The following is a 57,671-nucleotide window of genomic DNA, read 5'->3' as shown; positions in this document are numbered from 1 at the left end:
CAAGGAGATCCACAAGTCGTCGGTGCGTGAGCTCGAGCAGGGTCTCGCCCCCGAGCTGCGCGAGGAGCTCGAGCGGCTCACGCTGCCGTTCAACGACGATTCCGTGCCCACCGACGCCGAGCTGCGGATCGCGCAGGCCCAGCTGGTCGGCTGGCTCGAGGGACTGTTCCACGGCATCCAGACCGCGCTGTTCGCACAGCAGATGGCCGCCCGCGCGCAGCTCGAGCAGATGCGTCAGGGCGCGCTTCCGCCCGGGATGAGCATGGGACCGCAGCACCGCATGCAGGGTCCGGACGACAATCCGCAGGCCGGCACCGGGCAGTACCTGTAGCGCACGCCGGAACAGATCGAGTGCGCCGAAACCGGCAACTCCACCGCGAACGGTAGGCTCGGAACCCGTGTCAGCAGCAGCCTTGGATCACGAGCCGGCGTCCGACGCCGACACCCCTGCCGTTATGTCCGATTCGCAGACGTTCCGTCGCGCGTTCCAGGACCTGCGGGAGGGGTTTGCGCAGCGTGAGCTGTGGCTCAATCTGGGTTGGCAGGACATCAAGCAGCGGTACCGCCGGTCGGTGATCGGTCCGTTCTGGATCACGATCGCCACCGGCGTGCAGGCCACCGCGATGGGCATCCTGTACTCGGCGCTGCTGGGGATGCCGATCCAGACGTTCCTGCCGTACGTGACCGTCGGCCTGATCGTGTGGAACATGATCAGCGCGTCGATCCTCGAGGGCTCCGAGGTGTTCATCGCCAACGAGGGCCTGATCAAGCAGCTGCCGTCGCCGCTGAGCGTGCACATCTACCGCCTGGTCTGGCGGCAACTGTTGTTCTTCGCCCACAACCTGCTGATCTACGTGATCATGGTGTTCGCGTTCGGGGTGTGGCGGCACATGAGCTGGACGTCCCTGGCGGCGATCCCCGCGCTGGGGCTGATCGTCCTCAACGCGCTGTGGGTGTCGATCGTGTTCGGCATCTTCGCGACCCGCTACCGGGACATCGCCCAGATCCTGGGCAGCCTGACGCTGCTGCTGTTCGTGCTCACCCCGATCTTCTGGTCCACCGACGCGCTCAAGGCGCAGGGCGGGCAGGTCGAAGAGCGCGCGAGGATCGCCGAGATCAACCCACTGTTCCACTTCCTGGACATCATCCGCGCGCCCATGATCGGCGCGGACCAGCAGGCCTACCACTGGTACATCGTGCTGGCGTTCACCGTCGTCGGCTGGGCGGTCGCACTGTTCGCGCTACGCAAGTACCGGGCCCGCGTGGCCTACTGGGTCTAGGGGGACACCACATGACGAGCAACGTGAGCATCGAGACGCACGGAGCGTGCGTCGACTTCCCGATCTTCGACGCCAAGTCACGGTCGTTGAAGAAGGCGTTCCTCGGCAAGGCCGGCGGGACGATCGGCCGCAACGACTCCGACGTCGTCGTGGTCGAGGCGCTGCGCGACATCACGATGTCGTTGAAGGAGGGCGACCGCGTCGGGCTGGTCGGGCACAACGGCGCCGGCAAGTCGACGCTGCTGCGCCTGCTGTCGGGCATCTACGAGCCGACCCGCGGCAGCGCCCGCGTCCGCGGCCGAGTCGCGCCCGTCTTCGACCTGGGTGTCGGCATGGACCCGGAGATCTCCGGCTACGAGAACATCATCATCCGCGGCCTGTTCCTGGGGCAGACGCGTAAGCAGATGCTCGCGAAGATGGACGAGATCGCCGACTTCACCGAGCTGGGCGAGTACCTGAACATGCCGCTGCGCACCTACTCGACCGGCATGCGGGTGCGTGTCGCGATGGGCGTGGTCACCAGCATCGACCCCGAGATCCTGCTGCTCGACGAGGGCATCGGCGCGGTCGACGCCGAGTTCATGAAGAAGGCGCGGATCCGGCTGCAGAAGCTGGTCGAGCGCTCCGGCATCCTCGTGTTCGCGAGCCACTCCAACGAGTTCCTGGCGCAACTGTGCGACAGCGCGATGTGGATCGACCACGGCGAGATCCGCATGCACGGCGAGATCGAGGACGTGGTCCGCGCGTACGAGGGCGACGACGCCGCCGACCACGTGCGTCAGACCATCGCCGACATGGAGCGCGAGCGGGGCCAGGAGCGCGCTTCGTGACCGAACGCATCAGTGACACGGCGACCGAGAAGATCGTGGGCGTCGTCGTCACCCACAAGCGTCGGGAACTGCTCGCCCAGTCGCTGAAGGTGCTCGCCGGGCAGAGCCGTCCGCTCGACCACCTCGTGGTGGTCGACAACGCCGACGAGCCCGACGTCCGCGAGCTGGTCGAGGGCGCCGACGTCCCCACCACCTATCTGGGTTCCAAGCACAACCTCGGCGGTGCCGGCGGCTTCGCGCTCGGCATCCTCTACGCGCTGTCGCTCGGCGCCGACTGGGTGTGGCTCGCCGACGACGACGGCCGCCCCGAGGGCCCCGACGTGCTCGCGACCCTGCTCGGCTGCGCGAAGAGGCACGGCCTGGCCGAGGTCTCCCCCGTCGTGTGCGACATCGACGACCCGGACCGGCTCGCGTTCCCGCTCCGACGGGGCACCGAATGGAAGCGGCTGCGCTCCGAACTCGGCGAGGACGACCTGCTGCCCGGCATCGCGTCGCTGTTCAACGGCGCCCTGTTCTCGGCGTCCGCGATCGACGCCGTCGGCGTCCCGGATCTGCGCCTGTTCGTGCGCGGCGACGAGGTGGAGGTGCATCGCCGCCTGGTCCGTTCCGGGCTGCCGTTCGGCACGTGCCTGCAGACCGCGTACGTGCACCCCAACGGCGCCGACGAGTTCAAGCCGATCCTCGGCGGCCGGATGCACACGCAGTACCCGGACAACGAGACCAAGCGCTTCTTCACGTACCGCAACCGCGGCTATCTGATGTCTCAGCCGGGCATGCGCAAGCTGCTGCCACAGGAGTACGCGCGCTTCGGCTGGTACTTCCTCGTCTCCCGCCGGGACCCCAAGGGGTTCGTCGAATGGATGCGGTTGCGCGGGCTCGGACGTCGGGAGCGGTTCCAGCGGCCCTGACCCTCACCCCCGCGCTTCACCCCGGCGGGGCCGGGCGCCACCCTGCGCGGCGGGGGCAACCCTGGCAGCATGGGGACGAACTCGACGTTCACGTGGGAGGGGTCCGCGCATGCTCGATCGGTTCAAGAAGTCGTCCCGGCTCAAACTGCAACGGGCCGTCGCGGAGGTGCTCCGCGATTCGGACCGTCAGGCCCGGATCGAGAGCGAGAACCGGCACGATCAGCTGCTGGCGGAGCTCGCCGCGAACAACGGCGAGATGAAACGGGTGTTGCACGAACTCGCGGAGGCGCGCGGGCAGGTGGCGTCGGTGACCGAGCGCCTCGAGGAGCTCGAACAGCGCGCCCGCCGGGACATCTCGCACGCGCTCGACATCCAGGCCACCGCCGAGAGCGCCCAGTTCGTGCTCGACCACATGCCGAAGGCACCCGTGTTCTGGCACCCCCACGACACGCTGCGGTACGGGCTCGAGGTGGTCAAGGTCGACGGGCTGGCGCTCGAGTTCGGCGTCGCGAGCGGCACGACCCTGAAGATCATCAGCGAGGCGCTGCGCCCCACCGGGCACGAGGTGTGGGGCTTCGACGTGTGGACGGGACTGCCCGAGGCGTGGCGCACGGGATTCCCGGCCGGCGAGTTCGCACAGCAGGACGTGCCGTCGGTGCCCGGCGCGCAGCTCGTGTCCGGGCTGTTCGAGGACACGCTGCCCGGCTTCCTCGCCGAGCATCCCGGCCCGGTCGCCTTCGCGCACCTCGACGCCGACCTGTACTCGTCCACTCGCACGGTGCTCGAACTGCTCGCCGACCGGCTGGTGCCGGGCACGGTGCTGATGTTCGACGAGTACTTCAACTACCCCGGCTGGCAGGACCACGAGCACCGCGCGTGGACCGAGTTCGCCACCCGCACGGGACTCGAGTTCGACTACCTCGCGTACACCGCCAACCACGAACAGGTCGTGGTGCGGCTCCGCGAATGATCCGGCCGCGGATCACTTTCCGTACAGGCGCGCCCAGTTCTCCCGGCTCGTCAGCTGCGGGAACTCGCGCCGGTACGCCTCCGCGACAGTGGGCGCGTCGGCGCGGAAGCGCTTCATCACCCCGAACAGGCGTCCGGTCATCTCGGCCGCCAGTTCGCGATCGAACCGGCGTTCCCGGACCCCGGACTGCGACGCGTCGGTCACGAACACGTGCGCAAATCGACTCACGTGCCACCACTGCGCGTCCTCGAACGAGACCGTCACCGGCCCCGGCTCGAGCCGGCCACGCGCCTGCCACAGCGCCCGCTTGGCGAGGACCAGGTCCTCGCGGTGCGACTGCGGCGGCGGATCCGCCCGCCGCACCGGCACGATCGGCAGCTCCGACGCGGGACGGGTCACAGTCTCCGAGAAGCGCTTTCGCTCGGCGTTGACGGACGCGAGCGCCGCCTGTCCGCCGTCGACCAACGCACCGGGTCCCTCGAGGAATCCCTCGAGCGCACGCAGCTGGGTGTGCGCGAGACCGTACTGCATGCTCACGATCGACCGGGAGATGTCGCGCGCCAGGTTCTTCGCCAGCGCGGACGGCGCGAAACCGGGATCGAGTGCCGCGGTGATCAGGCCGTTGCGGGTGCTGAAGTAGTGCGCGAAGCCGTCGACGTCCTTCCAGTAGAAGTCCGCGTGCCACACCGCTGCGCCGGGCAGCGTGATCGTCGGGATCCCGGCCCGGCCCGCGCGCAGGCTGAACTCGACGTCGTCCCACTGGAAGAACACGGGCAGCGGCAGCCCGATCCGGCGCAGCGCCTCGGCCGGGATCAGGCACGACCACCAGCCGTTGTACTGGGCGTCGACGCGCCGCTCCGGCAGCTCCTCGAGCACGTTGTAGTTGTGCTCGCTGTACTGGTCCGTCGGCAACCCGCGCCGCAGCGTCGCCAGGTCCACCCGCTCGGCCGTGGCCAGCAGGTAGTTGGGGTTGTACAGGAACAGCATCTCGGCGCCGATCAGCGCCGGGCTGATCGTGCAGTTCGCGAACGCGCTCAGCCGCAGCACCGTCTCCGGCTCGCACAGGATGTCGTCGTCCATCAGGATCACGTCGGTGTCGTCGCTGGACGCCGACGCCTCGAACAGCCCGCGGGTGAAGCCGCCCGCGCCACCGAGATTCGGCTGGCGGATGTACTGCAGGCGATCCCCGAACGCCGGCGCGACCTGCTGGAACAGCTCGCGGTCCTGCACCGGGTCGGTGCCCTGGTCCACGACGTACACGGTCTCGAGGCGCTCGACGACGGTCGTGTCCGACGCCAGCGCCGCCACCGTCTTCGCGCAGTCGTCGGCGCGGTTGAACGTGCAGATCGCGACCGCGACGGGGCGCGGCGGGAGGGCCGCCTCGACGCTCCACTCGATCTGGTCGAACGTCACCTCCGCGTCCAACGCCTCGAACTCGAGCCACAGCGAGCCGCCGTCGACGAACTGGTCGAGGGCGCTGCTGAGGGCGACGGTGCCCTGACCGTCCGCGGTGGTGGCCCCGACGATGCGGCGATGGCCGCCGATGTCCGACGCGACGAGGAGCACCCGGCACGACGTGGTGGACAGGACCCGCACGCTGGCGGTGACCTCACGGACAGCGGTCCACCGCTGCCAGTAGCTGGCCGGGAACCGTCCGAAGAAGGTGTTGGTGTTGGCGCGGGCGCCGGCGTGCAGGCTCAGCGAGAAGCGATCACGGGTGGATTCGCCCTTCTCGACCACGGCATACAGTTCCTCGTTCGCGACCGGCGAGGTGCCGGCGAACAGGGTGCGCTGCGCCAGGAGGCGAGGGGTCAGCCCGCTGTCGGAGGCGGTACGGGTCTCGGACGAGTCAGCTGAATCCACACCCGGCAGGGTATCGCGACACGGCCCGCCGACGCGCGCCGCACCCGACCTGACCGGCCGGTACGGTCAGGCGGCCGCGAAGGCCGCCGAGCGCAGCGACTCCTTGCGCCGACGCAGCGTCAGCAGGCCCTTGGCCATCTGCACGACGTCGCCCACCGAGATGCGGCTGGCGTGCGCACGGTGCTCGTCGCTGAGCCGGATCGGCACCTCCACCGGCCTGATCCCGGCGGATTCGACGGCGTAGTCGAGTTCGGTGGTGAACAGGAAGCCCGTCTCGGTCAGGTGCGGGGCCAGCGCCCGCAGCAGGTCGCCGTCCACCACGAACGTGCCCTGGGGGTCGCCGGTACGGGTCCCGAGGATGGTGCGGCGCAACAGCGCGAACCCGCGGGTCATCACGGCACGGGCCAGGCCGCGGTCGACCACCGACTCGGGGTGCGCCTTGGAGCCGATCACCACCGCCGGTGCCCGGCCGCTCTCGCGGGCGAGCCGGTCGGCGCCGTCGACGTCGTCGAAACCGAACGGCAGGTCGTCCGCCGTCAGCAGCACGCGCGCACCGCGCGACGCGAGCGCGCCGGTGCGCAGCGCGTTGCCCATGCCCTTGTCGCTCTGCATCGGCACGAACGCGACACCGTCGGCGTCCCATCCGGCGGCCAGGTCGGCGCAGATCGCGGCCGTGGCGTCGGTGGAACCGTTCTCGACGACGATGATCTCGACGGCTTGGCCGTCGAAGCGCTCGGCGAACCGTCGCACCGTGGTCGCCAGGACGTCGGCCGAGTTGTGCGCCGGAATCACGACGGACAGGTCGTAGCCACCGTCGACGCCGCCTCCGGAGCTCGTCTGCACCCGATGTCCTCCGACCTACTCGTTTTCCCCGACTTCATTGTGAACCGGGCGGAATATTACGCTCCGACGACAGGGATGCTGCCGCCGCGCAATCCGTCCGACGACGAAAGCCCGCCGTGAATTCTGATCTGCCGCTGCTCAAACGTGTGACGCCACCCGCCCTGCTCGCCGCGCTCGTGGCCCTCGTCGCGGCCGTCCCGCTGCTGTCGAACCGGTGGTTCTACTACTGGGACGACAGCGCCGCGGCGTTCGCGCCCGGCTGGCACACCATCGGCGAACGGCTCCTGAACGGCTCGTGGCCCACCCTGTTCCCCGAGATGTGGGCGGGCGGCAACATCACCGCCGAGGCGCTGTACGGCACCTACAACCCGGTCCTGCTCGCCGAGGCCGCACTGGTCGCGCTCGTGCCCAACCTCGCGGTCGGCATGACGCTCGTGAAGATGCAGTTCCTGGCGCTGCTCGCCGTCGGTGTCTACGTTCTCGCCCGGCAGTACGGCGCCTCCCGGTCAATGGCGTTCGTCGCCGGCTTCGCGATGCCGTTCGCCGGATACACCCTGTACTTCGACGCGTCCACGTGGGCGTCGGGCCTGATCGCCTTCGCCTGGATCCCGCACGTGTGGTGGTCGACGCGCGCCAGCGCGGCCGGCCGGGTCAATCCGCTGGTGCCGATCCTGTTCGGTTTCCTGGCGATGACGACCGGCAATCCGTACGGCGCCGTCGCGGTGGCCGTCGTCTATCTGGCGGTGCTCGCCGAGACCGTCGCGCGGAACCGGGCCGGGGACACCGAACGCCCGTTCCCGGGGATCCGGTCGCTGATCGTGAGCGGCGTCGCGATCGTGATGATGTCGCTCATCGTCTACCTGCCGCTCGCGTTCACCACCGGCGTCTCGGTCCGCACCCAGACCGGCATCCGCAACGACGACGCCCTGCGCCCCGGCCTCGGCGACCTGATCAACCTGTCGGCGCTGTCGAACCGGCCGTACGGGCCGATCTTCGAATCGACCGCCGCCACCGTCCCACTCGTCTACCTCGCCTGGTTCCTGGTTCCGCTTGCGCCGTGGATCCGGTGGGGGTCGTTGCGGCGCCTCGGCCGCAGCAGCATCTCGCTGGCCGTGTTCGGCGGCATCTACCTGATCCTGCTGCTCGGCCCGTCGAATCTGTGGCTGTTCCGCTGGCCCGCCCGCCTCATCGAGTACGGGCAGTTGCCGGTGATCGTCATCGCCGCCGTCGCGCTGTCCGCAGGGCTCGCGCGGGACCGGTGGAAGCTGCGCCTCGGCATCACCGCCGGGCTGATCGTCGCGCAGTTCTACCTGTCGTGGGCCGAGATCCCCGAGGACATCGGCACCCACCTCGCGGCACTCGCGATCACCGTCGCGATCACCGCGCTCGCGCTCGTGGTGTCGTTCCGCAAGCCCCGCCTGCTCGCGGGGGCGCTCGTGGCCGGCACCGTCGTGGCGCTGGCCGCGCAGACCAACCTGTGGTTCACGGGCAACTACAACGTCACGCCCTGGAAGTTCCCGCGCCAGGAGGCGTTCCTCGACGAGCACTTCGAGAAGCGCTATCCCGGCACGACGTTCGTGATCGCGGACCGCGAGAACATCAACCCCGACGACCCCACCGGCCAGTGGGGTGACGTGCTGTTCGGCAGCCTGTACCAGCCCGCCGGGGTGGAGGCCGTGAACAACTACGCGGGTATCAGCTTCAACTCGTTCGTCGACGACCTGTGCATCAACTACTACGGCGGTGTTCCCTGCGGTGACGGCGTCGGCCGCCTGCTCGCCGAGTCGCCGGGCACCGGGGTCTCGTGGCTCGACGCTATGCGCATCGACACCGTCGTCGTGCAGAACAGCGGCCCGTACGGCGGCCCGCACGCGCTCGACGCGCTGCCCACCGACGAATGGGACGTCCGCGTCGAGCACGGCGTCACCGTCGGCACCCGCACCGCGCCGCACCAGTGGCCCGACGGGCGACTGTCCGCGACCACTCCGGGACTCGAGGTCACCGGCGACTCCGCCTCCACCGACACGCACGAGACCCTGACGTACACCGGTTCGGGCACTGCGACGTTCGCGCTCCTCGCATGGCCCGGGTGGACGGCCACCGTCGACGGCGAGCCGGTCGACATCACCGAAAGCCCCGGCGGGCTGCTGCAGGTGGAGTTGCCCGACAGCGGCGGCGCGGAATCGACGCTGACCCTCCGATTCACCCCTCCCGGAAGCAACCTCGGCTGGGGCCTCGCCGGCGCCGGACTGCTCGTCGCCCTCGGCCAGGGCGCATGGTTCGCGGTGCGGCGGAGGAAGGTGGGCCAGCCGATGTCCCGACGCTGAAAGGCGTCACACCTGCGGGATGTGCGGGGCAGCGGCTTCCAGATCGGCGATGCTCCCCGACATGATCGTTCGCACATGGTCAGTGATGTGCTCGGTCGGCCAGTTCCACCAGGCCACGGCTAGGAGTCGGGCGATGTCCTCGTCGTTGTAGCGGGTGCGGATGAGACGGGCCGGATTGCCGCCGACAATGCCGTAGTCGGGTACGTCGCGGGTGACCACGGCACCGGAGCCGATGATCGAGCCGTGTCCGATCCGTATGCCGGGCATCACCGTCGCGCTGTGGCCGAACCAGACGTCGTTTCCGACAATGGTGTCCCCTCGGTTCGGCAGATCCGTGAGCAGGTCGAAGTGGTCGGACCACGAGCCGCCCATGGTGGGGAACGGAAAGGTCGAGGGGCCGTCCATGCGGTGGTTTGCGCCATTCATGATGAACCGCACTCCGGTGCCCAGCGCGCAGAACTTCCCGATGATCAGCTTTTCCGGCCCGTAGTGGTAGAGCACGTTGCGCGTCTCGAACGCGGTCGGATCGTCCGGATCGTCGTAGTAGGAGAACTCCCCGACCTCGATCAGCGGCGACTTCAGCATCGGCCTGAGTAGCACCACTCGCGGCTGCTCAGGCATCGGATGGAGGATCGTCGGGTCGGCAGACACAGGCATGGGGAGCGATTCCTCATCGGTTGCGTATCGGTGGCCGGTTCATGATCGCGGTACCGAGCCGCCCACGCCACCGATTTACCACCTGCGGAACCCGCACCTATTGCCCGTCGGTGTTGTCCGGGACTCGAAGCGGCCGCCGCCCTCCGGGAAGGTCTGGAAGCTGGAACGGGTCGCGCCCCGCGTCGGGTGAGCCAGAATGAGTCCGTGTTTCGCTTCGGTCAGTCCAGACGGTCCGGTGGTGTGCCTTACGACCCGCGGGAGCTGTTGCGCGCCTATGAGCGTCGCGCGACCCGGGAGATACGACCGGACTCCGGTGAGCTGCTGGTCGTGATCCCGTTGCGCGACGGGAGCGCCCTGGAGATCACGGTCCCGGACCCCTCGGCCGACTGGATCGAGTCGCGGATCCGCGGGCTCTGTGCCTCGCTGGGCGCCATCGACCGTCGCGCCCGACGCCTGCTGCGCGACGAGTTCTCCATCGGCTGGATCGAACTCGACTCGCCGCACCACGGCACCATCGACTACTGGGCCAACGCCGTCAACAGTGAATACCCCATCGACATCTCGTGGACCGGGGACGGCTGGGAGCAATCGCCGGCCGAACCACTGACCTGACGAATTCATCTGTGGCGGGGAGCCGCCCGGGTCTGCGAGCATGTCCGCATGGAGCATCCATCGGCTGAGCAAGTATTCGCCACCCTCCTCGGCGAGAGCGCTGTCCCGCTCCTGAAGGAGCACGGATTCCGGAAGCGGAGGCTGACCTTCACCCGGGAGCGGGACGGGTTGGTCGACGTCGTCAATCTGCAACGCTCGGCGGGCAACAGCTTCGAGTCGATCCGCTTCTACACCAACTGCGGCGTCTACTCCCCGGAGTTCGACCGGGTCATCGGACGGCCGGTACAGGACCGTCCCGCCGAGGTGGACTGCCAGTACCGGCGCCGGATCGAGAACATCGCGACCGGGATGGGACCGCACGTGACCGTGCAGGCCGACACCGATGTTCCCGCCGTCGCCGGCCAGCTGCGCGCTGCACTCACCGAGGCGCTGGCGGCGATGGGTCAGCTTCGCGGCCCCGACGACATCGTCCGATCCGTGGGGTCGGACATCGACTTCGACGTCCTGCGTTACCGACTCGCCACGGGTGACGAGTCCGGTGCGCGCGAGCAGTATCTGCGTGCGCGCTCGCGGTTCGGTGCCGAGCCCCGGTGGCCGCGACTCGAGGAACAGTTCCGGAAAGCGGCGGACTCCTACGCCGTCGCCGTCACCGACGTCGAACGCCGGTGAGAGACGGTAGGCCGGCCGGGGATACCCCGCTGCGGATTCGGGTCGAAGGTCTCTAGAGTGTCGGCATGTCGCCGGCAGCCAACAAGGTCACCACGCGCAACGCGCGTTTCCAGCAATGGCAGGCGCTGCTGACGAACCGCAACAAGCGGCAGCGCCTGCGCGCGTTCGTCGTACAGGGCGTGCGGCCCATCACGATCGCACTCGACCGAGGATGGGCCGTCGAGGCCGTCCTCTTCGACGCCGACCGCCGGCTGTCCGAGTGGGCGCGGGACATCCTGGACAGGGCCGAGGGCGAGCGATTCGCCCTCACGCGCGAGCTGATCGTCGAACTCGGCGAGAAGGGGGCCGACGCCCCCGAGCTCATCGTCGTAATGTCCCTTCCCAGTGACGATCTGGGACGCATCCCGGTCGCGCACGACTTCCTCGGCGTTGCCTTCGACCGGCCCACCAGCCCCGGCAACCTCGGCTCCGTCATCCGTTCCGCCGACTCGTTCGGGGCGGCGGGCGTCATCGTGACAGGACACGCGGCCGACCCGTACGATAGTGCCGCCGTGCGGGCGAGCACCGGATCGCTGTTCGCCGTGCCGACCGTACGAGTGTCGTCCCCACACGACGTCTTCTCGTGGGTCGCGGCGCATCGCGCCGCGGGTGTCCCCATCCAGATCGTCGGAACGGACGAGAACGGCGACGCCGATGTCTTCGATGTCGACCTGACGTTGCCGACGCTGCTCGTCGTCGGCAACGAGACGACCGGCCTGAGCGCGGCGTGGCGCGACGGCGTCGACCGGGTCGTGCGTATCCCCATGACGGGCTCGGCCAGCTCGCTCAACGCCGCCAACGCGGCATCCGTCGTGCTCTACGAGACCACGAGACAGCGCCTCCGGCGGCCGCTGGGCGTGGCTTCCGGGTAGGTCCAGTAGTACTGGGCGCGCTTCGCCGCCCGGCGATGCACTGGTCGCAGGCGGGCGGGAGTCGTCATGGCCGACTTCCCGACCGCCGCGTTGGTGCAAGCGGTGATCGCCCGCAACTTCAGCTGATCGCCGAGACCGCAGACACTGTCGCCTCGTGGACCGCGCGGTGCGCGGGCAGGATCGAGGCCCGTTCGGCGGCAACGTCGCCGGTGCCGTTCAGCAGTCCGACGAAGTGTCCGAGCTGCGCGGAGAGCGGCTCCTCGCTGTACCGGATCGTGGGGATCTCGATGATCGTCTGCTGGTGGTAACTGCTGCCGTCGGCGGTGATGTCGTCGTCGACGTGCCGGTAGACGGTGATGTCGCGGCGCAGCAGATCGATCTCGATGAGACGGTCCGCCTCGAGCAGCGACAGCTGACGGATCTTGCGCTGACTGAGCCGGCTCGCGGAAATGGTTGCCACCGCGCCGGATTCGAAGCGCATGATGGCGTCTGCGCTGTCCTCGGCGCGGTTCTCGATCGAGGTCGGATGGAAGTAGCCGAACTCGGCGCGGGCCTGGACAGGCTCCGAGCCGACGAACCCGATCGCGAGGTCCAGGTCGTGGATGAGCAGGTCGGTCGCGACACCGGTCGGGATGCGGGACACGAACGGCGAGTGCCGCGTGCCGGTCACCTGCCACACCTCGCCCGCGAACTCGCGGGCGGTGCGCACGGCCGGGTTGAAGCGCTCGAGCAGACCGCACATCAGCGGGACGTCGGCGCGCGCCGAACGCTCCACCAGGTCGACGTTCTGCTCGTAGGTGGCGGCGAGCGGCTTCTCCACCAGCAGCGGCTTGCCGAGGTCGAGGACGCGTCCGGCGAGTTCGTAGTGCGCGGGGGTGGCCGCCGCGACGACGACGGCGTCGACGCCGGACAGGTCGGTGAAGTCGGGCGCCCACTGCGCACCGCAGCGCTCGGCCACCGCCTGGCCCTGCTCGGCGTTGGGCTCGATCACGAGCGCGAGGTCGGTCAGCGGCGACTGCGACGCGACGCGGGCGTGCAGCGAGCCCATCTTGCCGGCACCTATCAGGGCGATCTTCGGGTTGCTCATGCTCACGCCTCCATCGCGCCGCGGACCGCGGCGATGATCTGGTCCACGTCCGACTCCGACAGTCGAGCGTGGACGGGGATGCTCAGGCAGCGGGCCGCGACCGACGTCGCGACCGGGGTGTCCTCGATGACGACGCGCGGGTGCTCGCGGTAGCACTCGTAGTCGTAGACCGCCTTCGGGTAGTAGATGCCGCTGCCGACACCCCGCTCGGTCAGCCGGGCCGACAGGGTGTCGCGATCGATCGGCGCGTCCTCGGCCAGCAGCAGCGTGAACTGGTGCCACACGTGCTCGCGGCCGGGCAGCTCGCTCGGCAACTGCAGACCGGCGACATCCTTCAGGCCCGCCTGCAGGGCCTCCGCGTTGCGACGCCGCGCCTCGACCTGCTGCGGGTACGACGCCATCTGCGGCAGCGCGAGGCTGGCCTGCAGGTCCGTCATCCGGTAGTTCTGGCCCGCCATCTCGTAGACGTACCGTTCCCGCATGCCCTGGTTGCGGAGCACGCGCAGGCGGTCGGCGAGGACGTCGTCGTCGGTGGTGATCATGCCGCCCTCGGCGGTGGTGAGGTTCTTCGTCGCATAGAACGAGAAGCAGCCGAGCCCGAAGCTGCCGGCGCCGCGGCCGTCGAATGTCGCGCCGTGCGCCTGGGCGGCGTCCTCCACGACGGACAGCCCGTGCTCGGCGGCGAGCGGCATCAGCGCCGCCATGTCCGCCGACTGGCCGTACAGGTGCACCGGCAGCAGGACCTTCGTCCGGTCGGTGATCCGGGTGGCCGCGACGGCCGGATCGAGGTTGAAGTCGGCCTCGGAGATGTCGGCGAAACGCGCCGTCGCACCGGCCTCCAGGATCGCGTTGAGCGTCGCCACGAAGGTGAACGGGCTGGTCAGCACCTCGTCGCCGGGCTGCAGGTCCTGCACCTGCAGGGCAGCGACGAGCGCCGTGGTGCCGTTGTTCACGGCCACCGCGTGCCGGACACCGACCAGCGCCGCGAACTCCTCCTCGAGCCGCTTGACCTTGGGGCCTTGCGCCACGATCCCCGACCGCAGCGTGTCCAGGACCTCCCGTTCGACGTCCTCCCCGAACGAGATGCTCGAGATTGCAATCACTGAATGGCCCTCCGATAGATTCCTTCGAGACACCCCGCGAATCATCGGGGGCAACCGCCTGAGGGTAGCGAAGTGCTGCCTCCCGCCCCCGGAAGGATTCCCGCCGGACCATGTCGATCGGACAGAACTGTCACATCCACCCCACCGCTGTGATCGGCGACGCCGTCGTCATCGGCGACGACGTGACCGTCGGACCGCACGCGGTCCTCACCGGTCCGCTCACCATCGGTGACCGGTGCTGGATCGGCGCGGGCGCGGTGCTCGGCGCGCCCCCCGAGATCCTCGGTGCCGCGCACCCCGCCTCGTGGTCGGAGCCGGCGCCGCACCGCGGCATCGTGATCGGCGCCGACACCACGATCCGCGAACTGTCGACGGTGCACCAGGGCAGCGAGCGGGTGACGACCGTGGGCGCCGGGTGCTTCGTCATGAACCGGGTCGCGATCGAGCACGACGTCCAGGTCGGCGACCGCTGCGTCGTCTCGGCGGGATCGACGTTCGCCGGGCACGTCAGCGTCGGCGACGGTGCGAACATCGGCATGCACACCGTGGTGCATCAGCGCCGCGTCGTCGGCGCCGGCGTGGTGACCGGCATGGGCACCGTCGTCGTCAAGGACGTGCCCCCGTTCGCGAAGGCGTTCGGGAATCCGGTGGAGCTGCAGGGTGCCAACACGATCGGCATGAGCCGGTCGGGAATCGCGGAATCCGATGTCGCCGCGGTCGCGCAGTTGTATACGCCCGGAACGTCCGCGGGCACCGTTCCGGACGCCCTCGCGACCGCGTTCGACTGGTGGCGTGAGCGTGCAGCGAAGCCGCTCGCTTTCCCTGCCACCGCATGACCGGTTGCTATGGTCGAGAAGCCCTGACGGACCACGCGAGGAGTGGACTCGGATGACATCCGACACCGATTCCGTCGCCGAACCGCCGGAGTCGCCGCCGAACACCAAGCGAACGCTGCTGGTGAACGCCCTCCGGATCGTCGTGACCGTCGCGATCGTCGTGGCGATCGGATTCGCGGTGAAGTCGCAGTGGACCGAGGTCCGCGGGACGATCCACGACCTGTCGTGGTGGTCGCTGGTCGCGTCGACCGTCTTCATCTTCCTCGGCATGGGCGCCGCCGTCCGTGCGTGGCAGCACACGCTCGGCGCGCTCGAGCAACCGATTCCCGCGTTCGACGCGGCCCGCTGTTACCTCGTCGGCCAGCTCGGCAAGTACCTGCCCGGCAGCGTGTGGGCGTTCGTGCTGCAGACCGAACTGGCGCGCCGGGCCGGCGTCTCCGGGGCGGCGGCGTTCATCACCGTGCTGGTCACGGTGGGGTTGAGCACCACGTCGGCGCTGCTGGTGGGCCTGCTCGGGCTGCCGGCGTTGTTCCAGATCGGCACCCCGGCCGCGGTCGCGGTGATTGCGCTGGTGCCCATCGCGCTGATCTGCGCGTATCCGCCGGTGCTGACCCGGCTCGTGAACATCGCACTCAAGGTGCTGCGCCGCGCGCCGCTGCAGCGGCCGCTCACGATGCACAAGATCGGCCTGGCGCTGATCTGGTGCTCGGTGAGCTGGGTCGCGTACGGCGTGCACCTGTGGATCCTGGCGTCCACGTTCGGCGGGTTCGGCACCGACCGGCTGATCGCGTCGATCGGCGCGATCGCGCTGGCGATGTGCGCCGGCGTACTGGTCTTCGTGGTGCCGTCCGGGATCGGCGTCCGCGAGGCAGTGATCGTCGCGGCGCTCGCCCCGGTGGCCGACTCCGGCACCGCACTCGCGCTGGCGCTGACGTCGCGGCTGCTGTTCACGCTCTGCGAGGTGCTCGCGGGAACGGTGGCCGCGCTCGCCGGCAACCGGGCCCTGCGCAACGCGCTGGTGCACGAGCAGTCACGGGTGCCGCTCCCCAGCAAGGCGTGAGCACGCCCGGCATGCTCAGCTGAGCGTGCCGATACCGAGCGAGCCGGCGGCCAGCGAACCGATCCCGGTCTTGAGCGAGCCGTAGGTGAAGGACCCGGTGTTCGCGGACCCGAGGTTCCCGGAACCGGTGTTGGCCGAACCGACGTTGCCGGAACCGGTGTTCGCGGACCCGACGTTGCCCGACCCGGTGTTGGCCGACCCGACATTGTTCGATCCGGTGTTGGCCCATCCCAGGTTGAAGGAACCGGTGTTGTCGGGGCCGATGTTGTTCCAGTCGATGCTGCTCGCGCCGAGCAGTCCGAGACTGCCGAGTCCGGCGACGACGGCCGAACCGATCACCCCGGCCTGCACCTCGGCGGGGCCGACGACGCCGACTCCGACCGCGTCCTGGCACGGCAGCGGCAGCTCGAGGCCCGGCGCCACCGCATTGGTGACGTTGGCCAGCAGACCCTCCACCCGGACCGGCGAGCACGGTGGGGAACCCGCGACGGGGTCGGCCGCGGCCTGACCCGTTGCCGTGCCCAGGCTCACCGCCGCGACGGCGGCTGCAACCATGCCGGCCCTCACGGACACACGGCGGCTGCGACGTGACTTGTTCTGCGGTCCGGCCCCCATACGAGTGCCCCCTCCGGTTCGACGACCGAGTGAACTGTCCCGACACGAATGCTGGTCACGCTACCGCGACCGGGTACCCGACGGGGCCGGATCGGGGCGTTCGGGCAGGCTGGGGCTACTGCCCGGTGCGCGCGTATCCGGCCTCGGTCGTTTCCTTGGCCGGCCGCCACCACTCGGGATGGTCCCGGTACCACTGCACGGTGGCCTCGAGACCGCTGCGGAAGTCCCGGTAGCGCGGCTCCCAGCCGAGTTCGGTGCGCAGGCGCGTCGAGTCGATCGCGTACCGCAGGTCGTGACCGGGCCGGTCGGGGACGAAATCGAAATCGTCAGCAGGTCGCCCGAAGAGCTCCAGCAGCATCGCGATCACGGTGCGGTTGTCGACCTCGCCGTCCGCGCCGATCAGGTACGTCTCCCCCAACCGGCCGCGCTCGAGGACGTCCCACACCGCGCGGTTGTGATCGTCGACGTGGATCCAGTCGCGGACGTTGCGGCCCTGCCCGTACAGCTTGGGGCGGACGCCGTCGAGCAGGTTGGTGATCTGCCGCGGGATGAACTTCTCCACGTGCTGGAACGGGCCGTAGTTGTTGGAGCAGTTCGACAGCGTCGCCCGGATCCCGAACGAGCGCGCCCACGCCCGCACCAGCATGTCGCTGGACGCCTTCGTCGACGAGTACGGGCTCGACGGGTTGTAGGCGGTGGACTCGGTGAACCTGGCCGGATCGCCCAGTTCGAGGTCGCCGTACACCTCGTCGGTGGAGATGTGGTGGTAGCGGACGTCGTGGTCACGGACGGCCTGCAGCAGCGTGAACGTGCCGACGACGTTGGTGCGGACGAACGGCCACGGGTCGGCGAGCGAGTTGTCGTTGTGCGACTCGGCGGCGAAGTGGACCACGGCGTCGGAGTCGGCGACCAGGCGGTTCACGACCTCCGCGTCGGCGATGTCGCCGTGCACGAACTCGATCCGGTCGGCGACCGCGTCCAGCGAGGCCTTGTTTCCGGCATACGTCAGCGCGTCGAGGACCGTGACGCGGACATCGGGTCGTTCCGCGACGGTCTGGTGGACGAAGTTGGTGCCGATGAATCCGGCGCCACCGGTGACGAGCAGCCTCATGTTGACAAACAGTACTCATGGCCACGGCGTCGGCTTCGAACGTTCCAACCGAATCCCGGGCGACTCGTCGAGCCGTCAGGACGGTCTTCGACCGGGTTCCGTTGCGCGAGTTGACGCGACCGTACCGGGCGTGACGCGGCGGTCATACAATCCGACCGTCCCCCCGCTGGGGGTATCGCGCGCGGTTTCGGCCAGCGCATACTGGGGACATGGCCGTGGTGCGGAAGGTCGAACCGCTGCGCTCGAGTGTGTGCGACGCGGCGCTCGGATCCGCCGACAGTATCGAGTTCCGGCACGCAGTTCTCGACGCGATCCGCACCCGAATCCCCTACGACATCGGCCTCATGGCGATGCTCGATCCGGCAACACTGCAGCCCACCTCACAGACGACGATCGGCGTTGATTCCGTGCCGAGACATGCCGTTGAAACTGCCGCCCGGTTGGAATACGGCCCGGCGCCTTACGGGAACGCCATCGGCAAGCTGGCCCGCAATCCTGTCGGGGTCGAGACGATACGCGATGCCATCGACGGGGATATCCGTTGCGCGGAGCCCTATGTCGAGATCCTCGAGCCGTTCGGGATGGACGATGAGATGCGGTTCGTCGTCCACGGGCGCGACAAGCTCTGCTGGGGTTGCGGGACGGTGATGCGTGGCCCCGGACGGCGGTTCAGCCGTGACGAGGTACGGCTGCTCGCCGGTACCGTACGCGCGATCGGCGAGGGCCTTCGCCTGTCGTTGATCCGTCAAGCACCTCGGGTGCTGGCGGAGGTACCGGGTGGTCCGTCCGTGGTAATCGTCGGGCCGGACGACGAGGTGGAATCGGCGACGGCACCGGCGGTGGCGTACCTGGATCGGATCAGCGACGAGTGTGGAACCCGGATGGTTCCCGCCGTCTTCGCGGCGGAGCGCTTACGGAACTCGGGCGCAGCGGCCGCAGTCACGCGGGCCCGGACGATCGACGGGGAGTGGGTCGTCATCCGGGCCGGGAAACTCGACGGCCGCGGCACAGCGGGGCGCGTGGTCGTCACACTGGAGCCGGCAGGACCCGCGGAGATCGTCTCGCTGCTGGCCGCCATTCACGGCCTGACGCCCCGGGAGGCGGAGGTGCTCGGCCACATCCTGGCCGGCAAGACGCGTGTCGAGGTCGCGCATCGGCTCTTCGTCAGCCCGTACACGGTGCAAGACCACCTGAAAAGCATCTACGCGAAGGTCGGGGTGAACAGCCGCCAGGAACTCGTCGCGCAGCTGTTCTTCACCCACTACCTGCCGCGTTTCGACTCTCCGGTCGCGCCGGACGGCTGGTTCGCCGGTGCGGGATCCGTGTGATGCCGCATCGCCCGGACTCGTGAAGGTGGTGCCATGCCCGACATTCTGTTCGTCACGCTCGACGGCGGCGGGAACGTGCCGCTCACACTGAGAATAGGGCGAGAGCTCCTGCACCGCAGAAACCGCGTTCGTGTTCTCGCTCACGAGGCGCTGCGCATCACCGTCGACGACGCCGGACTGGAATTCCGGGCCTACCGGAACTCGCCCCCGTGGACTCCGCACGAAATCCACGGCACGTGGAAGCTGGTCACCAGGATGCTCGCTGTGATGACGAATCCTGGGATCGGGCAGGACCTGCTCGACGCGGTGCGGGCGGACCCGGCCGACCTCGTGGTGATCGACTGCATGCTGTTCAATGCGCTCGACGCGGCGGCGCGGGCGGGCCTGCGTCATGTCGCCCTGTTCCCGACGTTCTTCGGATGCCTGGACGAGATGCTCCCACGCAGCCCCTTCGGGATCGGCGCCCGGCTCAAGGGACTGGAACCGCGCCGCCTCTGGCGGCAGGCCGACCTGGCACTGGTGTGCTCGGATCGGACGCTCGACCCGGCAGGCAGACGAGCCCACGACGGCAATCTGGTGTGGACCGGCGCGGTGCACGATGCGAAAAGACAAGCAGTGGGCCGCATTCCGCCACTAGTGCTGGCCAGCCTCAGCACGGGCGGCCTCCCGGGCCAGCGCCGGGTCCTGCAGAACATCCTCGACGCCGCCGAGAGCCTGGACGTCGAACTGGTGGTGACGACCGGCCCCGCAGTCGATCCGTCGGACCTCCACACACCCGCGAATGCCACCGTCCACCGGTACATTCCGCACAACGAACTGATGCCGACGTGCTCGGCCGTGGTCGGGCACGGCGGGCATGGAACCACGTTCCGCGCCCTCGCGCACGGCCTTCCGATGCTGATCCTGCCGATGTCCCCCCTGACCGACCAACCGACGATCGGCAAGACGGTGGCCGCGTCGGGGGCCGGCAAAGCGCTCCGGAAGACGGCGCACCCCAATCAGATTCGCGGCACCCTGGACGAACTCCTCCGGACCGAGAGCTACCGAACCGGCGCCGCCGCGCTCGGCGCCCGAATCCGAGCCACCGACGGGGCCTCGACCGCGGCGGACCAGCTCCTGACGCTGATCGACCGCTGATCGAAATCGTCTCGCCCCCCGAATGTGGGATGGTGATCGCCCCGCCCGCGGACCCACACTTGGTGTTGGAGCATTTCGACTCCTTTGCCATGGAGGCGAGTTCGATGGGCTGGACGGATTGCCACGCACGCAAAGCCATTCTCGATACGGTGCTCGCGCGCGCTCGAATCGACCCGGCGGGGCCGCTGTTGCTCGACGGCCTTCCCGATGTTGATCGATTGTTCGGCGGAGAGGACGGGGTGTTGCTGGCGCTGCACCATCGTTGGGCCACCTGCCTCGCCGCAAAGCGCGATCAGGCGGTCGAGGACGGTGCTCCGCCCCAGCGCCTGTGGGACGAACTGAGTGCTGAACAGCCGACACTCCGTGCGGTTCTCGATGCCGCCTTCGGACGTTCCTCGACGCTGCGAGCGGAACGAGTGGCGCGACCATCGAGACGGAGCCTCGGCGGAATTGCGGGATGGGGGCAGACGGGCAGCGTCCACGATGGACAGCGATGAAACCTGCCACCTCAGACAGATTCGGAGTGCGGCATGTCGATCTCGATCACCAGCCCGGAGCTGGTCGAACGAAGGACCACGGTCTTGGCCGAGGACGGTGTCTCGCTTGCCGTTCGCGAGTACCGTCCCTCCGACGCCCCGGTGACCGTGGTCTTGCTGCACGGCCATTGCCTGAGTAGCGAATCCTGGTCCGCGGTCCGTGACGACCTGATGCAGCGGTACGCCGGTGCCGGGATCGTCCGCTACGACCACCGTGGACACGGCGCTTCCGCCGAGGCTCCCTCCCGGACCTGCAATCTCGAGCAGTTGGCCGGCGACCTCCATGTCGTGCTCCGCGCTGTTGTCCCCACCGGTCCTGTGGTCCTGGTCGGCCACTCCATGGGTGGGATGGCGGTGCTGACCTATGCCAGGCAGCATCCGGATGAGATCGGCACCCGAATCGTCGGCGTCGGCTTGATCGCGGCCGCCGCGAGCGGCCTGGCCGACGCGGGCCTCGGCCGACTACTACGCAATCCCGTCGTGTCCTGTCTCCAGGCCGCGGTAGGGCGCGCACCGACATCCATGGAGCAGCTGAAGCGACTCGGCTGCAAGGTTTTCGCACCGGTCATCGGCGGGGTCGAATTCGGTGACCGAAACGTCAACCGCCGGGTCCTCGCACGTGCGATGGCGATGCACGACCAGACCTCGATCGTGACGATGGCCGGCTTCCTGAGCTCGTTCCTGACCCACGACGAGTCCCGGACGGTGCCCGCCCTCGCGGCGGTTCCCACGCTGGTGCTGTGCGGTTCGGCGGATCTGGTGACGCCACCGCCACATTCGGTGGCGATCGCCGCTCAGGTCGAGGATTGCGATTTCGTCTGCGTCACGGCGCCGGGCACTCGGTGATTCTCGAGCAACCGACCGCGGTTGCGGACGCGATCGCTCGCCTCGTGAGCCGGGTATGCGGTCCCGCGGATGCCCCGGAGCGCATGCGCGGGTGGTCTATTCGTGGCCGGGGGTCGTGCCGTGGGGTTGGGCACCCCACCGGATCGCGGCGGCGGCGGCGAAATCACCGGCGTGCGCGAATCCGGCAAGTACCACCAGCGATCCGTCCGGGATCCGGCCGGCCCGGTTCTCGATGTCGAGGGTGACCGGGATGGCGGCGCCGAAGAGGTTTCCGCACTCGTCGAAGGTGTCCGGATGCTGCTCGGGGGTGAGTTCGAGTGCGTCACGCCAGTTCCGCAGGAACAGCCGGTTGGGTTGGTTGGTGACGAACGTGTCGATGTCGGCGGACGTCACGCCGATGTGATCGCACACCGACAGTGCCACCTCGGGGACGAGTCGGTTGCCGCGGGCGAAGACGGTGGTGATCTTGGAGTCGGTGAAGGAGATTCGCAGTTGCCCGGTACCGGGCGCCCAGTACTTGCGGGGCGGGTCGATCGCGGCGGTCATGTCCCCGGCGAACTCGGGGTGGTGGCGGATCTCGATGCCGAGGATGGGGGCGCGGTCCGAGATGCCCACGAGGGCGGCCCCGCAGCCGTCACCGGGAACCGCGGCCTGTGCCAGTGGGCGGACGTCGGACTGGGTGAAGATCTGGCCGGCGCTGTTCTGTGTCGTGACGATCAAGGCCGTGTGCGCAGTGCTGGTGGACAGGATCGTTCGGGCGAGTTCGAGCATGTGGATGAAGGCGGCGCAGCCGCCGTTGTGGATGTCGAGGATCCACCGCGGGGTCATGTCCAGTCGGCGTGCCAGGTCGGCGCCGCAGCCGAGCACGGGCAGATCCGGCAGTTGGGTGTGGGTGATCAGGACATCGACGTCTGCGATGGTTGCGGTGCCGTGGCGGTCGATCAGGGGTGCAATGGCGCGTTCGGCCATGTCGACGGCGGTTTCCCCGGCGGCCACGTGGTGGCGGTGGGTGGGTGCGCGGAACATGATGTTCTTCGCCATCCGATCCGAGCGTGCGTACCGGGTGAAGTAGTCGGTGCCGACCGGGTCGCCGGGCAGGTAGCTGGCTACATCGAGCAGGCTGACCGTGTCCATGGGCCGCTCACCCCATCCATTCGGGTGTGATCGGCAGGCCGCTACGGGCCCGGTATTCGCAGAGTGTGGTGAGATTGTCCAGTTCGAGCCGGTGACCGGCGGCGAACATGTCCCAGAGGTCCCCGACCCATGTCTTGCGGTCCGCTGGAGCGGTCTCCGGATACGGGTTGCGGTCGTAGAACGGGTGGTGGCAGTTCGTCCACAGCACCACCGATCCGGGCTTGTCGAACACCGTTTGTGCATCGACCACCCGGAGCAGGTAGATCATCCACAGATGCCGACCCTGGTCCCAGGCGCAGTGGTAGTCGACGGTCATCGCGTCCGGATTCGTCACGGTGCGGGCGTAGATGGTGGTGTCGCTGCCGAGTTGGTCATGGGCCGACCACAGGCCGGGTTGCTCGGTGGGGGCGAAACCCCGGAGGCTGTAGGTCCATTCCTCGAGGCTGCGGGTGTCCGACAGGTACCGGTAGACGTCACGCGGCGGTGCGGCGATGTACCCGTTGACGGTGCAGTACTCGCCGAAAACCTGCTGGTGGGCGTACACCGACCGGAGCATGTCCAGAATGATCGGGGTGGTCGCCTCCCGGTCGGAGGTCTCGATCCGCAGCACCCCGGGAATCACGCCGCCCGGAATGTCACTGAGAGCGGGCAGAGCGGTGGTCATGGCGTTCCTCCTCGGCTGTGGGGGGCTCGTTCCAGGAAGGGCACGAACGGGGGGATTTCGTCGGGGTCACAGTCCACGGCGATGAAGGCCGGACCGCTGGTCGCGGTCGCGGCTTCGAGGGCGTCGAAGAGTTGATCGCAGGTGCGGGCCGGGTACGAGGGCAGTGACGGGAACATCGCGGCGACCCCCTCGGCGATCCGGGAGGGCCGGAACCGGTTGAAGCTGTAGCGGTCCCCGTAGAACAGCTGCTCGCGGGTGACGCACATGGCGTGGGCGTTGTTGTTGAACACCACGAAGGTGATCGGGAGGTGATGCTCGATCGCGGTGTGGATTTCCAGGCCGTGCATGAAGAAGGCGCCGTCTCCGGCGATGACGAAGGTCTGCCGCCGGGGCTCTCGGGGCGCTCCGCAGGCTCCGCTCCCGCGTGCGAATGTAGCGCCGATCGCGGCGCCGAAACTGTAGCCCATGCCGCCCATGCCGAGTGCGACGACGAACCGACCGCCCCGGGGGACCGGCAGGTGGTGCACGACCGCGGCGCCGGTGTTGCCGGCGTCGGCGAAGGTGTCCGATCCGGCGGGCATCATCGCCGCGATCGCCTCGACGGCCTCCCGGTAGCGCATCCCGGGGCCCGCGGACACCGGGACCTGCAGCGGAGTCGACCCGCCGTGAGTGGCCGCATCGGGTGTGCGCCCCGCCGAAAAGGCCTCGGCGAGTTCGGCCAACGCCTCACGAAGGTCGAGGCTGGTCGCGTGCACGGTGGGCAGATACGGGGATTCGGCGCCGACACTGGCGACCGGGACGGCGGCCGCGGCGGTGTCCAGGCCGGTGCGGGCGGTAGCCGGCAGTCGGGTGCCGATCAGCAGGCACAGCGTGCTGCGCCGCACCACCTCGAGCAGTTCGGTGTGCCCCATCGTCCCGGTGACGCCGCAGAAGCCGTGCTGGTCGGCCGCGTAGACGTCCTTGGCGTCCGGGGCGACCCCCACCGCGGCGTCCACCGCGGCGGCGAGGGCGTGCAGCTCCGGCCGGGCGTCGTCGCGCGCCACCTGGTCGCCGGCGATGAGCACGACCTTCCCGGTCCGGCGGGCCGCCGCCAGCAGATCCCGGATCCGAGCGAGTCCGGCCGGGTCCTGGCCGGACCGGCGGGGCGGTGGGCGGAAGGTGGCCGCCCCGTCGACGGCGGACTGCTGGATGTCCTTGGGTAGCAACAATACTGCGGGCCCACCCGATCGTGCTGCGGCGACCGCCCGCTCCAGATGGTCGGCGAGGTCGTCGGGTCGCTCCACCCGGGCGCAGTAGCGGGAGACCTCGGTGAACAGCCGGACCGCGTTGATCGTTCCGGCCTTGCCGCTCGAGTCCTGGAATGCGCCGGTGCCCTCGAGAGTGGTGGGTGGTTGCCCTATCAGGGCCAGCACCGGCACCCGGGAGGTGTAGGACTCGGCGAGCCCGGCCACCAGGTTCATCGCGCCGCCGCCGGACGTCGCGGCCACCACGCCGAGGCCGCTGGTCGTGCGGGCGTAGCCGTCGGCCATGGTGGCCGCGGCGAACTCGTGCTTGGCCACCACCCCCTGCACGCGGCGGTCGGTGGCGAACAGCGCGTCGTAGAGGTCTTCGATGTTGGCGCCGTCGACTCCGAAGATGTGACGCACCCCGAGGTCCGCGACCGCGTCGACCACGGCGTCGACGACGCGACTGCCGTGCCGAATTGGGTGTCTGGCTCCGGTATCCACTGTTCCTCCCACACTTTGGAGCGACCGAGTCGCTCAGGCCGGACGCTGCGCGCCCGGGCGCGCCCGGCGAGGTGTCACCTCGACCTCGGCGCCCCAACGGGTGGTACTGGCCCGCCGATACCGGCCGGCGAATGCGTGCAGCATGATGAATCGAGCGACCGCGGGCAGGACATCGGTGGCGACCCGATACCGTTCGTCGTCCAGGCCGTCGATGACCCAGGGCACCTCCCGCGCCAACTCGAGTTTGGGTTTGTTCTTGACGATCTCGCGTCCCCAGTCGTCCCATTGCCGACGGGTGATGGTGCGGGAGACAACCGGCATCATCTCGTCCTCCTCACTGCGCAGGTGCGGCAGCAGCACCGCCTCGAGTCGATCGAGCGCCGCGACCACAGCCTGGCGGGCCTCGGGAGACGGCACCGCGCGGTAGCCGCCGGCGGCAGCGCTGAGGTGATCGATCTCCGGGGAGATCCGCGCGTGGTCGGCGTCCATCCGGTCCAGCAGGGCACCGGCGGCCGGGTTCAGCCGGCGGATCAACGGCCACAAGGACTCGTCCTCGGTGACGTGGTGGAAGCGCAGGTACTGCATCATCCAGATCAGGTGGTCGGCGAGGGCCACCCGCTGCGATTCGTCGGGCGGACTCGGTGAGGCGAGGACGGTGCGGGTGCGGGTCAGGTCGCGGCGCAACGCGTCGTGCAGGATTGCCATCATCCGCGTGTCGGCCGGACCGTTCGGATCGAGTGCCATGACGTCGCCTCCGTTTCGAGGAGCACCTTCGTGTGGTCGAGATCGTGGTTCAGGACTGTTGGCGCAGGATCATCTCCCCGAGGGTGATGTCGTATTCGCCTGTCGCGTCGTCGAATCCGACGCTGTAGACGGTGGGATAGTAGGCGGTGTGCTGGTATTCCTGCGGCTGCTTGATGGGCTCACGGATCGACGATTTCGTCTGCAGCCACGCTCGGGTCATCATCGGTTCCATGAAGGTGTAGTTCCCGTCCCAGGACCCGTTGATGAACGTCTGGGTGAAGTCGTAGACGCCCGGGATCATGCCGGCGGTCGCATCCAACCAGTGCACTCCCATGAAGGGCACTGCCAGTTCGGATGCCAGCGGCCCGGGCGGGGCGATGTAGTCCCGCGGAATGTACTTGGCGTCCGGAAAACGGGCGGCCCGGTCCGCATAATCGGGTGCGCTCGGATCGATCCCCTGCACGGCTGCCATGTCGCTGATGTAGAAGTGCATGTCGAAATGCGGTTTGCCGAAAAGGATTTCCGGTTCGTGTCCGTGCGGGTTCCAATTGAGCATGACGTGGTCGAACACCGTCGCCGACGCCTGTTCGGGCAGGTCCAGCATGAACATCTCGCCGTTCTCGGGCAGCCCGTCCAGCGCGGTCGCCGACATCCGGATACCGACCGCGACCGGATCACCATTCGTGTCCACGGTGGCGTACGTCCGCGCCGCCCCATCGCCGACCCGCTCGGAGGCACTGAAGTACGTGCGACTGTCCTCCCGTTCGGCTGCGGCAGCGCTGCACCCGGCCATCGTCACGCAGGCCGCGAGCGCCAGACTCACGGAGCGGAGCACTCGATGATGTCGCATGATGTGGCCCCTCTTGCATCGGTGTTCGGAAGTCACACGCCGCGTGCCACCCCGGCGCTCGCCTGTTCCGGCGTGCGCGATTCGCGACCCGACCGCGATTGCTGCGCGTCCTGTGTCGGCGTGATGTGCGATTACTGCCAGTGTGGGCCCGGGACCGGACCGGAAACCATCCCACACACGGGGGATATGCGGACCGCGGCCTGCCGGCGCATACGGTCTTCACGGCCCCGGAACTCCCCCGCGCGACGTGTCATCGAGTTCCTTCCGAACCGCTTGCCGGTTGCCCCTTTGGGCACAAAAGTCGGCAATCACGGACCGCATCCCGCGTGCGAAACTGAAGCGGTGAACAGCTCGCCTGTTCGGAGCGGGGTGACCCGCTCTGGGACGTCTATCGAAGCGACCCGCTGGGGCCGCCCGCCGAGACGACGCGGTCGCGCAGCGGCGGTCATCATGTGCGCCATCGCGATCGCCGCGGCCGGATGCTCCAAGTCGCCGGAAGACGAGGCCAATGCGGTCCTTCTCGAGGCAGCTTCGTCGAGCGGATCCTCGCCGTGGACCGAATCCGTTGCGACCACGACCGGCGCTACCGAACGAGCCGATCAAGTAGCGATGAGCAGCACAACCGTCTCCGGCGACGAAGCCGGGCTTTACGGTGGATCGCTGGACGATTCCGTCTGCGACCGGGACAAACTGTCGAACTTCCTGGAAGCGAATCCGGCTAAGGACCGCGCCTTCAAGTCCGTAGTTCAGGCCGATGACGTGCGCTCCTACGTGAACGCTCTATCGCCGGTGGTTCTGACCCACGACACCCGAGTAACCAACTACGGATTCGAGAACGATGCGGCGGCACCATTTCAATCCGTTCTGCAAACAGGAACCGCAGTGATGATCGACAACCGGGGACTTCCGCGGGTGCGCTGCGCGTCCGGCAGCCCACTCACTCCGCCGATCGAGACCAACGCGGGTTACACCGGTCCGCGGTGGAACAACTTCGTGGAGAACCAGGTAGTCAACGTCGATCCCGCGTCGACGCCGATGCACTCGGTCGAACTTGCGTCACTCGACGGCTCCGACACCGCGACCAGGATGACGATCGGGGCTCCCAAACCCCTCGAAACGGTACCCCCGGGCGCCGGAGAACCGCCCGCGAGTGGCGAACACGGCGGCAAACCCCCACCCCCGAGCGGCGAGCCAATTCCCAAACCCGGGGTCACCAGTGGGGGCGAGACCACCGGCGGCGGAGTCACCACCCGCGAGGGCGGAGTCACCACCGGCGGGGGCGGAGTCACCACCGGCGGGGGCGAAGTCACCACCGGCGGGGGAGTCACCACCGGCGGGGGAGTCACCACCGGCGGGGGCGAAGTCACCACCGGCGGGGGCGAGGTGCCGGGGAACCTGAAACCCAACGGAGGAACGGGGAACCCGGTCGAACCTATCGAACCAACTACTGCCGAGAAGGTTCCCGGTGTGACCCCGCCGGATACGGCGACTCCACCGACGGAGTAACCGCAAGGAAGCGCCCGGAGACGGGCTGACTGCAGCGGAGGACACCATGTCCGACCATCGATCACGGTTCCGCTATCCCGTGCTCGCCGTCCTGACGTTCAGCGCCACGTTCGCCGCCGCGGGTGTGACGACGGCCCAGCCCGAGTACACGCCGGAAGTGCAGGCTGCAGCGCTGATCCGCCCGGCTGTCGTGTACATCGAATCGGGGGCCGACTCAAACGGAACAGTAACGCACTGTACGGGTTTCATCGTTACGCCGGACGGCTATATCGGGACCGCCGGCCACTGCATCGACCCCACACGAGGGTCGGGCCTATACGTATCCCTCGCCGGTCAAGCGCGCGACGTACCGCCGACCCCAGCGCGGGTCGTCGACTACAGGCCGCGGGACGCGGGCGACGTCGCCCTCCTCAAGGTCGAGCCGAAGAACGACGATCTGCCCACCGCGCAGCTCTATGAGGACTCCGAGAAGCTGCAGGTGGGCACGCAAGTGCTGTCTGTGGGCTACCCGGGCAGCACCGACCGGGTAACCGACCACAGCCTGGAGCCAACCGCCAAGAGCGGCACCGTGAGCGCCGCCAAGACCGTGGCCACCCAACCCGTCTACGAGATCAGCGCACCCATGTCGGCCGGAATGAGTGGCGGTCCGACGGTCAACCTCGACGGCAACGTCGTCGGTATCAACAGCTTCGCACCCGCCGGAGAGACGCAACCGTTCAACTTCATCGTCCCGGTGCAGGGTTTACTGCAGTTGCTGGCCAGCAACGGTGTCACGCCCAAGCCATCGTCGGCGGACGACGCGTACCGAGATGGCCTGAGCAAGTTCTACGACGGGAACTACAGCGGCGCAATCAAGAACTTCGATTCGACGATGGAGAAGTCCCAGTCCTACCTTCCACAGGCTGCCGCAATGCGTCGCGACTCGGTGAAGCTGCGCGACCAGTACGGCGACAGTGGATCGGCGACCATGAAGCCGTGGATGTGGATGGTCGCGGGACTCGTCGTGGCAGGTCTTGTGGCGGCGGGCGTGGTGTTCTTCATCCGAAGTCGTCAGGGAGGCGGCGGAGGGACGGCCCCGGCCGGGGGTTCTGGGACCGCGCCGGCGCCGCAGAATATGGCAGCGCCGCAGGCGCCGCCGCAGGCACCACCGCAGGCACCGCCGCCTGCCGATCGCCCGTCGGGCTCCTCGCCGCCATCCGGAGCGGCTGCCACCTGCACCAACTGCGGCTTCGGACTCGAGGCCGGCCAACGCTTCTGCCCGCGCTGCGGCAAACCTCAGGGCTGACCACTGCACGAAGTCCCGCTCGTTGAGTGCCCGTTGAGCCGGAGCGGATTGCCCGTTGAGCCGTTGTTGAGTTCCCTGCGGATAGTTGACTGTGTAGTCGACCACGCCGGAGGGTGTCATGCAGCGGCGCATTGCAACATACGTCTACGCCAACGATCCGATCCTGCAGGCGGGCGTGATGAGTCAGTTGCGCCAGCGTCCGGAGATCTGGCTCGTCGACGATGCCGATCTCGACGATGCGGAGATCGCTGTGGTCGCGGCCGACACCCTCGACGACGAGGTGACCCGGACTCTGCGTGCGTTGCAACGTGGCGGGGTGCCGCAGACTATGCTGGTGCTCGGGACCATCGAGGGCAACACCGTCGTCACCGCGGCCGAGATCGGCGTGCGCGGCCTCGTCCGGCGCTCCGAAGCATCACCGGAAACGCTGGTGCACACCATTGCTCGCGTCGCTTCGGGCGAGGGAATCGTTCCCTCCGATCTCCTCGCCGTCCTCCTCGGCCAGGTGGGCCGACTGCAACGTCAGGTGCTGGCACCGCGGGGACTGCAGTTCTCCGGCCTGTCCGAGCGAGAAGTCGAGGTTCTGCGACTCGTGGCGGAAGGCCAGGACACCGCGGAGATCGCGCGGACGCTCAACTACAGCGAGCGGACCGTCAAGAACGTCCTGCACGACGTGACCACCCGCCTGCAACTCCGCAATCGCTCGCATGCCGTCGCCTACGCGATGCGGGAGGGCCTCATCTAATCGACTGCTGCCCGAAAGGGCAGGGTGTCAAGGTCGTTCGGGCTCCTTCCGTCTCCCCCGACGGTTCGCGAACGAGGGTTATCAGCCGCCGACGACGGTGACACCGTTGGACTGGTGATACCCGAGGTCGACCGCGCTCTGCGGTCGCTGATCGAGCGGGATGCACTCGACGGCGCGGACGTCGAGGTGGCCTTCGACGCGCCGACCAAGGAATGGGTCGCCAAGCGCACCGGCCCGTCAATCGACGTCTTCCTGTACGACATTCGCGAGGACCTGCGCCGCCGCGAACGCGGGCTGGTCAACGAATACGACGGGAGTCGCGTTGTCGCCCGCCATCTCCCACCGCGCCACTTCAAACTCTCCTACCTGGTGGCCGCCTGGACGCAGCGTCCCGAGGACGAGCACGGGCTGCTCGCGGCGCTGTTGTCCTGCTTCCTCCGGCACGACTCGATCCCGCCGGAACTGTTGAGCGGCTCGCTCGCCGACCTCGGGCTGCCGGTCCCGGTCGGTGTCGCGCTGCCTCCGCCGGAGGACCGTTCGTTCGCCGACGTGTGGACCGCGTTGGGCGGTGAGCTGCGACCGTCGCTGGACATCGTGGTCACCATGCCGGTGGACACCGGTCAGGAATACACGGCCGGGCCGCCGGTGACCTCCCCCACCACGCTGGCCGTCGCCGAGCACGACGGGTCCGAGATCCTCGAGGTGCGCCACGGCCGTCCGCGATCAGGTGCCGGTGAGTCGTGAACGGCGCGGCGGGCGTCGGCTATCTGCTCGACCGGGCTCGACTGGTCGAGAACAGGATTCGCACGCTGGTCGCGCATCGCCGGATACACGACCCCGCACCCGACGACCCGTTTCGGGGGCTCTACCTGAGCGAGGCCGTGGTCGACAGCCTGCTGGGCGACACACCCGATCCGCCCGCCCCGGACGTCGACACCCGATGCGACGTGGAACGCTCCGCCGACGCCGCGGAGGCGCGCGGCGCGGCCATCCGACTGCGTCGCCTGGCCAGGGCCGCGACCCTCTCCCCTGCCGACGTCGAGCTGTTGGTGGCCTGTCTGTTGCCCGATCTGGACCCCCGTTTCGAACGCCTCTACGGCTACCTCAACGACGACGTCAGCCGGCGGCGGGCCACGGTGGCGCTGGCGCTCGAACTGGCGGACCTGTCTCTGCTCGCGGCCGAGGCGCGCGCCCGCCTCGCGGCCGGCTCGCCGCTCGTCGAGCACCGCCTCGTCCTCATCGAGGAGACCGACCGTCCGTTCCTCACCCGGGGACTGCGCGTCCCCGACCGCGTCACCGCGCACCTGCTCGGCGACAACCTCACCGATCCGGTCCTCCGCGACGTGCTCACCGACCCCATCGGATTCGACACGCCGTGGTCCACCCCGGCCGCGGTGGCGATCGACCGTCGGCAGCCCCTGACCTACCTGCGGGAGGTGTCGGGCGGCGTCGGGGTCGCCACCGCCGTCGCCGCGTTCGCCCGGCTCGGCCGGCCGGCGCTGTGTGCCGACGCGACCCGGCTCGTCGAGCTGCCGGACCTGTCCGAGGTCGCGGGCGTCCTCTGCCGCGAGGCGCTACTCACCGGCTCCGGCCTCATCGTCGGCGGCGTCGGCTCACAGGCGGGAAGCGCGCCCCGCACCGCGGAACTGATCCGGTCGTTGGCGCGGGCCCCCGTGCCGGTGGTCCTCGTCGGGGTCGGCCCCTGGGATCCGCAGTGGACGGTCACGCCGCCGCTGCTCGTCGAGACCGGGCACCTCGCCGTCGACGATCGGGTGCAACTGTGGCGCAGCCTGCTCCGCGGGGCGGGAGAGTCCGTCGACCCCGGCGAGGTGGCCGAGCGGTTCGTGCTGAACCCGGACCAGGTGCACCACGCCATCGGATCCGCCGCCGCCACGGCCCGATCCAGCGACGGCGCGGTGGACCTCGACGCGCTCCGGCGCGGTGCGCGGGCGCAAAACGCGACCGGACTCGAGCGGCTGGCCCGGCGGGTCGAGCCCGATGTCGGCTGGCCCGACCTGGTGCTGCCGCCCGGCCCGCTCGCGCTGCTGCACGAGTTGACCGCGCGGGCCCGACACCGCGACCGGGTGCTGCGGGAATGGCGGATGCGTCCCGGCGGCGCGCGCGGGATCGGGGTGACCGGGCTGTTCGCGGGCGAATCCGGGACCGGGAAGACGATGGCCGCCGAGGTGGTCGCCCACGACCTCGGGTTGGATCTGTACACCGTGAACCTGTCGTCGGTGGTCGACAAGTACGTGGGCGAGACGGAGAAGAACCTGGAACGGATCTTCTCCCAGGCGGCCGGGGTGAACGCGGTGCTGTTGTTCGACGAGGCGGACGCCATCTTCGGCAAGCGCAGCGAGGTCCGCGACGCCCACGACCGCTACGCGAACATCGAGAGCGCCTACCTCCTGCAGCGGATGGAGACGTTCGACGGCATCGCGATCCTGACGACGAACCTGCGCGCCAACCTCGACGAGGCGTTCACCCGCCGCATCGACGTCGTCGTGGACTTCCCCGAACCCGACGAGGCGGCCCGGCTGGCGCTGTGGCAGGTGTGCCTGGCCCCGCCGCTGCCGTGCGAGGACGACCTGGACCTCGCCTACTGTGCCCGCTCGTTTCCACTGTCGGGAGGGAACATTCGCTCGGCGGCGGTGACCGCGGGTTACCGGGCGGCGGAGGGCGGACGTCCCGTGTCGATGGTGGATCTGGTCTCGGCGATCCGGCAGGAGTACCGCAAGCTGGGTCGGCTCGTGCTGGGCCGGGACTTCGCCCCGCACCTGGAGGCGACGGGCTCACCGCTTGGCGAGTAGGCCGCCGATATAGCCGACGATCCCGCCCGCCACGACCAGAACTGCCCCTTGCATCGGTGCGCTGACGATGCCCGTCGCGACGCCCATGGCGACGAAGTATCCGACCATCGCCGCGATCAGCAGCACCCCAGAGACGCGAGTGAGCTTGCCGTCCCTGCCGGTGACCCCGAACATCATGAGACCGGCGAGAACGAGCACCGCGAGCCGGGCCGCCGGTTGGGAATACTCCACCACGTCCTGGGTCTGTCCGACGCTCTCCTTGGTCTGCCCCGCGCCGTACGGGTTGCGTTGCACCAGATTCAGGAGCAGATCGATGTAGTAGTCGGGGAACGCCGTCATCCACGGCAGGAACACCCCGATGACGGCGAGCAGTCCGCCCAGCAGGGTGAGCAGGATCCGGGCGATCGGCTTCCAGTCCGGTGTGGACTGGACGAACATCCCTTGTGTCGAGACAGATTCGCGACCGTCCGACGCCTCCACCCGGAGCTCGCGGCGCGCGTCGGCCCCGCCCTCCGGTCGGTCGGCGTTCACGTCCATCCGACCCCACGAGTAGTGACCGGGTTGGATCTCGAATCGGTTCGGGTCGAACCGGACCCGGACCGCGTTCTCCGGGTCCGAACCGGTCAACGTGACATGCAGCCAGTCGGCGCCGCGACTGTTGTCGACCACCACCCGGTACCGGCCGGACCGGCCGTGGGTGTGCACCTCCTCGGGTTCCAGCCGGATGGTCGCGGTCGTGATCGGCGCCGGGGACGTCATCTGGACGAAGGTCCCGGTCGCCTCGGTCTCCGAATCCGATTCGGAATCCGCCTCCACCGCGACCACGCTGAAGGGGTGACTGGCCTCCTCCCCGGGCGGAGGCATCCGGGAGGAGACGGTGAACCGAACGGTCTCGGTGGCACCGGCGCGCACCGGAATCCGTTGCATCGGAAACGTGAAGCGCACCGCCCCCTCCGGGTCGCGCCCCTCGAGTGTGACGTCCCGGTCCCGGGTTCCCCGGCGGTTGTCCGCGACCAGATTCAGGTCGGCCATGGCGCAGTCGCGCACGCGCAGTGTGCTCGGCTCCAGGCGCATCTGCAGTGGGATCTCGACCGGGGCCTCGGACCGCTCCTGGTTGACCGTCACGGTCGTCTCCACCGGGTCCTCGCCGCCCGTCGCGGTGATCGTGAGCGGTCGGCTGACGGCCTCCCCGTGGTCGAGTTCCGGGACCGTGAACCGCAGTGACACTTCGGCGGAACCGAACTCGGGGACCTCGATCGCGGACGGTGTGAAGTCGAAGCGCACGACCCCTTCCGGGTCGGAACCGGTCACCTCCAGTCGCTGCGGGTAGTTGCTGCCCGTGTTGTCGATGGCGACCTGTGCGGCACCTTCGGTCACGTCGTCGAGGCGCACGAGCGTCGGCCGTGCCCCCACCGTCACCGGGCCGCCCACCCGCGGCACCGTCAGCGTGATCGAGGCGGTGCCGGTCTTCGACGGGTCCGTCTGCGACCGGACTTTCAGCGAGACCGGCACGTTCTGCGCGGCCACCTGCGCGCCGGACGCGCGCGTGAACTCGAGGGCGATCGTGTCGTCCCGGTTCGGGTAGAGGCTGATCTCCTCGTGTGTCAGTTCCAGCCAGGCCGGTGGACCGGCCATCTCGACCTTGAAGCCGTCGACGATGGACGAGGCGTTGAAGATCCGCACCTGCACACGCGCGCCGGTGTCGGGATCGAGTACAGCGTCGCCCGAGAGCACCTCGACGTGCGGCGCCGACACCCGCGCATCGTCCTTCTTGGCGGACCCCTTCGATGCCGGGGCGTCGCCGGATTCCGACGACGCGCCCGCTTTCAGACCGAGGAAGTAGTCGCACAGGACACAGAACTGCGCACCTGGCGCGTTGACCGCGCCGCATTGACCGCACACAACGTCACTCATGGGTTCCCCGCAAGGACGGCACTCGACTCTCTCGAGCGTATACCCCATGCGCCAGTATCCATCCGCGCCTGCAACCCACCGTGCGGTCTCCGGCGGGCCGCCCGATCGGGCAGGGCAGCTTGCCCGATCGGGCAGGGCGACAAGGACTGTCGAGGACGGAGCGGTGGTGACAGACTTGGAGGTGCGCCCTCGAGCAAAGGAACTGCGCCATGCGCGAACACCGATTCGACAACGACGAGGCGGCGCTGCGCCCGAAATCGGCTCGCCTCGACGAAACCTCGACGTCGCGACCGATCGGATCCGCTGCCGCTCAGGGCCGCCCGGACGTTCTCGGCCCCGAAGGACTGTCGGAGCTGCAGCGTGCCGCGGGCAACGCCGGCGTCAACACGCTCGTCGACGACGAGCCCTCCCCCGTGCACGATGCCATCGCCGGAGGTGGTCGGCCGCTGGATCCGGATGTCCGCTCGGACATGGAATCCCGCCTCGGACACGACTTCGGCGACGTCCGCGTTCACGACGACGCGGCCGCCAACCGGTCGGCCGGTGCGGTGCACGCCCACGCCTACACGGTCGGGTCGAATGTGGTTTTCCAGCGCGACATGTACAACCCCGGATCCGCCGACGGTCGGGTGATGCTCGCACACGAACTGACGCATGTCGTGCAGCAGCGGAGCGGAGCGGTGGACGGGGCGCCGGCGCCTGGTGGCATCAGCGTCTCCGATCCTTCGGACCGGTTCGAGCGGGAGGCGGCCGCCAACGCGGAACGCGTCGCGGGATCTGCTGATTCCGTTCAACGCGACGAGGTAGAGGAGGAGCCTGAAGAACCATCGATACAGGGCACGTTTCCTGCAACACGGACTAAAACAGAGTCCGGGTGATTGAGCGCAAAGCATTCGGAACACGTATCCGCAGTCACTGCGGCACACCGCCAATTACCCGCTCATACGTGTCCCTACGCGTATGCACTTAGATTCAGCGAACCATGCCTGAGATGAGGAATGTCGTTGCTTCAATCAATTCGAACCCGTGCCCCCTGGATCCGGACGTCGAGTATGAATACGCCACATCACGAGACGGCACTCGAGAATTCGGTTGGGCTACTGCATATGCAAAGAGTGGCCGGCAATCGTGCCGTCCGACAATTGGTGAGTGCCCAATGCTGTGGTGGCGAACACCAGCCAGGCTGCGGGTGTGAACAGGACGGCGTCGTCACCTACGACATTCAGGCCCACATGCCGTCCCTCCCCACGCTGGCAGTTCAACGTGTGCCATCGAGCTACGACGCCAAGGAGCAGAAGAAACTGATCGGAGAGGGCATCCGAGACAAGGACATTGGAAAGATCAAGAGCATCGACGACAGCGCATTTGTCCACGCGGACGACACCCAGTGCATCGACATGATCCTGATACTGCTCAACCAGGGTTGGGTCGGCCCGCGTGACGAGAACGCGATGTATTCCATCTGGAAGAGCCGCGGAAGGGCGGTGATAGCGCTGGCCTCGAAGTACGCCTACGTCTGGAACATGTGCCTACAGCGCGGTGTCACAACGATTTGGGACATCCCGGATCTGACGCCGGTGAAGCACGAGTTCAAACAGGCTGTCTCTACGAAAGCGCGCAGCTATCTAGACATCAACAAGAAGACCGTGGAGACGGAAAGGAAGCGCTACGGACTCGACAGCCCTAGTACAGCCCCGACTTCGGATCAAGGGCGCGCCCGCGAGGACCTGATGGTAGCTGCTGGCACAATCAAGAAGGCCAAGGCCGCCGTCGCGGCGTTGGACGGAATGCCAATCGGGTTCGACGGACCGGTCAATAGAGATCCACGTGGTCGGTCGGAGAAGTGTGTCGGCCCGTTCGATCCGGCGAATCCACCGGCCCTCGAATCCGGAAGTATCTGCCGTCCCGCTTCACCTTCCCAGAACCTTCCCACTTGGAACGAAACCAAGAAGAACTACGACCGTGTTCAGGCGATAGTCGATCACTTCGCCAAGCTATACCCGGCACTGGTCGCGCTCCGGGACGACACCCAACTCGACGCGGTAGCCAAGCTCGGCGTGTCTTCGGAACTTCCCGCCGAGCAACTTTCCGCCATGAACGTTATCGATCAGGCACTGGCAAACACCAAGGACAACATCGATCAGACCTACCCGCTACTCACGGATGCCAAAGTGGAGTTCGCCCTGGAACTGCAGCCAATCCATCAGCAACTGTTCCGCGAAGATCCAAATTGGAAAGAGCCGTTCAGGAAACTCATCGCGGAACGTGCAATTGAGGAGCACAACAACGTCCAGTTCTGGAACACAATGGGAGTTGCGGCCGCGGGAATGGCACTGATCGTCGTTGCAGAGATCACCACGGGGGGGCTAGCAACGTTCTTCCTCGCTGCAGCAGCGGCGGGCAGTTCCGCACAGGCGGCCGCCAGCTGGGACAAGTACCTCACGCTCAAGGCCGCCTCCGAGTCTCATCTGTCCGAGGAGACTAATCTGGTGCGACGGGACCAAGTCAGTGCACAGCTGATCGAGGCGACTCTGGACACCGTAATGGCATTCCTCGATGTGTACAGCGCGGTTCGAGGCGGAGCCACCGCCCTAGCGAAATCCCAGGCGGCCGAGGCACGCTTCGGCGAGTTGTTGGGAAAGGAAGCCCGAGTCGTTGCCGCCCAAGCCAAATCAGCGAAGGTGGAGTTAGCAGCTGGACACGAGATCGTCACCACGGAGCGGGGTATCGAGCGGTGCAGCACGGAACCGTGTCCGCTGATCGGCGCATTTTGGGAGAACACTCTCGAGCGAAATCCTCAGGTCAGGCTGCGACTGGACGATGCGGCCGCCAAGGCCCGCACCGACCCGGTGTACGCGGTTCGCAACGCAGCCTCGGCCGATATGTCCCTGCAGAGCATCACGGAGTTCGAACTTGAGCAGTGGGCGGCCACACTCCCCCAAATGGTAACCCGCGAGCGCGCAAAATTCACCGATCTCAAGCGGCTTCCCGAACATCGGGCGGACCTCGCCAACAAACCGTTGACCCCAGCCGACATTGACACGATCAACAGGAACATTGCCGAGATGAAAGCTGACGGCAGGCTCCCACAGCATTACGTGTACACGCCGCCAAGCGCTCCGGGGGCTGTGATCCCCCGGGACGTTTACACAAGGGCCTCCGAGATCATCGGCACACGACTCAGCGACGACAGTGCTGTCGCTGCGTGTTGGCGGGCCGCGGCGGAGCATGCGCTCAAGGGCGAGAAGCTAACCGCAGACAACTATGCGCCCGTTTACAAGTCGGCGCAGAAGAAGTTCTGGGAGTTGATTGGAGCCGACGAACATGCGGCTGCAAAGAAGTTCTTCACTGACCGCGGGTTCATCGTCAACGGGAAACGATCGGCATACCTCAACGTCGAGGGCCTGCACTCACAGGAGATCAGTGTCGGATTGGACCATATGCTGCCCAAAGCATCAGACGACAACTGGGTTCACGCGCTCAACCCGGAGCAACTCCAGACGCTGATCCAGGCAGACAACACCAAACTCAGCCACCTGGAGAAGTCCAACCCCTCATTGCGGCGCTGATACTCTGCGCTCGTGGCGAATCGCCACGTGGCAGCCTCATGACCACGTCTCGTCCGCTCACGTTTGGCACGTGGGTCAAACCCGACCGCCGCTCGCAGCAAACCTTTACCCCGCGCTGCAAAAGCGCCGATACAGTTCATCTCGGTCAGCCGAGGCAGGCCCGGCAACACCGACCGGTACGGCATCGGCGATCTCGTGCCCATCGTCCCTCGTCGATTCCATGGCACGCCATCTACCCATCCAAGTACGGCAGGCAGTACCGTCGAACTCAGACTCCGGGAGAGTTCGTGCCCAAAGGGGCACGGAAACGTGGCCACCCCGACGCCCACTCGCGACTGCCCCTCACGATTCGAGCCACGAAGAATTGACGTCATCGCGTCCCGCGTCCAGGAGGCAACCATGCCGACCTACCTGTCCCCCGGGGTCTATGTCGAGGAAGTCGACTCCGGTTCCCGTCCGATCGAGGGCGTCGGCACGGCGGTGGCCGCGTTCGTCGGCCTCACCGAATCCGGCCCGTTCAACAAGCCGACGCTCGTCACCAATTGGACCCAATTCACCAGTACCTTCGGCGGATTCGTCGACGGTGCTGCGCTCGCCCGCTCGGTGTTCGGATACTTCCAGAACGGTGGCGGAATGTGTTACGTCGTCCGCATCGGCGTCGACTACGACACCGCGAACGACAACCCCACACCGAAGGACGTGGAAAGCTCTCCACCACAGGGTGTTCTGGGCAATCTTCGGGTGATGGCACTCGATCCTGCCGCACCGAGCGGCAGCCTCGACGTCGAGGCCGCCGCGGCCGACGGCGACGCCCCGGAAGGGTCCTTCAAGCTCGTGGTGCGGCGCGGCGGCGAAGTGGTCGAGGAACACAACGGCCTCACCGCCGGACGCGGCAAGACCGGCGCCCAGACCCTCGTCAACGCGACTTCCAAGGTGATCCGCCTCGAGGCGGTCACCGGCAAGACCGTCGAGGACACGAAGCCCGGAATGACCACGGCACTCGAGGCACCGCCCCCACCCGCCGCAAAAGTCCCGGCCCGACTCTCGGGCGACGACTACGTCGGCGACGTCGCCGACCGCAGCGGGTTCTCCGGACTCGAGGCGGTCGACGAGGTCACCATGGTGTGCATCCCCGACCTGATGACCGCCTACCAGCAGGGCGCCATCGACCTCGACACCGTGCAGTCCGTCCAGCAGTCGATGATCGCGCACTGCGAGCAGATGGGCGATCGGATGGCGATCCTCGACCCGCCACCCGGCCTCAACGCCCAACAGGTCAAGGAGTGGCGCGTCGACAAGGCCGCCTACGACTCGAAATACGCTGCGCTGTACTGGCCGTGGATTGGGAACGGCAACGGCGAGTACCTGCCGCCGTCGGGCTACATCGCCGGCATCTGGGGCCGCAACGACGACACACGGGGTGTGCACAAGGCGCCGGCCAACGAGGTGGTGCGTGGCGCGGTCAGCCTGGAAACCCAGATCACCCGACACGAACACGACCTGCTGAACCCATGGGGCATCAACTGCATTCGTTCCTTCCCGGGACGCGGAATCCGGGTATGGGGTGCCCGCACCCTCTCCTCCGACCCGGCCTGGCGGTACCTGAACATCCGCCGGCTGTTCAACTACCTGGAGGAGTCGATCCTCGGCGGAACCAGCTGGGTGGTGTTCGAACCGAACGACCAGGCCCTGTGGGCGAAGCTGCGGCGCACCATCGGCGCCTTCCTGGTCAACGAGTGGCGGCGGGGCGCCCTCTTCGGCACCACCCCGGACGAGGCCTTCTTCGTCAAGTGCGACGACGAGACCAACCCGGCGGAAGGCATCGATGCCGGTGAGGTCGTCTGCCAGATCGGGGTCGCCCCGGTGAAGCCCGCCGAGTTCGTCATCTTCCGGCTCTCCCAGTTCTCGGGCGGCACCAGCCTGGTCGCCGAATGATCCTATCGAACGAAAGTGAGGTGCTCCCATGGCTCTTCCCGAATTCGACAGCTCCGTCGGCCACTCGTTCGGGCTGGAGTTCGACGGCATCCAGATCAAGTCCATCACCGAGGTCACCGGCCTGAAGATGGAGCAGGACGTGATCGAGTACAAGTCGAACTCGGCCGCGGACGGCAAGTATCTGGTCAAGAAACTACCCGGGCGGTGGAAGGCCGGCGAGGTCACGCTCACCCGCCCGCTCACCGAGGACAACAGTTTCGACAAGTGGGTCAAGGACTCTCAACTCGGGAAGATGGGAGACGTCCGCAAGGGCGGCGCGATCGTGGTCTACGACTACGAAGGCAGCGCCGTCAAGCGCTACAAGGTGACCAACGCGTGGCCCAAGAGCCTCGAGGTGAATTCCCTCAAGGCCGGCGACACCAGTGTGCTGACCGAGAAGCTGGTTCTCACCTACGAGCGCTGCGAGGTCGAGGGTGCGTAGGACCAACGCGGCCGCGGTGGCGGACGGCCCCCACGGCGACGTCCGGGGTGCCGCCGCCGACCCGCCCCCGGAGCGCCTGCAGACCGAGTTCTCGTTCGTGCTTCCCCGCGGCTACGTAGACGCCGACGGCACCGTGCACCGCGAGGGGACGATGCGCCTCGCGACCGCGCGCGACGAACTCGTCACGCAACGCGACGACCGGGTCCGCGAGAACCCGACCTACCTGACAGTGGTGTTGATCGCACGGGTGGTGACACGACTCGGCGACATCGACGATGTCCATGCGGGCATCGTGGAATCGTTGTTCGCCTCGGATCTGGCCTTCCTGCAGGACCTGTACCGGCAGGTGAACCAGGAGGGGCACACCCTGGCCGGCGTCGCCTGCCCGTCGTGCCACCACGAGTTCACCGTCGACCTCTCGGGTGGGCGCCTGGGGGAATCGTGACGTACGGGACCGACCGTCTCTACGAGGAGCTCTCGTACGTCGCGCTGCACTTCCACTGGTCGCGTGACGAACTGCTCGACCTCGAACACCACGAGCGCCTGCGCTACGTGGCGACCATCCGGCAGCTCACTGCCGACGACACTGCGGGGAGGTGAGAGCGGTGCGGTGGTGGCCGTGGCGAACACAAAGGTCCCCGGAGGCCCCCGCACCTGTGCGGGCGCCGGATCCGCAGTGGCACAGGATCCGCCCGCTCGCTCCCGTCATCTCGCGCATCCCGACCAGTGCGAGATTCGGCTCGTTCACCGCTGGGTTGTGCGTCGCGGCCGATCCGAGTGTCACCGGATCCCTGTCCCCCACCGTGGATCTCGCCCGGCCGCTCAGCCGACTCTTCGCCGGGGAACCGCCCCCGAGGCAGCGTCCCGGCCCAGTAACACCGACCCCCCGGACGCAAACCTTCGTCCAGAGACACAGCGGCGCAGCCATTCTCGGTTCCGCACCACCGGACATCACGACGGATCCCGGGCCCCCGACCGGACCCGGGGCGTCCGACCGGCCGATGATGACCGTGGCGCCGACCCCGGAACCGCGCCGACGTCTCCCTGTGTCCCGCGCGACCGCGATCGACCCCGACGCGTCCGCGACCGCCCCCGCACCGGTCGACGTCCCCGACACGGTCGATGCCCCCCAGGTGCAGATGGATCCGATGGACCCCGAGCCGTCTGCACCGAGCGACGGTTCGGGGACCGATACCCTCACCGAATCCGCGGCCGCCACACCCGAACCAGCGCCCCGGCCTCCTGCTCCCTCGCCATCCGCACCCGAGGTGCCCCCGTCCACACCGGACACATCCCGCGGCGCGCTGGATACGCCGACGCCGGTCCGCCCGATTCCCGGTCTTCGTGGCTGGGCCCCGCCGGTCGCCACACCGTCGGCACCGTCAGTACAGACGGCCACTGCGGCACGGACGGCACGCGGTCCCGCGCGACCTGCAACGGCCGCTCAGCGAGCACCCGAGCCTGGACCACCGTCCACGTCCCCTCAGACGGCACCCGAACCCGGGCCACCCGTGACGGCACACCACTCCGAGCTTCGACCGATGCCCCACGCGCCCACGCCTCGTCCGACCGGCTCGGAACGGGCACGACCAACCGCTGCAGGAAGCCCATCGACAGGGACTCCGCCAACCGGTGCCGCACTCCCGCCCGCGCCCAGCAATCACGAAATCGGGACGCCGACCCACCCCGGCACGAACGCGCCGGTCCCGCTCCAACGCGTACAGCAACAGAGTGCCGACCCGATCGAGGTGCGCGCCAACCGCGCCAACCACTCCGCACCGGCACAACGCCTGCCCGACGATTCGACTGGAACCGTGGACGGCGCGGACTCGCCCACAGCACGCCCCGCGCCGCCGGCGCCGACGCCGCTCGTGGCGGCCTTCCGCCTTCCCGCGCACGCCGAGGCGCCCGTAGCGAACGAGGTCGGCCCACCCCACCGGGACGACCGGGTGGGGCAAGACTCGTCCAGTCCGCCCCGTCCCGCAGCCTCCACCGCCCGCAGCGACGGAAGCAACAGCAGGGCCGACACGACGGGCTACGCCGACCCTGCGGGAATGCCCTCTGCGCCCACCGTCTCCCGCAGCCCTGCGGGACCACCGTCCACCGCCATCACCTCCCGTGGTCCCGTCCCGACCCCGCCCACGCCTGGCGCCCCCACCCCCTCGCGGAACACCGTCGATCGCACAGTTCCACTGCAGCGCAGCGCTGTCCGAGATCGCTCCCAACCACAGCCCGAGGTCGGCCCCGCGTCCGCTGCCGAGCCCGCAACTCGCCCAACCCAGGCACCGACAGACGCCGCCCGCACCACCACGCCGCACGACAGCGACCCCACACCCGCACTCCTCCGCACGGCGGCCCTCCGCACGGCGGCCCCCGCACCGCCCGACACGACCGTGCAGGCCGCCCGCGTCGCCCGGTTCTCCCCGCCGCCCGAACCCGAAGCCCCGTCACCCGGAGCCCCGTCCGGACCCGCCGCCCCGACGGGGCAGCGATCCGGGATCCCGATACGGGTCGCGCGCACAGCCGCGCCCGACCAACTGCCGCGCCCGACCGCGACCGCCCCCGAATCGACCCGCGCCACCGGCGAACCCGTGTCCTTCACCCAGATGTTCGCGGCGATGACCGGCAGCGGCGTCGCGGACGGCCCCGGTCGTCCGGCCGCCACCCCGACGCCGCTGCCGATCCAGCGTGTCCCGCTCCCGCACGACACCCACACGACGGCCCGCTCGCCGGAGCACATTTCACGCGAAGCAGTCACCGCCGAACCGACCCCAACACCTCGGTCGGCGCAGCCGAACCTGTCACGACCACCGCTCCCCGCCGATCCGCCCCGACCGGCCACCTCGACGCCGGCCCCGCTCCAACGAATCGAGGAACCCGACACCCCACCCGAGGCGACGCCGCCCCAGGCCGAAGGGCCCCCCGTAGTGGCCGCCACGCCGGCCCCGAATCCGACGCCGGTGGCCGGGGCGGCGCCGACCGCTGGCAGCGGACCGTCGCTGGACGAACTGGCGCGCCAGTTGTACGAGCCGCTCGCCGCCCGGCTGCGGGCCGAACTCTGGCTGGACCGCGAACGTTCCGGACTGCTCACGGACCGGTGACGCCGACCCGTCACGAAGGGAATTGCCATGGACGACACCGATCCCGCGGTCAGCGTGTGCTTCTCCGTGACGGTCGACTCCTCCCCGCTGGGCAACTTCACCAGCTGTGAGGGCCTGGGCTTGGAGATCGTGCTCGAGCAGCGGGAAGAGGGCGGCAACAACGGGATGGTGTGGCAGTTGCCCACCCGGGTGAAGTTCAGCAACATCAAGCTCTCCCGTCCGGTCGGCAAGGACAGCCACCTGCTGTCCAACTGGGTCAACGACGTCGTCAACGGGTTCGCCCCGACCACCGCGAAGATCGCGGCGATGAACACCGAGGGCAGCGTCGTCGCCGAGTGGTCCCTGTCCGGGGTGGTCCCGGTGCGGTGGACCGGGCCCAGTCTCACCCTCGACAGCCCCAAGGTGGCCACCGAGACGCTGGAGATCGCCCACTGCGGGATCCGTGGGACGGACAGGAGCAAGTCGTGACCGAGGCAGTCGCCATCCGTTCCGACGGCGCCGACACGAAGCCGGGGGCCCGCCCGGGCGCCACGGGCGCGCAGGTGCACGCGAGTCTCGAACTGTACGAGCCGCGGAAGGCGCCGGGCGGCAGCCAGCCCGGCGGCCACCTCGGAAGCATCGACTTCCAGTTCAACCCGAAAGAGGTGACGATCGCGAAGACGGCGAAGTGGGGCAGCAAACCGACGAAGGGCGCCAAGAAGGCCGGCCCACCGGAGTTCCTGGGCTCCGAGCCGTCCAAGCTCAGCCTCGAGATGTTCTTCGATGCGTGGGAGACGCAGGACAACAGCGTGGTGACCCGGGTGGACGCGCTGATGAAGTGCTGTGTACCCACCGAGAACACCAGCGGCACCGCGAAAGCCCTTCCACCACTCGTCATCTTCACCTGGGGCGGGTTGAAGAGCTTCCCCGGCTTCGTGACCCAGGTGAGCGCCAAGTTCACCCGTTTCTCGTCCTCGGGCGTGCCGATCCGCGCGGTGTGCACGGTCAACCTCGAGGAGATGCCCGGCGGCAAGGGTGGGCAGAATCCGTCTTCCCAGTCCGTCGCCGCGCGCTCGACCCACACCATGGTCGCCGGCGACTGCCTCCCACTGCTCGCGCACGCCGAGTACGGCGACGCGGCACTGTGGCGGAATATCGCCGCCTACAACGGGATCGACGACCCGATGCGCATTCCGGACGGGACCGCGGTGATGCTGCCCGCCCGTGACGATCTGACGAGGATGTGGTGACGGTGCCGACGACCGGCGGGTTCCAGATCGCGATCGACGGATCGCCGGTGCCCGAGGACGTCTCCGTCCTCCTGGTGTCCGCGTACGTCGACACCAACCTCCGCGTCCCCGACTCGTTCGTCCTCCGGTTCCGGGACCCGGACCGAACGGTGGTCTCCAAGACCGGCGTCACGATCGGTGCGAAGCTGACGATCACCATCGTCACCGACAGCCACCCCGAGCCGGAACGTCTCGTCGCCGGCGAGGTCACGGCACTCGAGGCCGAACACGAGGCCACCGGCACATTCACCATCCTGCGCGGTTACGACCAGGCGCACCGACTCTTCCGCGGTCGTCACACCGAATCCTTCACCCAGGCCACCGCTTCCGATGCCGCCACCGCCGTCGCGCGCCGCGCGGGTCTGGCCCCCGGGCGGATCACGCCCTCCCCCACCGTCTTCGATCACATCTCCCAGTGCGCGGAGACGGACTGGGAGTTCCTCGACCGTCTCGGCCGGGACATCGGTTTCGAGACCACTGTTCGTGACGACGAGCTCAACTTCGGCCCGCCCGAACGTGCCTCGACCGCACCGGACGGCAAGGCGAAGAATCCCCTGGTGCTGCGGTTCGGGGAGGACCTGGTGCGGCTGCGGTCCGTGCTCACGGCGGCCGGGCAGGTGGCCAGGGTCGAGGCGCGGGGCTGGGACGTGAACACGAAACGGCCGATCGTCGGGACCGCCGACGCCGGAACCCTCAGCGCGGAGATCCCCGGAACCACGCCGGCCGACCTGGCCGCCGCCGTCGGGAACCCGACGTTCACCGGCGTCGCACCCGCCCACCGCACCCAGCCCGAGGCGGACTCCGCCGCGAAGGCCATCGCCGAGCGGATCGGCGGCACCTTCGCGGAGGTCGAGGGCGTCGCGCGCGGCAATCCGAAGGTGCGCGCCAACGCCTGTGTGTCCCTGCAAGATCTGGGAGCACCATTCGACGGCAAGTTCCGGCTCACCACCGCCCGGCACCGCTACGACCCCACGACGGGATACACCACGACCTTCACCGCCTCCGGCAGACACGACCGCGGTCTGCTCGGCCTCGTCGGCGGCGATGCCGTGGCGGGGGCCGGGCACGGTGTGGTCGTCGCACAGGTCACCGATGTGAACGATCCCACCGGCAGCGGCCGCGTCAAGCTCAAGTTCCCGTGGCTGTCCGACGATTACGTCAGCGACTGGGCACGCACCCTCCAACCCGGCGCGGGCCTGGCTCGCGGGACGATGCTGCTACCCGAGGTAGGCGACGAGGTCCTGGTGGCCTTCGAACAGGACACCACTGAACGGCCTTACGTGCTGGGCGGTCTCTACAACGGGGTCGACACCCCGCCGACCGAGGGGATCCCGGTCGTCGACAGCGGTTCCGGCGAGATCAACCGGCGCTCGTTCGTGTCCCGACTGGGGCACCGCATCGACCTGCACGACGCGAAGGGACGCACCGAGGGGATCAGCGTCGGCACCGCCCAGCGCACCTGCTTCCTGGACCTGGACGCGGTCGGAACCACCGTCACCGTCCACAGCGACGGCACCGTGACGGTCGCGGGGGCGAAGGGTGTCACCGTCGACGCCGGGACCTCGCCGCTCACGCTGAAGGGTCACACCGTCTCCGTGCAGGCGACCAACGGGGTGACGGTGGCCGGTGGCACCGGGGCGGTGTCGGTCGACACGAAAGGCCGCGTCGACCTGCGCGGGTCACAGGTCGCCATGCGCGCCAACGCCACCCTTGACGTCCAGGCAGGCGGCCCCTGCACCGTCAAGGGCCTGCCGATCAAGCTGAACTGACCTCGCACGGAGAGGAGGACCGGACATGCCACCAGCGGCACGGGTGGGCGACCCGACCGGCCATCCCGGTGTCATCGGCCCACCCGGCGAACTCACCGTGCTGATCGAGGGCCGCCCGGCCGCCACCGTCGGTACGCCCCATATCTGTTCGTTCCCGCCCCCGGCGGTCCATCCACCGACTCCGCTGCTCCCGCCCGGCTGTCCGACAGTGCTCATCGGCGGGAAACCGGCGGCCCGGGTCGGCGACCTCTCCGGATGCGGAGCGCCGATCATCATGGGCGCCCTGACCGTACTGATCGGAGGCTGACGTGATGTCCGCGGACTTCGTCGGCGCCGGATGGTCCAGTCCGGTACAGATCGACGCCACCGGAGCCTTCGTGTTGGTCACCGGCGCAACCGATGTCGAGCAGGCTATCGAGATCATCCTGCGCACCGCACCGGGTGAGCGGCCGATGCGACCCGAATTCGGCTGTCGGGTGCACGATCACGTGTTCGCACCGACCACGACCGCCACCGCCGCCGCGATCGCGCACGATGTCCGTTCGGCGCTCGAGCAGTGGGAACCGCGCATCGACGTCGAGCACGTGTACGTCGACTTCGACGAGTCCGACCTCGGCGCGTTCTTCGTCGACATCGGCTACCGGATCCACGGCCGCAACGAGGCCCGCAACCTCGTCTTCCCGTTCTACGTCATTCCCGACGAACCCCCGCCCGGCCCGACACCCGAGCAAGGCAGGTGACCACCGTGCTCCCCGCCCCGAACCTCGACGACCGCGGATTCCAGGGACTCGTCGACGACGGCCGCCGGCTGATGCGGTCGCGATTCCCGGAATGGTCCGACCACAATCTGTCCGACCCCGGCATCACGCTCATCGAGGCGTTCGCCGCCATGCTGGACCAGCTGATCTATCGCCTCAACCGGGTACCCGACCGCCACTATCTCAAGTTCCTGGATCTGATCGGCCTGGAGTTGCGGCCCGCGTCGGCGGCCCGGGCGCAGGCGACGTTCTGGCTGTCCGCGCCGCAACCGCAGACGGTGACGGTGCGTGCGGAGGCGGAGGTCAGCACCGATCGCACGGACCTGCAGGAACCCGTGGTGTTCGCCACCCTCGCCGGCCTCGACATCGTGCCCTGCACCCGGAGTCGGGTGGCCGTGTCGGCGGGCGACGCGGATCCGGTCGATCGCACCGTCGATCTCGATCGCGGCGGATTCGACTGCTTCGGGTCGCGGCCGGCGGCCGGGGACTGCCTCCTGGTGGGGCTCTCGTCGGCGGTGCCCTCGTGCGCGGTGCTGCTGCGACTCGAGTGCCGGGTGTCGGGCGTCGGCGTGGATCCCCTCCGCCCACCGCTCGTGTGGGAGGCCTGGACACCCCACGGCTGGGTGGGCTGCGAGGTGGATCGCGACGAGACCGGCGGGTTCAACAAGCCGGGTGACGTCGTGCTCCATCTCCCCTTCGACCATTCCGCGTCCGTGGTCGCGGGCCGGCGCGCGGGCTGGGTCCGGTGCCGGGTGGTCGCGCCGCTCCCCGACCAGCCGATGTACTCGCGCTCACCGCATGTCGATGCGATAGCCGCGATGACGGTCGGCGGAACCGCCCCCATCGCCCACGCTCGCGCGATCCGCGACGAGGTGCTCGGGGTGTCCGACGGCAGTGCTGCGCAGCGTTTTCCGCTCCGTTTCGGCCCCGTCGTGCCCGGCGCCGAGCCGGGGACACTCACCGCGACGGCGGCCGACGGCGCGGTGTCCGAGTGGACCGCGGTCGACGACTTCGCCGAGTCCGGTCCGGAAAGCCCGGTGTTCCACGTCGACGCGGTGTCCGGGGAGATCGCCTTCGGACCGGCCGTCCGCGAGGCGGACGGATCGGTGCGCAACTACGGCGCCGCACCACCCAAAGGCGCCGTGCTGCAGTTGCACTCGTACCGAATCGGCGGTGGCACACGCGGGAACATCGGCGTCGGCCAGATACGGGTGCTCAAGACCTCGGTTCCCTACGTCGCCCGGGTGGAGAACCGGATCGCGGCCGTCGGCGGCGCCCAGGCCGAGACCGTCGAGGAGTTGAAGGCGCGCGGGCCGGTGGTGCTGCGGTCCAGAGGTCGTGCCGTCACGACGGAGGACTTCGAGCAACTCACGCGGGAAGCCGCCCCCGAGATCGCGCGCGTGCACTGTCTCGGTGAGGAATCAGGTCTGGTCCGGGTGCTGGTCGTCCCCCACGTCGCGGACGACGAGGCCGGCCGCGTCCGCATCACGGACCTGGCCCCGCTGCCGGAAACGCTGCGACACATCGCGAAGTTCCTCGACCGGCGCCGGTTGATCGGAACCCGGGTGATCGTCGAACCCCCCGAGTACATCGGGGTGACCGTGGCGGTCGGGCTCACCGCCCTGCCCGGCAGCGACGAAGCGAGCGTCAAGGCGGACGTCTCAAGCCGGCTGTACGCACTGCTGCACCCGCTGCGCGGCGGGCAGGACGGCACGGGGTGGCCGTTCGGCCGCAGCCTGCGGGTGCACGAGGTGAACTCACTGCTGGCATCGGTTCCCGGCGTGGACATGGCCGGTGAGATCACGGTGCACATGTTCCCCACCGATCCGCACACCGGCCAGCGTGGTGACGCGACCGATCGGATCCTGGTGCCCGACAACGGATTGATCTGCTCGTACCGACACTCGGTTCTGGTGCAGTGATGCGCGGGACGGTGGACCGACTGGGCACGCCCCGACCACTCGGGGCGACGCTGCCGGCGCTGTACCTCGACGACCACTACGTCCAGGGCATCTGCGAGGTGGCGGACCGACTGCTGGCTCCTGCCTTCCTCGTCCTCGACTCCTACCATGCGTACCTCGACCCCACCACCACGCCGACGGACGCGCTCGACTGGCTCGCCGGGTGGCTCGGGCTCACTCTCGGCAGCGACGAGACGCCGACTCGCAAGCGCGAACTGGTGCAGGCAGGGGCAGAGTTGCTCCGATGGCGCGGAACCGCGACTGGTGTACGGGACGCTGTGGCCGCGGCCTTCGGGGTCGACGTCGAGGTGGTGGAACCGGGTGGCGCGTCGTGGTCGGACCGACCGTCGTCGACACCGGAGCTGCCGACCCAGGTCGGCGTCACGGTGCGCGTTACCGCCACCGATCCGGCGCACGTGGACATCGCCCGCTTGGATGCCCTGGTCGCGGCCGTCACTCCGGCGCACGTGCCGCACCGGGTGGAGGTCGTCGGTCCGGATTCGTGACGGCTCTTCCCGCCACCTCGGCACGCGCCCGCGAATACTCGCGCCGGGTCTGGTCCGCAGCACACCGGTCGCCGGTGGCCTCGTCGAGCGCGATGAGGAGTTCCCACGGACGGTCCTGGTAGGGGTTGAGCCGGACGGACATTCGCGCCGCCTCCCGCGCATCGTCGCCGTCACCGAGGGCCCGGCAATCCTCCGCGAGCGCGGCGGCCGCTTCCGCCGCCGCCCGGCGCAACCGATCCCGGATCTCCGTGACGAACTCGGCCGGGCCGTCCTCGGGCAGCAGATCGCCGCGATAGAGCTCGAGGGCCTCGCGGCGCATGCGCACCCGATCGACGATCCCGTCCGGCCCGATACCCGAAGCGCCGGCCAGGACTTCCTCGAACGCACTCACGTCGCTCACGGTTCCCCGAGGTAGGTGCAATCCGTAGGCCTCACCGCGACGACGAATGCTCACGCCAGTGCTCCCGAGGAGCGAGCGAATGCTAGAGACCGCGACCTGAAGGCGATGACACGCCACCTCGTGCACGACCCCTGGCCACAACGCCTCCTCGAGCACTTCGCGGTGCACGTGCCGTCCGGAGTGGAGCGCGAGAATGTGCAGGAGCGCAGCGGCTTTCGGACGTATTCGGGACATGTCGACGGGCCGCCCACCTACCTCGAAGCCGAACCCGCCGAAGCAGCGGACGGCAACCCGAGACAGTGTCGGGGTGCCGGCCCGCACGGACGTCGCCCCCTCCCCGAGCAGTTCCGCCAGCCCGAGCACCTCCAGGGTGCGGCGTGCATCCACTTCCGCCGAGGTCGGGACGGCTCCTGCCCCCTGACCCTCCTGCTCCCGCGCGAGAGTGGCCACCGCGTGTGCACCGCGCACCCGTAGCGCGCGGCAGCGCCCGGCCAACTGCGCGAGCGCCCCCGAGTGGCCTTCCCGCTCGCGCGCCTCCAGACACGCGAACACCTGGGCCCACACTTCCCCCACCTCGGCGCCCGCCTGCGCGAACAGCTCGCCGGCATCCGTGAAATCGTTGTGCGCCTGCTCGTCCCGATGCCTGGACCGAACGAGGGCGGTCGACATTCGGAGGATCGCGGCTCCCCAGCGGTCGCCGGAGTGGACGCACTCCCGAACCAACTCGTCGCAGGCTGCGAGTCGCCAGTGCGCCGAGACGGCGAGCGCGGCCTCGTGGAGCCCTCGACACAGCCGGGCGAGCCACGGGAAGCCCGCAAGCTCCGCATCCAGGGAGATTTCGCCGAGCCGATCGGTCGGGTCGCCGGGCGCCCCGAACACGATATCGACGACGGACCCCGCCAACCTGGCGAACAGGCTCGCGACCGGATCGGATTCCTGTTCGGCCGACTCCGCCAACGACTTCCGTGCACCGACCAGATCGCCCATCGACACCGCGACCAGCCCCTCGATCAAACGGGCATGCGCGCCCTCGGTCCGGGAACCGCCCTGAGCGTCGGACGGGGTCGTCCGCAGCGCCGACCGCACAGGCGCACTCCAGTGCTCCGATCCGCCCGTTCGCACGCCCCCACCGCCCGGTCGCCACAACTCGACGAGAGCCCGTTCGCGGCGGCAGACGGTCTGGTACTCGGGATCGTCGCAGAGATCCTGGGCCCGCCGATATGCGTTGCCCGCCTCGGCGAGTGCACCCGTCCGCCCGAGGCGCCGGGCCTCGGCCATCGCCAGCCAGGGATCCTCGCGCAACATGTGAGGAGGAAACGGGAGATCGCCGAGCGCCGAGGCGACCTCGGCGGATTCGTGCACCAGCCGACCGACCGCCACCCAGTTCCCGGCCTTGGCGTGCGCGATCGCCGCGTCCCGATGGTGCTGCGCGGCCTCGAGCAGTCCGGCACTCCGCGCATACCAGGCCCTGGCCTGCGCGATCCCGTACTCCTCGACGAGTTCGGACTCGAGGTGGGTGCGGAGCACCTCGTGGTAGCGGTAGGTCGCCCCGTCGTCGTCGCAGGTGGTGAACAGCTGTCGTCGCTCGAGCAGATCGAGCACCCGGCCGCTCCCGGTCTCCCCCAGCAGGCCGTCGCACAGTGGGCCGGTCAACCGCCCCAGGGTCGCCGTCGTGAGCATGAATCGACGGGTCTTCTCCGGGAGTTCGGCGAGGACGTTGCGGGTCAGGTACGACCGGATCAGCTTGGACCGTCCGCCCAGTTCCTCGACAGCGTGCTCGCGCCCGGCGGGCGTCCGCCCCGTGGTGGCCAGGCGGAAAAGGGTCAGCCCGGCCGCCCACCCCCCGGTACGCCTGGTCAGGGCCGCCGCGGATTTGGGCGCGATCGGCTCCCGGAAGATCTTCGCGAACAGTTCCTCGACCTCCCAGTGGCGGAACCGCAGATCGTCACCGTCGATCTCACGAACCGTCCCGGAGACACGGAGTCGGGGCACATTCAGGTCGGGAGGCCTGCGGCTGCCCATGAGCACCCGCAGCCGTCCCGGACGCAGCGCGACGAATCGCGCCAGGGAGGTGGACGCCTCGCTGGCCTCGATCTCGTGGACGTCGTCGAGGATGAGCAGCGCACTGGGCCCGCGCCATCCGTCGAGACGGCCGAGCAGGTCGGCCATCGTCTCCACGTCGCCGGCCTCGACCCCGGTCACCGGCATCAGTGTGTGCGCGAGGTGCGCGACGAGACCCGCCTCCGCTCGGTCGTCGGAGGCGGCGCGATACCAGCCGACGGGGATTCCACAGCGGTCCGCTACCCACGCGAGCAGGGTGGTCTTCCCGGCCCCGGCAGGTGCGACCACGAGGCCGAGCGAACCCGCAGGCAGCTTGCAGAGCGGGTCCACCAAGCGGCGCCGGATCAGCCCGTGCACCGGTGGGCGCCGCAGCTTCTCCCTCAGTACGATCTGCCCAGTCATCGGAACCGACGGGCCGACTCACTCCGCATTCCGACCACGGCCGGTCGCCCGACTCGGCCGACCGGCCGTGGTCGCAGTCTGTGAAACTGTGTTCGTACCCACCACATTGCTCGTACCCTCGCCCGGCCAAGCGCCGCTGGACCGTCATGCAGTTCGTGGTAGACCCCTCAGGATCATAACGCCGCAGGTGTGCTGCCCGGCTGGCGCGCACAGCCGTCCGTGCCGGTTTCCTCCTACTGTGCACGCACCCGGACGCGGCAAACCGGACGCGCATTCGACGAGCGCACCCACTCCCCCGAAATCCCGCCGCCGCCCGTGAAACACTTCAGTACATGCGCGGAATCATTCTGGCTGGTGGCACGGGCAGCCGGCTGCACCCGATCACGCTGGGCGTGAGCAAGCAGCTGGTGCCCGTCTACGACAAGCCGATGATCTACTACCCGCTCTCGACGCTGATGCTGGCCGGGATCCGCGACATCCTGATCATCACCACCCCCGGCGATGCGGACCAGTTCCGCAATCTGCTGGGCGACGGCTCCCGGTTCGGCATCTCGCTGAGCTACCAGGTGCAGCACGAACCGAACGGTCTCGCTCAGGCGTTCGTGCTGGGCGCGGACCACATCCGTTCGGATTCGGTGGCGCTCGTCCTCGGCGACAACATCTTCTACGGCCCGGGCCTGGGCACCACGCTCACCCGATTCCACGACGTCAAGGGCGGCGCGGTGTTCGGGTACTGGGTGTCGGATCCCGGCGCGTACGGCGTCATCGAGTTCGACGACGCGGGCACCGCGATCTCGCTGCAGGAGAAGCCGGCGGCGCCGCGGTCCAACTACGCGGTGCCGGGGTTGTACTTCTACGACAACGACGTCGTCTCCATCGCGCGGGACCTGACGCCGTCGGCGCGCGGCGAGTACGAGATCACCGACGTCAACCGCACCTATCTCGAGGCCGGACGCCTGCAGGTTGAGGTGCTGCCGCGGGGCACCGCGTGGCTCGACACCGGCACGTTCGATTCGCTGCTCGACGCGTCGAACTACGTGCGCACCATCGAGCAGCGGCAGGGCCTCAAGATCGGCGTTCCGGAGGAGGTGGCGTGGCGGCGCGGCTTCATCTCGGACGACGAACTGCGCGAGCGCGCGCAGCCGCTGGTCAAGTCCGGTTACGGCACGTACCTGCTGGGACTGCTCGACCGCGGCAGAGAATGGTGACATGGATTATCGGGAGTTGAAGGTTCCGGGGGCGTGGGAGATCACGCCCCGACAGTTCGGCGATCACCGCGGGGTGTTCCTCGAATGGTTCAAGGAGCCGGGCTTCACCGGTTTTTCCGCGGCGATCGGCCGGACGCTGGACCTGCAGCAGGCGAACTGCTCGGTGTCCGCCGCCGGTGTGCTGCGCGGCATCCACTTCGCCGACGTCCCACCCGGTCAGGCCAAGTACGTCACGTGCGTCAAGGGCGCGGTCCTCGACGTCGTGGTGGATCTGCGGGTCGGGTCGCCGACGTTCGGGCAGTGGGATTCGGTGCTGCTCGACGACGTCGACCGTCGCGCGCTCTTCGTCTCCGAGGGCCTCGGGCACGCGTTCCTGTCGCTCGAGGACGACTCGACGGTGATCTACCTGTGCTCGGCCGGCTACAACCCCGAGCGCGAGCACGAGGTGAGCCCGCTGGACCCCGGCATCGGCATCGAGTGGCCGGGCGTCGGACGCGACGGCACACCGCTGCAGTGGACGCTGTCCGACAAGGATCTCGCCGCGCCGACACTGCTGCAGGCCCGCGATTCCGGTCTGCTGCCGGTGTACCGGGAGGGAAGCGACTGAACCCATGAGAGCGACGAGGGTGCGCCGCGCCAGTGCTGCCGTTGCAGTGCTCGTGGCCGCAGGCCTCGCGCTCCTGGCCATACCTCTCGAACACGGCACAATCGACGCGTCGCCGCCGGCGACGACGACGTCGGTCGTGGCACCGGCTCCCCCGCCGGCCGTTCCGCTTGCCCCGCAGGAACTCTCGGCCCGCGTCGTTCCCACGATCGTCACCGTCACGACCCACTCGGCGCTCGGTACGACGGCGGGAACCGGAATCGTCCTGCACCCGGCCGATTCCGCGGCGATCGTGCTCACCAACCATCACGTGATCGACGGCGGCACCGACATCGCGGCGACCAGCATGCACGACATGCGCCGGTATCCCGCCGAGGTCGTCGGCTACGACAGCTCCCGCGATCTCGCGGTGCTCCGACTGCCCGGCGGCAACGCCCTGCCGACCGCGGCGCTGGGGTCGGCGCACTCGGCGCGTGTCGGCGATCCGGTGACCGCGATCGGGAACGCGGAGGGCGGCGGGGTGCCGGTGCCGGCACCCGGCGCCGTCACCCGGCTCGGCGTCACGGTCACCACCCGCAACTCCACCGACGGCTCCCGCAATCAGCTGTCGGGGCTGATCGAGGTGGACGCCGACGTCCGGCCCGGCGACTCGGGCGGCCCGCTGGTGAACGCGTTCGGCGAGGTGATCGGGGTCAGCAGCGCCGGGAACGCCGTCGAACGTGACGTGCCGCAGGCGCCCGCGCCGAAGTCGTACGCGATCCCGATCGACTCGGCGATGGAACTGGTGGACCAGGTGCTGACCGGCCGGCCGTCGGACACGGTCCACATCGGCCCCACCCCGATGCTCGGGGTCAGTGTCCGCGACCACCGCGACCCGATGTCGAACGTGCCCGCGGGTGCGGAGGTGACGCTCGTCAGCTTTCGCAGCCCGGCCGAGGTTGCCGGACTCGCACGCGGCGACGTGATCGTCGAATTCGACGGCGTACCCGTCCGCGCCGCCGCCGACCTCACGATCCGGATGAACGCCCTCCACCCGGGCGACCCCGTCCAGCTGCAGTGGATCGACGCCACCGGCGCCCCGCGATCGGGGTCGCTGGTGTTGCAGGAGGGCCCGCCGCGCTGACCGGCGTCAGCCGATGCCGAGCTTGCCGGCCAGGCGCTGCAGGTACGCGCGGACCTCGTCCTCGGAGCTGTCGGGCATCCCGAACAGCGCCTCGCTGACGCCGAGATCCTGCCAGCGGGCCAGCCTCTCGGCATCCGGCTTGCCGGCGAGGACGATGATCTCGGGCTGCCCGGAGCGGCCGGAGTCGGCCCAGATCTTGCGCAGCAGCGTGACGTTGTCCTCGATGTCCTGCTCGATCGGCGTGGTGATCCAGCCGTCGGCCGAGCGCGCGATCCATGCGAACGTCTTCTCCGACGCGCCCGCACCCACGAGGACCGGCGGACGCGGCTGCTGGATCGGCTTGGGCCACGCCCAGCTCGGCCCGAAGCTCACGAACTGCCCGTCGTACGACGCCTCCTCCTGCGTCCACAGCGCCTGCATCGCCTCGAGGTACTCGCGCAGCGCGGTCCGACGCTTCTTGGGGTCGACACCGTGGTCGGCGAGTTCCTCGGCGTTCCAGCCGTAGCCGACGCCGAACGTGACGCGCCCACCCGACAGGTGATCGAGGGACGCGATGGTCTTGGCGAGCGTGATGGGGTCGTGCTCGAGCGGCAGCGCCACCGACGTGCCGAGCCGGATCCGCGATGTCACCGACGCGGCGGTGCCGAGCGCGACCCACGGGTCGAGGGTGCGCATGTAACGGTCGTCGGGCAGGGTCTCGATGCCGGTACCGGGGTGGTTCGACTCGCGATTCACCGGAATGTGCGTGTGTTCGGGCACGTAGAACGCGTCGAAGCCGCATTCCTCCACTGCCTGCGCGGCCGCCGCGGGGGTGATGCCTCGGTCACTGGTGAACAGGCTGATGCCGTAGCGCACGATCTGACTCCTCCGCGTGGTTCGGTTCAGGAAATGTAACCTGTTCCAACCGAAACCGGAAGTGTCTCCAGACAGGTGTCCAGCAGCGTCAGCGGATCTTGAAGATCACCGCGCGCTGGACCACGAAGTTGATGACCGTCGCGGTGCCCTGCGCGATCACGAATGCCAGCGGCACGCGCCACCATTCGTCCGGGAACACGTTGTTCATCACCGCGTTGAGGCCCACCTGCACACCGAAAGTCACGCCGTACAGCACCACGACGGCGACGAAGCGGGCCCGACTCGGCTCGGCCTTGAACGTCCAACGACGATTGATGAGGTACGCGGTGGTGGTGCCGGCGACGAAGCTGATGGCCTTCGCGACGTCACGCTGCAGCCCCAGTGCGAGCATCAGCACGTACAGCCCGAAGTCGACGACAGCGGACAGGCCACCGGTCAGCACGAAGCGCACGATCTGCGTCTTCAGATCCAGCGACTCGTCGGCGATGGACTCGGTGACGGGGATCTCGACCGGCAGCGGGACGTGCGGTTCGTGGGCGTGGGGGGTTCCGGACACGGGAACGAGCGTAGGCGAACCGTACGCGCGGATCCGTGGTGACATCCGGCACAAGCTGTAGACCTCGAGCGCACTCGAGGTTGCATGATCAACTACATGACCGTTTACTCACTGCCCGATCTCCCCTACGACTACGCCGCCCTCGAGCCGCACATCTCCGGCAAGATCATGGAGCTGCACCACGACAAGCACCACGCCGCCTACGT

General features: G+C 68.7%; 53 protein-coding genes and 1 pseudogene (1 of these 54 running past the window's edge). 38 read left to right on the top strand and 16 right to left on the bottom strand.

Going from position 1 to position 57,671, the window contains the following annotated elements:
• The 5 genes from DEU38_RS23205 to DEU38_RS23185 form a co-directional block, all read left to right on the top strand.
• Positions 1-331, top strand: the 3' portion of a protein-coding gene (locus tag DEU38_RS23205; protein ID WP_114723748.1) for a bacterial proteasome activator family protein. Its footprint begins 242 nt before the window's first position; only the last 331 of its 573 coding nucleotides appear in the window; the start codon falls outside the window, past its left edge; the stop codon is at positions 329-331.
• Between the two features lie 124 nt (positions 332-455).
• Positions 456-1,280, top strand: coding sequence for an ABC transporter permease (locus DEU38_RS23200; RefSeq protein ID WP_397484750.1), 825 nt, complete (start codon positions 456-458; stop codon positions 1,278-1,280).
• 11 nt (positions 1,281-1,291) lie between these two features.
• On the top strand, positions 1,292-2,110 hold the full coding sequence (locus tag DEU38_RS23195) for an ABC transporter ATP-binding protein (RefSeq protein ID WP_114723746.1): 819 nt from the start codon (positions 1,292-1,294) through the stop codon (positions 2,108-2,110).
• On the top strand, positions 2,107-3,018 hold the full coding sequence (locus tag DEU38_RS23190) for a glycosyltransferase (protein ID WP_114723745.1): 912 nt from the start codon (positions 2,107-2,109) through the stop codon (positions 3,016-3,018). Before DEU38_RS23195 ends, DEU38_RS23190 begins: the two co-directional genes overlap by 4 nt.
• 109 nt (positions 3,019-3,127) lie before the next feature.
• Positions 3,128-3,988 carry a class I SAM-dependent methyltransferase gene (locus DEU38_RS23185; RefSeq protein ID WP_114723744.1) on the top strand — a complete coding sequence of 287 codons (861 nt, stop codon included), beginning with the start codon at positions 3,128-3,130 and terminating at the stop codon, positions 3,986-3,988.
• A gap of 12 nt (positions 3,989-4,000) precedes the next feature.
• Here the strand turns inward: DEU38_RS23185 and DEU38_RS23180 are convergent, their stop codons facing one another.
• Positions 4,001-5,851, bottom strand: coding sequence for a glycosyltransferase (locus DEU38_RS23180; RefSeq protein WP_258558119.1), 1,851 nt, complete (start codon positions 5,849-5,851; stop codon positions 4,001-4,003).
• Positions 5,852-5,917: 66 nt separating this feature from the next.
• Positions 5,918-6,694 (bottom strand): glycosyltransferase, encoded by a 777-nt coding sequence (locus DEU38_RS23175; protein ID WP_114723742.1) that lies wholly within the window; start codon positions 6,692-6,694, stop codon positions 5,918-5,920.
• A 116-nt stretch (positions 6,695-6,810) separates the two neighbouring features.
• Here DEU38_RS23175 and DEU38_RS23170 point away from each other — a divergent pair, with 116 nt between their 5' ends.
• Positions 6,811-9,021, top strand: coding sequence for a hypothetical protein (locus DEU38_RS23170; RefSeq protein WP_114723741.1), 2,211 nt, complete (start codon positions 6,811-6,813; stop codon positions 9,019-9,021).
• Positions 9,022-9,027: 6 nt separating this feature from the next.
• Here DEU38_RS23170 and DEU38_RS23165 read toward each other — a convergent pair whose 3' ends face one another.
• Positions 9,028-9,678, bottom strand: a complete 651-nt coding sequence (locus tag DEU38_RS23165) for a CatB-related O-acetyltransferase (RefSeq protein ID WP_114723740.1) — start codon at positions 9,676-9,678, stop codon at positions 9,028-9,030.
• Positions 9,679-9,918: 240 nt separating this feature from the next.
• On the opposite strand from DEU38_RS23165, the gene DEU38_RS23160 reads away from it, so the two are divergent.
• The 3 genes from DEU38_RS23160 to DEU38_RS23150 all read left to right on the top strand — a co-directional run bounded on the left by DEU38_RS23160 (position 9,919) and on the right by DEU38_RS23150 (position 11,870).
• On the top strand, positions 9,919-10,290 hold the full coding sequence (locus DEU38_RS23160; RefSeq protein ID WP_258558118.1) for a hypothetical protein: 372 nt from the start codon (positions 9,919-9,921) through the stop codon (positions 10,288-10,290).
• A 48-nt stretch (positions 10,291-10,338) separates the two neighbouring features.
• Complete coding sequence (locus DEU38_RS23155; protein WP_114723738.1) at positions 10,339-10,959, top strand: DUF4304 domain-containing protein; 621 nt, start codon at positions 10,339-10,341, stop codon at positions 10,957-10,959.
• 65 nt (positions 10,960-11,024) lie between these two features.
• The gene (locus DEU38_RS23150) at positions 11,025-11,870 is read left to right on the top strand and encodes a TrmH family RNA methyltransferase (protein WP_114723737.1); all 846 of its coding nucleotides are present in this window, start codon (positions 11,025-11,027) and stop codon (positions 11,868-11,870) included.
• A 118-nt stretch (positions 11,871-11,988) separates the two neighbouring features.
• Here the strand turns inward: DEU38_RS23150 and DEU38_RS23145 are convergent, their stop codons facing one another.
• Both DEU38_RS23145 and DEU38_RS23140 read right to left on the bottom strand, forming a co-directional pair.
• Positions 11,989-12,957, bottom strand: a complete 969-nt coding sequence (locus tag DEU38_RS23145; RefSeq protein WP_258558117.1) for a Gfo/Idh/MocA family protein — start codon at positions 12,955-12,957, stop codon at positions 11,989-11,991.
• A 2-nt stretch (positions 12,958-12,959) separates the two neighbouring features.
• Positions 12,960-14,060, bottom strand: a complete 1,101-nt coding sequence (locus tag DEU38_RS23140) for a DegT/DnrJ/EryC1/StrS aminotransferase family protein (RefSeq protein WP_114723735.1) — start codon at positions 14,058-14,060, stop codon at positions 12,960-12,962.
• A gap of 110 nt (positions 14,061-14,170) precedes the next feature.
• Between DEU38_RS23140 and DEU38_RS23135 the strand changes: the two genes are divergently transcribed.
• Both DEU38_RS23135 and DEU38_RS23130 read left to right on the top strand, forming a co-directional pair.
• Positions 14,171-14,896: a DapH/DapD/GlmU-related protein gene (locus DEU38_RS23135; protein ID WP_114723734.1), complete on the top strand. Its 726-nt coding sequence runs from the start codon at positions 14,171-14,173 to the stop codon at positions 14,894-14,896.
• A gap of 52 nt (positions 14,897-14,948) precedes the next feature.
• Positions 14,949-15,956 (top strand): lysylphosphatidylglycerol synthase transmembrane domain-containing protein, encoded by a 1,008-nt coding sequence (locus DEU38_RS23130; protein WP_114723733.1) that lies wholly within the window; start codon positions 14,949-14,951, stop codon positions 15,954-15,956.
• A 15-nt stretch (positions 15,957-15,971) separates the two neighbouring features.
• Here the strand turns inward: DEU38_RS23130 and DEU38_RS23125 are convergent, their stop codons facing one another.
• Positions 15,972-16,511, bottom strand: a complete 540-nt coding sequence (locus DEU38_RS23125) for a pentapeptide repeat-containing protein (protein ID WP_114723783.1) — start codon at positions 16,509-16,511, stop codon at positions 15,972-15,974.
• A 175-nt stretch (positions 16,512-16,686) separates the two neighbouring features.
• A complete protein-coding gene (gene rfbB, locus DEU38_RS23120; protein ID WP_114723732.1) occupies positions 16,687-17,682 on the bottom strand; it encodes a dTDP-glucose 4,6-dehydratase in 996 nt (331 codons plus the stop codon).
• A 209-nt stretch (positions 17,683-17,891) separates the two neighbouring features.
• Between rfbB and DEU38_RS23115 the strand changes: the two genes are divergently transcribed.
• The 4 genes from DEU38_RS23115 to DEU38_RS23100 all read left to right on the top strand — a co-directional run bounded on the left by DEU38_RS23115 (position 17,892) and on the right by DEU38_RS23100 (position 21,529).
• The gene (locus DEU38_RS23115) at positions 17,892-19,010 is read left to right on the top strand and encodes a helix-turn-helix transcriptional regulator (protein ID WP_114723731.1); all 1,119 of its coding nucleotides are present in this window, start codon (positions 17,892-17,894) and stop codon (positions 19,008-19,010) included.
• A gap of 33 nt (positions 19,011-19,043) precedes the next feature.
• The gene (locus tag DEU38_RS23110) at positions 19,044-20,147 is read left to right on the top strand and encodes a glycosyltransferase (RefSeq protein ID WP_114723730.1); all 1,104 of its coding nucleotides are present in this window, start codon (positions 19,044-19,046) and stop codon (positions 20,145-20,147) included.
• Positions 20,148-20,209: 62 nt separating this feature from the next.
• Complete coding sequence (locus DEU38_RS28695) at positions 20,210-20,644, top strand: hypothetical protein (RefSeq protein ID WP_181818911.1); 435 nt, start codon at positions 20,210-20,212, stop codon at positions 20,642-20,644.
• Between the two features lie 33 nt (positions 20,645-20,677).
• The gene (locus DEU38_RS23100; RefSeq protein WP_181818917.1) at positions 20,678-21,529 is read left to right on the top strand and encodes an alpha/beta fold hydrolase; all 852 of its coding nucleotides are present in this window, start codon (positions 20,678-20,680) and stop codon (positions 21,527-21,529) included.
• Positions 21,530-21,625: 96 nt separating this feature from the next.
• Here DEU38_RS23100 and DEU38_RS23095 read toward each other — a convergent pair whose 3' ends face one another.
• The 5 genes from DEU38_RS23095 to DEU38_RS23075 are packed head-to-tail and all read right to left on the bottom strand — an operon-like array spanning position 21,626 to position 26,648.
• Entirely contained in the window at positions 21,626-22,663 is a 1,038-nt protein-coding gene (locus DEU38_RS23095) for a 3-oxoacyl-ACP synthase III family protein (protein WP_114723729.1), read from the bottom strand.
• Between the two features lie 7 nt (positions 22,664-22,670).
• Positions 22,671-23,327: an SRPBCC family protein gene (locus tag DEU38_RS23090; RefSeq protein ID WP_114723728.1), complete on the bottom strand. Its 657-nt coding sequence runs from the start codon at positions 23,325-23,327 to the stop codon at positions 22,671-22,673.
• Positions 23,324-25,054 (bottom strand): thiamine pyrophosphate-binding protein, encoded by a 1,731-nt coding sequence (locus DEU38_RS23085; RefSeq protein WP_114723727.1) that lies wholly within the window; start codon positions 25,052-25,054, stop codon positions 23,324-23,326. The genes DEU38_RS23090 and DEU38_RS23085 overlap by 4 nt, the downstream gene beginning before the upstream one ends.
• A 33-nt stretch (positions 25,055-25,087) precedes the next feature.
• Positions 25,088-25,798 (bottom strand): hemerythrin domain-containing protein, encoded by a 711-nt coding sequence (locus DEU38_RS23080; protein WP_114723726.1) that lies wholly within the window; start codon positions 25,796-25,798, stop codon positions 25,088-25,090.
• A gap of 49 nt (positions 25,799-25,847) precedes the next feature.
• Complete coding sequence (locus tag DEU38_RS23075) at positions 25,848-26,648, bottom strand: DUF5602 domain-containing protein (RefSeq protein ID WP_114723725.1); 801 nt, start codon at positions 26,646-26,648, stop codon at positions 25,848-25,850.
• A gap of 609 nt (positions 26,649-27,257) precedes the next feature.
• Between DEU38_RS23075 and DEU38_RS28690 the strand changes: the two genes are divergently transcribed.
• The 5 genes from DEU38_RS28690 to DEU38_RS23050 all read left to right on the top strand — a co-directional run bounded on the left by DEU38_RS28690 (position 27,258) and on the right by DEU38_RS23050 (position 32,994).
• Positions 27,258-28,154 carry a DUF6777 domain-containing protein gene (locus DEU38_RS28690; protein ID WP_181818910.1) on the top strand — a complete coding sequence of 299 codons (897 nt, stop codon included), beginning with the start codon at positions 27,258-27,260 and terminating at the stop codon, positions 28,152-28,154.
• A 46-nt stretch (positions 28,155-28,200) separates the two neighbouring features.
• Positions 28,201-29,439: a trypsin-like peptidase domain-containing protein gene (locus DEU38_RS23065; protein ID WP_114723723.1), complete on the top strand. Its 1,239-nt coding sequence runs from the start codon at positions 28,201-28,203 to the stop codon at positions 29,437-29,439.
• 118 nt (positions 29,440-29,557) lie between these two features.
• On the top strand, positions 29,558-30,184 hold the full coding sequence (locus tag DEU38_RS23060) for a response regulator transcription factor (protein WP_114723722.1): 627 nt from the start codon (positions 29,558-29,560) through the stop codon (positions 30,182-30,184).
• 114 nt (positions 30,185-30,298) lie between these two features.
• Positions 30,299-30,928, top strand: coding sequence for a DUF4255 domain-containing protein (locus DEU38_RS23055; protein ID WP_114723721.1), 630 nt, complete (start codon positions 30,299-30,301; stop codon positions 30,926-30,928).
• The gene (locus DEU38_RS23050; protein ID WP_114723720.1) at positions 30,925-32,994 is read left to right on the top strand and encodes an ATP-binding protein; all 2,070 of its coding nucleotides are present in this window, start codon (positions 30,925-30,927) and stop codon (positions 32,992-32,994) included. The genes DEU38_RS23055 and DEU38_RS23050 overlap by 4 nt, the downstream gene beginning before the upstream one ends.
• On the opposite strand, the gene DEU38_RS28685 is transcribed toward DEU38_RS23050, so the two are convergent.
• The gene (locus DEU38_RS28685) at positions 32,977-34,908 is read right to left on the bottom strand and encodes a hypothetical protein (RefSeq protein ID WP_181818909.1); all 1,932 of its coding nucleotides are present in this window, start codon (positions 34,906-34,908) and stop codon (positions 32,977-32,979) included. The two genes, DEU38_RS23050 and DEU38_RS28685, sit on opposite strands and share 18 nt — an antisense overlap.
• Before the next feature lie 209 nt (positions 34,909-35,117).
• On the opposite strand from DEU38_RS28685, the gene DEU38_RS23040 reads away from it, so the two are divergent.
• The 14 genes from DEU38_RS23040 (at position 35,118) to DEU38_RS22980 (ending at position 50,256) form a co-directional block, all read left to right on the top strand.
• The gene (locus DEU38_RS23040; protein ID WP_114723719.1) at positions 35,118-35,786 is read left to right on the top strand and encodes a DUF4157 domain-containing protein; all 669 of its coding nucleotides are present in this window, start codon (positions 35,118-35,120) and stop codon (positions 35,784-35,786) included.
• A gap of 387 nt (positions 35,787-36,173) precedes the next feature.
• Positions 36,174-38,477 carry a hypothetical protein gene (locus DEU38_RS23035; RefSeq protein ID WP_181818908.1) on the top strand — a complete coding sequence of 768 codons (2,304 nt, stop codon included), beginning with the start codon at positions 36,174-36,176 and terminating at the stop codon, positions 38,475-38,477.
• A 399-nt stretch (positions 38,478-38,876) separates the two neighbouring features.
• Complete coding sequence (locus DEU38_RS23030) at positions 38,877-40,412, top strand: phage tail sheath subtilisin-like domain-containing protein (protein ID WP_114723717.1); 1,536 nt, start codon at positions 38,877-38,879, stop codon at positions 40,410-40,412.
• 28 nt (positions 40,413-40,440) lie between these two features.
• On the top strand, positions 40,441-40,893 hold the full coding sequence (locus DEU38_RS23025; RefSeq protein WP_114723716.1) for a phage tail protein: 453 nt from the start codon (positions 40,441-40,443) through the stop codon (positions 40,891-40,893).
• On the top strand, positions 40,886-41,338 hold the full coding sequence (locus tag DEU38_RS29455; protein WP_114723715.1) for a hypothetical protein: 453 nt from the start codon (positions 40,886-40,888) through the stop codon (positions 41,336-41,338). The genes DEU38_RS23025 and DEU38_RS29455 overlap by 8 nt, the downstream gene beginning before the upstream one ends.
• Complete coding sequence (locus DEU38_RS28680; protein ID WP_181818907.1) at positions 41,335-41,493, top strand: DUF6760 family protein; 159 nt, start codon at positions 41,335-41,337, stop codon at positions 41,491-41,493. Before DEU38_RS29455 ends, DEU38_RS28680 begins: the two co-directional genes overlap by 4 nt.
• A 1,214-nt stretch (positions 41,494-42,707) precedes the next feature.
• Positions 42,708-43,994: a hypothetical protein gene (locus tag DEU38_RS28165; RefSeq protein WP_147283572.1), complete on the top strand. Its 1,287-nt coding sequence runs from the start codon at positions 42,708-42,710 to the stop codon at positions 43,992-43,994.
• A gap of 27 nt (positions 43,995-44,021) precedes the next feature.
• Positions 44,022-44,462 carry a phage tail protein gene (locus DEU38_RS23010; protein ID WP_114723713.1) on the top strand — a complete coding sequence of 147 codons (441 nt, stop codon included), beginning with the start codon at positions 44,022-44,024 and terminating at the stop codon, positions 44,460-44,462.
• Entirely contained in the window at positions 44,459-45,223 is a 765-nt protein-coding gene (locus tag DEU38_RS23005) for a peptidase M23 (RefSeq protein WP_114723712.1), read from the top strand. Before DEU38_RS23010 ends, DEU38_RS23005 begins: the two co-directional genes overlap by 4 nt.
• Positions 45,220-47,031 (top strand): VgrG-related protein, encoded by a 1,812-nt coding sequence (locus DEU38_RS23000; protein WP_258558116.1) that lies wholly within the window; start codon positions 45,220-45,222, stop codon positions 47,029-47,031. The genes DEU38_RS23005 and DEU38_RS23000 overlap by 4 nt, the downstream gene beginning before the upstream one ends.
• A gap of 25 nt (positions 47,032-47,056) precedes the next feature.
• The gene (locus tag DEU38_RS22995) at positions 47,057-47,338 is read left to right on the top strand and encodes a PAAR domain-containing protein (RefSeq protein WP_114723711.1); all 282 of its coding nucleotides are present in this window, start codon (positions 47,057-47,059) and stop codon (positions 47,336-47,338) included.
• 4 nt (positions 47,339-47,342) lie between these two features.
• A complete protein-coding gene (locus DEU38_RS22990; protein ID WP_114723780.1) occupies positions 47,343-47,771 on the top strand; it encodes a GPW/gp25 family protein in 429 nt (142 codons plus the stop codon).
• The gene (locus DEU38_RS22985) at positions 47,768-49,711 is read left to right on the top strand and encodes a putative baseplate assembly protein (protein WP_258558115.1); all 1,944 of its coding nucleotides are present in this window, start codon (positions 47,768-47,770) and stop codon (positions 49,709-49,711) included. Before DEU38_RS22990 ends, DEU38_RS22985 begins: the two co-directional genes overlap by 4 nt.
• Positions 49,711-50,256 (top strand): phage tail protein, encoded by a 546-nt coding sequence (locus tag DEU38_RS22980; protein WP_114723710.1) that lies wholly within the window; start codon positions 49,711-49,713, stop codon positions 50,254-50,256. The genes DEU38_RS22985 and DEU38_RS22980 overlap by 1 nt, the downstream gene beginning before the upstream one ends.
• Here DEU38_RS22980 and DEU38_RS22975 read toward each other — a convergent pair.
• A complete protein-coding gene (locus tag DEU38_RS22975; protein WP_114723709.1) occupies positions 50,204-53,119 on the bottom strand; it encodes a BTAD domain-containing putative transcriptional regulator in 2,916 nt (971 codons plus the stop codon). The genes DEU38_RS22980 and DEU38_RS22975 overlap by 53 nt on opposite strands.
• Positions 53,120-53,451: 332 nt before the next feature.
• On the opposite strand from DEU38_RS22975, the gene rfbA reads away from it, so the two are divergent.
• Genes rfbA through DEU38_RS22960 form a run of 3 tightly spaced genes read left to right on the top strand, consistent with a single transcriptional unit; the run spans position 53,452 to position 56,054 of the window.
• On the top strand, positions 53,452-54,327 hold the full coding sequence (rfbA, locus tag DEU38_RS22970; RefSeq protein ID WP_114723708.1) for a glucose-1-phosphate thymidylyltransferase RfbA: 876 nt from the start codon (positions 53,452-53,454) through the stop codon (positions 54,325-54,327).
• A gap of 1 nt (position 54,328) precedes the next feature.
• On the top strand, positions 54,329-54,934 hold the full coding sequence (locus DEU38_RS22965; RefSeq protein WP_114723707.1) for a dTDP-4-dehydrorhamnose 3,5-epimerase family protein: 606 nt from the start codon (positions 54,329-54,331) through the stop codon (positions 54,932-54,934).
• Positions 54,935-54,938: 4 nt separating this feature from the next.
• Positions 54,939-56,054: a S1C family serine protease gene (locus tag DEU38_RS22960; RefSeq protein ID WP_114723706.1), complete on the top strand. Its 1,116-nt coding sequence runs from the start codon at positions 54,939-54,941 to the stop codon at positions 56,052-56,054.
• A gap of 6 nt (positions 56,055-56,060) precedes the next feature.
• Here the strand turns inward: DEU38_RS22960 and DEU38_RS22955 are convergent, their stop codons facing one another.
• Complete coding sequence (locus DEU38_RS22955) at positions 56,061-56,909, bottom strand: LLM class F420-dependent oxidoreductase (protein ID WP_114723705.1); 849 nt, start codon at positions 56,907-56,909, stop codon at positions 56,061-56,063.
• 88 nt (positions 56,910-56,997) lie between these two features.
• Positions 56,998-57,510, bottom strand: coding sequence for a GtrA family protein (locus DEU38_RS22950; RefSeq protein ID WP_114723704.1), 513 nt, complete (start codon positions 57,508-57,510; stop codon positions 56,998-57,000).
• Between the two features lie 51 nt (positions 57,511-57,561).
• Here DEU38_RS22950 and DEU38_RS22945 point away from each other — a divergent pair.
• Positions 57,562-57,671 (top strand): annotated as a pseudogene (locus tag DEU38_RS22945) (superoxide dismutase); the annotation flags it as partial.

Source organism: Rhodococcus sp. AG1013, assembly GCF_003350365.1.
Taxonomy (GTDB): domain Bacteria; phylum Actinomycetota; class Actinomycetes; order Mycobacteriales; family Mycobacteriaceae; genus Prescottella.
This window is presented reverse-complemented; position numbering and strand designations above follow the sequence as displayed.

Excerpts from the sequence above, each read along its gene's own strand:
- DEU38_RS22975 (WP_114723709.1), bottom strand. The coding sequence starts at position 53,119 with ATGACTGGGCAGATCGTACTGAGGGAGAAGCTGCGGCGCCCACCGGTG.
- rfbA (WP_114723708.1), top strand. The coding sequence starts at position 53,452 with ATGCGCGGAATCATTCTGGCTGGTGGCACGGGCAGCCGGCTGCACCCG.
- DEU38_RS23145 (WP_258558117.1), bottom strand. The coding sequence starts at position 12,957 with ATGAGCAACCCGAAGATCGCCCTGATAGGTGCCGGCAAGATGGGCTCG.
- DEU38_RS23150 (WP_114723737.1), top strand. The coding sequence starts at position 11,025 with ATGTCGCCGGCAGCCAACAAGGTCACCACGCGCAACGCGCGTTTCCAG.
- DEU38_RS23090 (WP_114723728.1), bottom strand. The coding sequence starts at position 23,327 with ATGACCACCGCTCTGCCCGCTCTCAGTGACATTCCGGGCGGCGTGATT.
- DEU38_RS23165 (WP_114723740.1), bottom strand. The coding sequence starts at position 9,678 with ATGCCTGTGTCTGCCGACCCGACGATCCTCCATCCGATGCCTGAGCAG.
- DEU38_RS23110 (WP_114723730.1), top strand. The coding sequence starts at position 19,044 with ATGCCCGACATTCTGTTCGTCACGCTCGACGGCGGCGGGAACGTGCCG.
- DEU38_RS23185 (WP_114723744.1), top strand. The coding sequence starts at position 3,128 with ATGCTCGATCGGTTCAAGAAGTCGTCCCGGCTCAAACTGCAACGGGCC.
- DEU38_RS22995 (WP_114723711.1), top strand. The coding sequence starts at position 47,057 with ATGCCACCAGCGGCACGGGTGGGCGACCCGACCGGCCATCCCGGTGTC.
- DEU38_RS23155 (WP_114723738.1), top strand. The coding sequence starts at position 10,339 with ATGGAGCATCCATCGGCTGAGCAAGTATTCGCCACCCTCCTCGGCGAG.
- DEU38_RS22950 (WP_114723704.1), bottom strand. The coding sequence starts at position 57,510 with ATGTCACCACGGATCCGCGCGTACGGTTCGCCTACGCTCGTTCCCGTG.
- DEU38_RS22965 (WP_114723707.1), top strand. The coding sequence starts at position 54,329 with ATGGATTATCGGGAGTTGAAGGTTCCGGGGGCGTGGGAGATCACGCCC.
- DEU38_RS22960 (WP_114723706.1), top strand. The coding sequence starts at position 54,939 with ATGAGAGCGACGAGGGTGCGCCGCGCCAGTGCTGCCGTTGCAGTGCTC.
- DEU38_RS23060 (WP_114723722.1), top strand. The coding sequence starts at position 29,558 with ATGCAGCGGCGCATTGCAACATACGTCTACGCCAACGATCCGATCCTG.
- DEU38_RS23025 (WP_114723716.1), top strand. The coding sequence starts at position 40,441 with ATGGCTCTTCCCGAATTCGACAGCTCCGTCGGCCACTCGTTCGGGCTG.
- DEU38_RS23130 (WP_114723733.1), top strand. The coding sequence starts at position 14,949 with ATGACATCCGACACCGATTCCGTCGCCGAACCGCCGGAGTCGCCGCCG.
- rfbB (WP_114723732.1), bottom strand. The coding sequence starts at position 17,682 with ATGAGGCTGCTCGTCACCGGTGGCGCCGGATTCATCGGCACCAACTTC.
- DEU38_RS23080 (WP_114723726.1), bottom strand. The coding sequence starts at position 25,798 with ATGGCACTCGATCCGAACGGTCCGGCCGACACGCGGATGATGGCAATC.
- DEU38_RS23135 (WP_114723734.1), top strand. The coding sequence starts at position 14,171 with ATGTCGATCGGACAGAACTGTCACATCCACCCCACCGCTGTGATCGGC.
- DEU38_RS23095 (WP_114723729.1), bottom strand. The coding sequence starts at position 22,663 with ATGGACACGGTCAGCCTGCTCGATGTAGCCAGCTACCTGCCCGGCGAC.
- DEU38_RS23030 (WP_114723717.1), top strand. The coding sequence starts at position 38,877 with ATGCCGACCTACCTGTCCCCCGGGGTCTATGTCGAGGAAGTCGACTCC.
- DEU38_RS23115 (WP_114723731.1), top strand. The coding sequence starts at position 17,892 with ATGGCCGTGGTGCGGAAGGTCGAACCGCTGCGCTCGAGTGTGTGCGAC.
- DEU38_RS23195 (WP_114723746.1), top strand. The coding sequence starts at position 1,292 with ATGACGAGCAACGTGAGCATCGAGACGCACGGAGCGTGCGTCGACTTC.
- DEU38_RS23075 (WP_114723725.1), bottom strand. The coding sequence starts at position 26,648 with ATGCGACATCATCGAGTGCTCCGCTCCGTGAGTCTGGCGCTCGCGGCC.
- DEU38_RS23125 (WP_114723783.1), bottom strand. The coding sequence starts at position 16,511 with ATGGTTGCAGCCGCCGTCGCGGCGGTGAGCCTGGGCACGGCAACGGGT.
- DEU38_RS22980 (WP_114723710.1), top strand. The coding sequence starts at position 49,711 with ATGCGCGGGACGGTGGACCGACTGGGCACGCCCCGACCACTCGGGGCG.
- DEU38_RS28690 (WP_181818910.1), top strand. The coding sequence starts at position 27,258 with ATGAGCAGCACAACCGTCTCCGGCGACGAAGCCGGGCTTTACGGTGGA.
- DEU38_RS23200 (WP_397484750.1), top strand. The coding sequence starts at position 456 with ATGTCCGATTCGCAGACGTTCCGTCGCGCGTTCCAGGACCTGCGGGAG.
- DEU38_RS23100 (WP_181818917.1), top strand. The coding sequence starts at position 20,678 with ATGTCGATCTCGATCACCAGCCCGGAGCTGGTCGAACGAAGGACCACG.
- DEU38_RS22990 (WP_114723780.1), top strand. The coding sequence starts at position 47,343 with ATGTCCGCGGACTTCGTCGGCGCCGGATGGTCCAGTCCGGTACAGATC.
- DEU38_RS28685 (WP_181818909.1), bottom strand. The coding sequence starts at position 34,908 with ATGAGTGACGTTGTGTGCGGTCAATGCGGCGCGGTCAACGCGCCAGGT.
- DEU38_RS23040 (WP_114723719.1), top strand. The coding sequence starts at position 35,118 with ATGCGCGAACACCGATTCGACAACGACGAGGCGGCGCTGCGCCCGAAA.
- DEU38_RS23065 (WP_114723723.1), top strand. The coding sequence starts at position 28,201 with ATGTCCGACCATCGATCACGGTTCCGCTATCCCGTGCTCGCCGTCCTG.
- DEU38_RS23010 (WP_114723713.1), top strand. The coding sequence starts at position 44,022 with ATGGACGACACCGATCCCGCGGTCAGCGTGTGCTTCTCCGTGACGGTC.